This window comes from Klebsiella ornithinolytica NBRC 105727 = ATCC 31898, from assembly GCF_001598295.1.
GTDB classification, from domain to species: Bacteria; Pseudomonadota; Gammaproteobacteria; order Enterobacterales; family Enterobacteriaceae; genus Klebsiella; species Klebsiella ornithinolytica.
This window is the reverse complement of the sequence record NZ_BCYR01000003.1, coordinates 112,994-168,923: the sequence shown is the minus strand read 5'-3', so window position 1 is coordinate 168,923 and position 55,930 is coordinate 112,994. Positions and strand designations below refer to the sequence as shown.

At 55.1% G+C, this 55,930-nt stretch carries 57 protein-coding genes (2 of these 57 cut by a window edge); 26 read left to right on the top strand and 31 right to left on the bottom strand.

Annotation, left to right across the window (positions count from 1 at the left end; all coding sequences use genetic code 11):
* The 4 genes from ROR01S_RS08335 to ROR01S_RS08320 all read left to right on the top strand — a co-directional run.
* Positions 1-453, top strand: the 3' end of a protein-coding gene (locus tag ROR01S_RS08335; protein WP_004862249.1) for a phosphotriesterase family protein. 627 nt of this gene lie to the left of the window's left edge; the window shows 453 of its 1,080 coding nt (coding positions 628-1,080); its start codon lies beyond the left edge, outside the window; it ends in the stop codon at positions 451-453.
* 13 nt (positions 454-466) lie between these two features.
* A complete protein-coding gene (locus tag ROR01S_RS08330; RefSeq protein WP_004862251.1) occupies positions 467-1,222 on the top strand; it encodes a glutamine amidotransferase in 756 nt (251 codons plus the stop codon).
* A complete protein-coding gene (locus ROR01S_RS08325) occupies positions 1,222-2,334 on the top strand; it encodes a M20 family metallopeptidase (RefSeq protein ID WP_064359307.1) in 1,113 nt (370 codons plus the stop codon). The genes ROR01S_RS08330 and ROR01S_RS08325 overlap by 1 nt, the downstream gene beginning before the upstream one ends.
* A gap of 167 nt (positions 2,335-2,501) precedes the next feature.
* Entirely contained in the window at positions 2,502-2,930 is a 429-nt protein-coding gene (locus tag ROR01S_RS08320) for a cell envelope integrity TolA C-terminal domain-containing protein (RefSeq protein WP_064359306.1), read from the top strand.
* A 50-nt stretch (positions 2,931-2,980) separates the two neighbouring features.
* Here the strand turns inward: ROR01S_RS08320 and ROR01S_RS08315 are convergent, their stop codons facing one another.
* The 3 genes from ROR01S_RS08315 to ROR01S_RS08305 all read right to left on the bottom strand — a co-directional run bounded on the left by ROR01S_RS08315 (position 2,981) and on the right by ROR01S_RS08305 (position 6,686).
* Complete coding sequence (locus tag ROR01S_RS08315) at positions 2,981-4,960, bottom strand: TonB-dependent receptor domain-containing protein (RefSeq protein WP_064359305.1); 1,980 nt, start codon at positions 4,958-4,960, stop codon at positions 2,981-2,983.
* A gap of 28 nt (positions 4,961-4,988) precedes the next feature.
* Positions 4,989-6,047 (bottom strand): 7-bladed beta-propeller protein YncE, encoded by a 1,059-nt coding sequence (yncE, locus tag ROR01S_RS08310; protein WP_015584275.1) that lies wholly within the window; start codon positions 6,045-6,047, stop codon positions 4,989-4,991.
* 159 nt (positions 6,048-6,206) lie between these two features.
* Positions 6,207-6,686, bottom strand: a complete 480-nt coding sequence (locus ROR01S_RS08305) for a DUF2938 domain-containing protein (protein WP_064359423.1) — start codon at positions 6,684-6,686, stop codon at positions 6,207-6,209.
* A gap of 77 nt (positions 6,687-6,763) precedes the next feature.
* Between ROR01S_RS08305 and ROR01S_RS08300 the strand changes: the two genes are divergently transcribed.
* Positions 6,764-7,162 carry a MerR family transcriptional regulator gene (locus ROR01S_RS08300; protein ID WP_064359304.1) on the top strand — a complete coding sequence of 133 codons (399 nt, stop codon included), beginning with the start codon at positions 6,764-6,766 and terminating at the stop codon, positions 7,160-7,162.
* A gap of 325 nt (positions 7,163-7,487) precedes the next feature.
* Positions 7,488-8,090, top strand: coding sequence for a LysE family translocator (locus ROR01S_RS08295; protein WP_015584272.1), 603 nt, complete (start codon positions 7,488-7,490; stop codon positions 8,088-8,090).
* Here ROR01S_RS08295 and ROR01S_RS08290 read toward each other — a convergent pair.
* Complete coding sequence (locus ROR01S_RS08290; RefSeq protein ID WP_048023635.1) at positions 8,085-8,978, bottom strand: LysR family transcriptional regulator; 894 nt, start codon at positions 8,976-8,978, stop codon at positions 8,085-8,087. The genes ROR01S_RS08295 and ROR01S_RS08290 overlap by 6 nt on opposite strands.
* 126 nt (positions 8,979-9,104) lie before the next feature.
* A complete protein-coding gene (eamA, locus tag ROR01S_RS08285) occupies positions 9,105-10,004 on the bottom strand; it encodes an O-acetylserine/cysteine exporter (protein ID WP_064359303.1) in 900 nt (299 codons plus the stop codon).
* Positions 10,005-10,197: 193 nt separating this feature from the next.
* Here eamA and ydeE point away from each other — a divergent pair, with 193 nt between their 5' ends.
* Positions 10,198-11,394, top strand: a complete 1,197-nt coding sequence (gene ydeE, locus ROR01S_RS08280; protein WP_015584269.1) for an efflux MFS transporter YdeE — start codon at positions 10,198-10,200, stop codon at positions 11,392-11,394.
* Between the two features lie 117 nt (positions 11,395-11,511).
* Positions 11,512-11,982, top strand: coding sequence for a helix-turn-helix domain-containing protein (locus ROR01S_RS08275; protein ID WP_048023699.1), 471 nt, complete (start codon positions 11,512-11,514; stop codon positions 11,980-11,982).
* A 47-nt stretch (positions 11,983-12,029) separates the two neighbouring features.
* On the opposite strand, the gene urtE is transcribed toward ROR01S_RS08275, so the two are convergent.
* The 7 genes from urtE to ROR01S_RS08240 form a co-directional block, all read right to left on the bottom strand.
* Complete coding sequence (urtE, locus tag ROR01S_RS08270) at positions 12,030-12,728, bottom strand: urea ABC transporter ATP-binding subunit UrtE (RefSeq protein WP_064359302.1); 699 nt, start codon at positions 12,726-12,728, stop codon at positions 12,030-12,032.
* A gap of 9 nt (positions 12,729-12,737) precedes the next feature.
* Positions 12,738-13,535, bottom strand: a complete 798-nt coding sequence (gene urtD, locus ROR01S_RS08265) for an urea ABC transporter ATP-binding protein UrtD (RefSeq protein WP_004862320.1) — start codon at positions 13,533-13,535, stop codon at positions 12,738-12,740.
* Positions 13,535-14,608, bottom strand: coding sequence for an urea ABC transporter permease subunit UrtC (gene urtC / locus ROR01S_RS08260; protein WP_004862322.1), 1,074 nt, complete (start codon positions 14,606-14,608; stop codon positions 13,535-13,537). Before urtC ends, urtD begins: the two co-directional genes overlap by 1 nt.
* A complete protein-coding gene (gene urtB, locus ROR01S_RS08255) occupies positions 14,608-16,173 on the bottom strand; it encodes an urea ABC transporter permease subunit UrtB (protein ID WP_048023646.1) in 1,566 nt (521 codons plus the stop codon). Before urtB ends, urtC begins: the two co-directional genes overlap by 1 nt.
* Before the next feature lie 137 nt (positions 16,174-16,310).
* On the bottom strand, positions 16,311-17,582 hold the full coding sequence (urtA, locus tag ROR01S_RS08250) for an urea ABC transporter substrate-binding protein (RefSeq protein WP_004862326.1): 1,272 nt from the start codon (positions 17,580-17,582) through the stop codon (positions 16,311-16,313).
* 175 nt (positions 17,583-17,757) lie between these two features.
* The gene (locus ROR01S_RS08245) at positions 17,758-18,861 is read right to left on the bottom strand and encodes a cobalamin-independent methionine synthase II family protein (protein ID WP_064359301.1); all 1,104 of its coding nucleotides are present in this window, start codon (positions 18,859-18,861) and stop codon (positions 17,758-17,760) included.
* A gap of 192 nt (positions 18,862-19,053) precedes the next feature.
* Positions 19,054-19,446: a rhodanese-like domain-containing protein gene (locus ROR01S_RS08240; protein ID WP_032717500.1), complete on the bottom strand. Its 393-nt coding sequence runs from the start codon at positions 19,444-19,446 to the stop codon at positions 19,054-19,056.
* Positions 19,447-19,514: 68 nt separating this feature from the next.
* On the opposite strand from ROR01S_RS08240, the gene ftrA reads away from it, so the two are divergent.
* The 4 genes from ftrA to ydfZ all read left to right on the top strand — a co-directional run bounded on the left by ftrA (position 19,515) and on the right by ydfZ (position 22,849).
* Positions 19,515-20,528 (top strand): transcriptional regulator FtrA, encoded by a 1,014-nt coding sequence (ftrA, locus tag ROR01S_RS08235; protein WP_032717599.1) that lies wholly within the window; start codon positions 19,515-19,517, stop codon positions 20,526-20,528.
* A gap of 53 nt (positions 20,529-20,581) precedes the next feature.
* Positions 20,582-20,797 carry a DUF4177 domain-containing protein gene (locus tag ROR01S_RS08230; protein ID WP_004862336.1) on the top strand — a complete coding sequence of 72 codons (216 nt, stop codon included), beginning with the start codon at positions 20,582-20,584 and terminating at the stop codon, positions 20,795-20,797.
* A gap of 148 nt (positions 20,798-20,945) precedes the next feature.
* Positions 20,946-21,041, top strand: a complete 96-nt coding sequence (gene mgtS / locus ROR01S_RS27005) for a protein MgtS (protein WP_004102377.1) — start codon at positions 20,946-20,948, stop codon at positions 21,039-21,041.
* Positions 21,042-22,645: 1,604 nt separating this feature from the next.
* Complete coding sequence (ydfZ, locus tag ROR01S_RS08225) at positions 22,646-22,849, top strand: putative selenium delivery protein YdfZ (protein ID WP_004862340.1); 204 nt, start codon at positions 22,646-22,648, stop codon at positions 22,847-22,849.
* Between the two features lie 155 nt (positions 22,850-23,004).
* Here the strand turns inward: ydfZ and ROR01S_RS25915 are convergent, their stop codons facing one another.
* A complete protein-coding gene (locus ROR01S_RS25915; RefSeq protein WP_004862343.1) occupies positions 23,005-23,265 on the bottom strand; it encodes a hypothetical protein in 261 nt (86 codons plus the stop codon).
* 211 nt (positions 23,266-23,476) lie between these two features.
* Positions 23,477-24,394, bottom strand: coding sequence for a LysR family transcriptional regulator (locus ROR01S_RS08220; RefSeq protein ID WP_064359300.1), 918 nt, complete (start codon positions 24,392-24,394; stop codon positions 23,477-23,479).
* 210 nt (positions 24,395-24,604) lie between these two features.
* Between ROR01S_RS08220 and ROR01S_RS08215 the strand changes: the two genes are divergently transcribed.
* Genes ROR01S_RS08215 through ROR01S_RS08205 form a run of 3 tightly spaced genes read left to right on the top strand, consistent with a single transcriptional unit; the run spans position 24,605 to position 27,338 of the window.
* The gene (locus ROR01S_RS08215) at positions 24,605-25,798 is read left to right on the top strand and encodes an MFS transporter (protein WP_064359299.1); all 1,194 of its coding nucleotides are present in this window, start codon (positions 24,605-24,607) and stop codon (positions 25,796-25,798) included.
* 13 nt (positions 25,799-25,811) lie between these two features.
* Complete coding sequence (locus ROR01S_RS08210; protein ID WP_064357020.1) at positions 25,812-26,840, top strand: alpha/beta hydrolase; 1,029 nt, start codon at positions 25,812-25,814, stop codon at positions 26,838-26,840.
* 48 nt (positions 26,841-26,888) lie between these two features.
* A complete protein-coding gene (locus ROR01S_RS08205) occupies positions 26,889-27,338 on the top strand; it encodes a cyclophilin-like fold protein (RefSeq protein ID WP_004862353.1) in 450 nt (149 codons plus the stop codon).
* 1 nt (position 27,339) lies between these two features.
* Here ROR01S_RS08205 and ROR01S_RS08200 read toward each other — a convergent pair whose 3' ends face one another.
* Positions 27,340-28,116: an arylamine N-acetyltransferase family protein gene (locus ROR01S_RS08200; protein ID WP_032717503.1), complete on the bottom strand. Its 777-nt coding sequence runs from the start codon at positions 28,114-28,116 to the stop codon at positions 27,340-27,342.
* 38 nt (positions 28,117-28,154) lie between these two features.
* Here ROR01S_RS08200 and ROR01S_RS08195 point away from each other — a divergent pair, with 38 nt between their 5' ends.
* Positions 28,155-29,651, top strand: coding sequence for an aminotransferase-like domain-containing protein (locus ROR01S_RS08195; RefSeq protein ID WP_064359298.1), 1,497 nt, complete (start codon positions 28,155-28,157; stop codon positions 29,649-29,651).
* Between the two features lie 233 nt (positions 29,652-29,884).
* Here the strand turns inward: ROR01S_RS08195 and ROR01S_RS08190 are convergent, their stop codons facing one another.
* Complete coding sequence (locus tag ROR01S_RS08190) at positions 29,885-30,385, bottom strand: anti-virulence regulator CigR family protein (protein WP_064359297.1); 501 nt, start codon at positions 30,383-30,385, stop codon at positions 29,885-29,887.
* 241 nt (positions 30,386-30,626) lie between these two features.
* On the opposite strand from ROR01S_RS08190, the gene ROR01S_RS08185 reads away from it, so the two are divergent.
* Complete coding sequence (locus ROR01S_RS08185) at positions 30,627-31,175, top strand: GNAT family N-acetyltransferase (RefSeq protein WP_004862362.1); 549 nt, start codon at positions 30,627-30,629, stop codon at positions 31,173-31,175.
* 103 nt (positions 31,176-31,278) lie between these two features.
* Here the strand turns inward: ROR01S_RS08185 and ROR01S_RS08180 are convergent, their stop codons facing one another.
* Positions 31,279-31,860, bottom strand: coding sequence for a cytochrome b/b6 domain-containing protein (locus ROR01S_RS08180; RefSeq protein WP_004862365.1), 582 nt, complete (start codon positions 31,858-31,860; stop codon positions 31,279-31,281).
* Positions 31,861-32,226: 366 nt separating this feature from the next.
* On the opposite strand from ROR01S_RS08180, the gene ROR01S_RS08175 reads away from it, so the two are divergent.
* Both ROR01S_RS08175 and ROR01S_RS08170 read left to right on the top strand, forming a co-directional pair.
* Positions 32,227-33,006 (top strand): MerR family transcriptional regulator, encoded by a 780-nt coding sequence (locus ROR01S_RS08175; protein WP_004862368.1) that lies wholly within the window; start codon positions 32,227-32,229, stop codon positions 33,004-33,006.
* 217 nt (positions 33,007-33,223) lie between these two features.
* Entirely contained in the window at positions 33,224-34,183 is a 960-nt protein-coding gene (locus tag ROR01S_RS08170) for a YbgA family protein (RefSeq protein ID WP_004862370.1), read from the top strand.
* 56 nt (positions 34,184-34,239) lie between these two features.
* Here the strand turns inward: ROR01S_RS08170 and ROR01S_RS08165 are convergent, their stop codons facing one another.
* From ROR01S_RS08165 to ROR01S_RS08150, 4 genes are all read right to left on the bottom strand, one after another.
* A complete protein-coding gene (locus tag ROR01S_RS08165; RefSeq protein WP_004862371.1) occupies positions 34,240-34,803 on the bottom strand; it encodes a YagU family protein in 564 nt (187 codons plus the stop codon).
* A gap of 404 nt (positions 34,804-35,207) precedes the next feature.
* Positions 35,208-35,543, bottom strand: coding sequence for a TonB family protein (locus ROR01S_RS08160; RefSeq protein WP_004862374.1), 336 nt, complete (start codon positions 35,541-35,543; stop codon positions 35,208-35,210).
* A 147-nt stretch (positions 35,544-35,690) separates the two neighbouring features.
* Positions 35,691-36,119, bottom strand: a complete 429-nt coding sequence (locus ROR01S_RS08155) for a glycine zipper 2TM domain-containing protein (RefSeq protein ID WP_015584258.1) — start codon at positions 36,117-36,119, stop codon at positions 35,691-35,693.
* A 78-nt stretch (positions 36,120-36,197) separates the two neighbouring features.
* A complete protein-coding gene (locus ROR01S_RS08150; RefSeq protein WP_048023702.1) occupies positions 36,198-36,569 on the bottom strand; it encodes a Spy/CpxP family protein refolding chaperone in 372 nt (123 codons plus the stop codon).
* A gap of 72 nt (positions 36,570-36,641) precedes the next feature.
* On the opposite strand from ROR01S_RS08150, the gene ROR01S_RS27000 reads away from it, so the two are divergent.
* The gene (locus ROR01S_RS27000) at positions 36,642-36,881 is read left to right on the top strand and encodes a hypothetical protein (RefSeq protein WP_032717507.1); all 240 of its coding nucleotides are present in this window, start codon (positions 36,642-36,644) and stop codon (positions 36,879-36,881) included.
* 185 nt (positions 36,882-37,066) lie between these two features.
* Here the strand turns inward: ROR01S_RS27000 and ROR01S_RS08145 are convergent, their stop codons facing one another.
* Entirely contained in the window at positions 37,067-38,131 is a 1,065-nt protein-coding gene (locus ROR01S_RS08145; RefSeq protein ID WP_004862380.1) for a LacI family DNA-binding transcriptional regulator, read from the bottom strand.
* Between the two features lie 220 nt (positions 38,132-38,351).
* Here ROR01S_RS08145 and ROR01S_RS08140 point away from each other — a divergent pair, with 220 nt between their 5' ends.
* On the top strand, positions 38,352-41,459 hold the full coding sequence (locus ROR01S_RS08140) for a beta-galactosidase (protein ID WP_004862383.1): 3,108 nt from the start codon (positions 38,352-38,354) through the stop codon (positions 41,457-41,459).
* A gap of 185 nt (positions 41,460-41,644) precedes the next feature.
* On the top strand, positions 41,645-42,910 hold the full coding sequence (locus ROR01S_RS08135; protein ID WP_004862386.1) for an MFS transporter: 1,266 nt from the start codon (positions 41,645-41,647) through the stop codon (positions 42,908-42,910).
* Positions 42,911-42,952: 42 nt separating this feature from the next.
* Here the strand turns inward: ROR01S_RS08135 and ROR01S_RS08130 are convergent, their stop codons facing one another.
* Together ROR01S_RS08130 and ROR01S_RS08125 are read right to left on the bottom strand one after the other, a co-directional pair.
* Complete coding sequence (locus tag ROR01S_RS08130) at positions 42,953-44,053, bottom strand: AAA family ATPase (RefSeq protein WP_032717509.1); 1,101 nt, start codon at positions 44,051-44,053, stop codon at positions 42,953-42,955.
* Positions 44,054-44,154: 101 nt separating this feature from the next.
* On the bottom strand, positions 44,155-44,418 hold the full coding sequence (locus ROR01S_RS08125; RefSeq protein WP_015584254.1) for a hypothetical protein: 264 nt from the start codon (positions 44,416-44,418) through the stop codon (positions 44,155-44,157).
* Between the two features lie 292 nt (positions 44,419-44,710).
* Between ROR01S_RS08125 and ROR01S_RS08120 the strand changes: the two genes are divergently transcribed.
* Positions 44,711-45,586, top strand: a complete 876-nt coding sequence (locus tag ROR01S_RS08120) for a broad-spectrum class A beta-lactamase ORN-1 (protein WP_004862397.1) — start codon at positions 44,711-44,713, stop codon at positions 45,584-45,586.
* Positions 45,587-45,695: 109 nt separating this feature from the next.
* Here the strand turns inward: ROR01S_RS08120 and ROR01S_RS08115 are convergent, their stop codons facing one another.
* A complete protein-coding gene (locus tag ROR01S_RS08115) occupies positions 45,696-45,926 on the bottom strand; it encodes a hypothetical protein (RefSeq protein ID WP_004862401.1) in 231 nt (76 codons plus the stop codon).
* Positions 45,927-46,311: 385 nt separating this feature from the next.
* On the opposite strand from ROR01S_RS08115, the gene ROR01S_RS08110 reads away from it, so the two are divergent.
* Entirely contained in the window at positions 46,312-46,554 is a 243-nt protein-coding gene (locus tag ROR01S_RS08110; RefSeq protein ID WP_004862406.1) for a DinI family protein, read from the top strand.
* A gap of 157 nt (positions 46,555-46,711) precedes the next feature.
* On the opposite strand, the gene dcp is transcribed toward ROR01S_RS08110, so the two are convergent.
* Both dcp and ROR01S_RS27480 read right to left on the bottom strand, forming a co-directional pair.
* Complete coding sequence (gene dcp / locus ROR01S_RS08105) at positions 46,712-48,757, bottom strand: peptidyl-dipeptidase Dcp (protein WP_064357013.1); 2,046 nt, start codon at positions 48,755-48,757, stop codon at positions 46,712-46,714.
* A gap of 98 nt (positions 48,758-48,855) precedes the next feature.
* Positions 48,856-48,978, bottom strand: a complete 123-nt coding sequence (locus ROR01S_RS27480) for a hypothetical protein (protein WP_004862412.1) — start codon at positions 48,976-48,978, stop codon at positions 48,856-48,858.
* Positions 48,979-49,504: 526 nt separating this feature from the next.
* Here ROR01S_RS27480 and ydfG point away from each other — a divergent pair.
* On the top strand, positions 49,505-50,254 hold the full coding sequence (gene ydfG, locus ROR01S_RS08100) for a bifunctional NADP-dependent 3-hydroxy acid dehydrogenase/3-hydroxypropionate dehydrogenase YdfG (protein WP_004862414.1): 750 nt from the start codon (positions 49,505-49,507) through the stop codon (positions 50,252-50,254).
* A gap of 92 nt (positions 50,255-50,346) precedes the next feature.
* Positions 50,347-51,033 (top strand): GntR family transcriptional regulator, encoded by a 687-nt coding sequence (locus ROR01S_RS08095; RefSeq protein ID WP_004862416.1) that lies wholly within the window; start codon positions 50,347-50,349, stop codon positions 51,031-51,033.
* 57 nt (positions 51,034-51,090) lie between these two features.
* Here ROR01S_RS08095 and ROR01S_RS08090 read toward each other — a convergent pair whose 3' ends face one another.
* The 4 genes from ROR01S_RS08090 to ROR01S_RS08075 all read right to left on the bottom strand — a co-directional run.
* Positions 51,091-51,522, bottom strand: a complete 432-nt coding sequence (locus ROR01S_RS08090; RefSeq protein WP_015584251.1) for a universal stress protein — start codon at positions 51,520-51,522, stop codon at positions 51,091-51,093.
* A 316-nt stretch (positions 51,523-51,838) separates the two neighbouring features.
* Complete coding sequence (locus tag ROR01S_RS08085) at positions 51,839-53,302, bottom strand: mannitol dehydrogenase family protein (protein WP_064359296.1); 1,464 nt, start codon at positions 53,300-53,302, stop codon at positions 51,839-51,841.
* A gap of 217 nt (positions 53,303-53,519) precedes the next feature.
* On the bottom strand, positions 53,520-54,896 hold the full coding sequence (locus ROR01S_RS08080) for an MFS transporter (protein WP_032724241.1): 1,377 nt from the start codon (positions 54,894-54,896) through the stop codon (positions 53,520-53,522).
* 49 nt (positions 54,897-54,945) lie between these two features.
* Positions 54,946-55,930: the 3' portion of a Zn-dependent oxidoreductase gene (locus ROR01S_RS08075; protein WP_015584248.1), read on the bottom strand. It continues 29 nt past the right edge of the window; only the last 985 of its 1,014 coding nucleotides appear in the window; the start codon falls outside the window, past its right edge — the gene reads right to left on this strand; the stop codon is at positions 54,946-54,948.

The window sequence follows — 55,930 nt, the reverse complement described above, 5'->3', positions numbered from 1 at the left end:
CCGATCGAGGTCCATCTGCCGGGCTGGGAGAGACTGGGTCATCGGGTGCTGGATATTCTCGAACAGGAAGGCGCCGATCTCCGTCATACGGTGCTGTGTCATATGAATCCCAGCTTTGCCGATAAGCGCTACCAGCGCGAACTGGCGCAGCGCGGAGCGTTTCTCGAATACGACATGATCGGCATGAGCTACTACTATGCCGACGAGTCGGCGCAGTCGCCCTCCGACGAGGAGAACGCCCGTGCGATTCGCGAGCTGATTGACGATGGCTATCTCCAGCAGATTTTGCTGTCGCAGGATGTGTTCCTGAAAACCATGCTCACCCGCTACGGCGGCCACGGTTACGGCTACATACTCAAGCACTTTGTTCCTCGTCTGCGGCGCCACGGCGTCAGCGGCGAACAGCTTGAAACCTTGATGATTGGCAATCCCCAACGGGTCTTTGGCGGATAAAAGGAAACTCATAATGCAGAAAAAAATCTTACTGGTCGGGGAATCCTGGACCAGCACTTCAACGCACATTAAAGGCTTCGATCAGTTTGCCACCGCTACCTGGCACACCGGCGCAACGGATTTTCTCGCCGCGCTTGCGGACAGTCATTACGCGATTACCTACATGCCTGCCCACGCGGCGGCGACCGACTTCCCGCTGACTCAGGAAGCGCTGCGGCAGTGGGATGCAATTATCCTGTCGGATATTGGCGCCAATACGCTGCTGCTGCATCCGGATACCTGGCTGAAAAGCCGGCGCACCGCCAACCGGCTGACGCTGATCCATGACTACGTTGCCGCCGGCGGTGCGCTGATGATGATTGGGGGCTATTACAGCTTCCAGGGAATTAACGGCGGCGCACGCTATCGCCATACCGCGGTGGAGAAAGTTCTGCCGGTGCGCTGTCTGGCATGGGACGATCGTATTGAAACCCCGGAAGGTTGCTATGCCGAAGTGACAGAATCTCACGCCCTGTTTAACGATATTCCTGGCGAATGGCCGTGGCTGCTGGGCTATAACGAAGTGGAAATGCATCCGCAGGGCAAACTGCTGGCTACCGTCGCCGGAACCGGTCATCCGCTGCTGGCTATTCGCGAATATCAACAGGGTCGCTCGCTGGTGTGGACCAGCGATATGTCCGCACACTGGCTGCCGGAAGAGTTTGCCAAATGGCCCGGCTATCGCCAGCTGTGGATTAACTGCCTCGACTGGCTGACGGAACGCGACTGATGACCACCACCCTTCAACTGGCCCGGCAGCTGCTGGGCTTTAACACCATCAACCCGCCGGGTAGCGAAGCTGACTGCATGCGCTTCTTTGCCGACTGGCTTCAAGAGAGCGGCTTTGAGGTTTCGCTGTCGTCGTTCGGCGAGGGACGCAGCAATCTGATCGCCAGTCTGCCCGGGATGACAGCCGGTAAACCGCTGGCTTTTACCGGGCATCTGGATACCGTGCCGCTTGGGAACGCGCAGTGGCGCTACGATCCTTTCGGTTCACAGACGGAGGACGGTCGTCTTTATGGACGCGGCGCCAGCGATATGAAAGCAGCGGTGGCGGCATTTGCCGTCGCCTGCGTTCATCAGCGGGAAACTATTCTCGCCGGCAGCGGTGCGGTATTGCTGATTACCGGAGGGGAAGAAACCGGCTGTGACGGCGCCCGGGCGCTGATCGCCTCCGCTCCGTTGCCGGAGATCGGGGCGCTGATCGTCGGCGAACCCACCGCCAATTACCCGGTTATCGGGCATAAAGGCGCCCTCTGGCTACGTTGTGAAACGCGAGGGAAAACCGCGCACGGCGCGATGCCGGAACTGGGGATTAACGCTATCTATCTGGCGGCGGATGCGGTAGGTAAGATTCAACATTTCTCGCCAGGCGCGCCGCATCCGCTGATGAAACAGCCCACTCTTAACGTCGGACGTATCGAAGGCGGGCTCAATATCAACTCCGTGCCGGACCGCACGCGTTTTGATGTCGATATCCGTAGCGCGCCCAATTTACAGCACGCCACTATCCGGCATCGATTGACCACGCTGCTTGGTGAGAGCGTCACGGTGTCGACATTGGTTGACCTGCCCGCGGTACTGAGCGAAGCGGACCACGTTTGGATAAAGCAGGTTTATCAACGCTGCCAGCCGCTGCACGATCGGCCGCTTGAGCCGCGCGTGGTTCCCTACTTTACCGATGCCTCCCTGCTGCTGCCTGCGCTGGGCAACCCGCCCTGTATTATTCTCGGCCCCGGCGAGCCGTCTCTGGCTCATCAAACCGATGAGTACTGCCTGCTCAGCCGACTGGAGGAAGCGGAACAGCTGTACGGAGAAATTATCCGCGACTGGATGCGGTAATCTGCCTGCCGGAGTCGCATAAAAGTGACAGCGTCACACGGAAAGAATGCCTGCGTTCGAACCTCCGCAGGCACACTCGTTGATAAACATTTGAATACCCTCGCTGAATAGCAGAGGATGACCGCATATCACGCCGAATTTATCCTACCAGGCAAGGAGGCATTACCATGACCGTGAGACGCAGTCCGCTACTCTTTTGTTTCCTCTCTTTACTCCTGACGGCCTGCTCAGGCACCGCTTCCCCACCTGAGAGCGCTGAAAAGGCTAAATTATCGGCAGAAGTGGATAAGCTGTTTGCAGATTATGAGATGGGGTCAGACAATTCGCCACGGGCGACTAATTTGCGCTATCTGCATCAGGTCAGAACGGCTATCTTCGCTAAAATAGACCAGCCGCAGGCGTATCAGGGGCAAAAATGCTCCGTGCGCTTAACGTTCCAGCGTGACGGGAAGGTGCAGAATCCAACGGAAGCGCATGGCGATCCGGCTTTATGCGCGGAAATTATAGCCGCGCTACAAGAGGCGCAGATTCCGCCAGCCCCGGATGAACAAACCTATCAGACATTCAACAATGCCATTATGGATTTCAGACCGTGAGCGGGATTTCCGCAATATTGTCTCAGGGGCCCTTGGCCCCTGCATCATTCTCAGAACTCCACGCGGCCGCCGAAATTATAGCGCCGCCCTTCCAGCATCGCGGTCTGCCTGTAGGTGGTGGTGTAAACCGGATTCACATCAAACAGATTGTAGATCCCGCTCATCAACGTGACGTGTTTATTCAGATGGTAACGCGCGCCTAAATCAACCAGCGCATAGGCATCCGTTGAGCTGGACTTGCCGATATCCGGCGAGTTGCTGCGCCAGCTCGCCTTGGTCCACAGCTCCAGATCGGACGTTGTATTCCACGACAGCGAAACGTTGGCCATACTGCTCGGAAAATCATTTAGCGCATAGCCCTTATACTCACCGCTTTTCTGTTCACTGTGGGTATAGGTATAGTTGGCGTTGGCCTTCAGCGCCGCGGTCACCTGCCAGTCGCCGTTCAGCTCCAGGCCATAGATCTCCGCATCCCCGACGTTAATATATTGCGACACGCTATCAGCGGTATAGCCATTGTATTGACACTGTTGGCTGGCCGATGAGGTACAGATGGTGTGGTCGCTGATTTTATCTTTAAATTTGGTATGGAAAAGCGTCGCATCCAGCGCCAGCGCGTTTTGCTGCCAGTACACGCCCAGTTCGGTGTTGATGCTCTGTTCCGGCTTCAGATCGTCGTTGCCGATACCAATCTCAGAATAGGGATAAGCACCATAGACGCTGGTAAAACCGGCGTTGTTCTGCCGTAAATCCGGTTTTTTGTAACCGGCGGAGACGCCCCCTTTCAGCGCCCAGGTCTCGTCGATAGTCCAGTTACCATACAGCTTAGGCGTGACGTGATAGCCAAAGTAGCTATCATGATCCAGGCGCGCAGAGGTGGTCAGCGTAAAGTCCGGCACCATCATCCATGCATCTTCCGCAAAAACCGCCCAGCCATGACGCGTGATTTTACTCACCGGAGTGACGCCAGGCGCCTGCTTATCCGCGATACCGAAGGTGTCATTCAGCTCATTGCGCGTGAAGTTTACGCCTAACGTCAGCTTGTGATCGGCCAGAGTAAAGGTATTCGCGCTATTGGCCTCAAAATTATTCTGCTTAATAAATTGCGAATCCATCCCGGGCACGCGGTACTCCGTGCGGGCCTTCTCGTAGCTGATAAAGTTCTTCACCTCCACCAGATCATCGCCGTACCAGGCATGCTGTGACAGTGAGGCCGCGTCGCGGTCAAAGCCCCAGTACCACGCTTTATCGTTATGGGTTTTCTCCTGATTGCCTTTAGAGGCGTTCAGATCCCAGAGCTGAGTATCGGTTGGCGACAGAGAAATGGTGGCGTCCAGATTCCCGGCCTGATGCTTCACGAAGCGCTCTTTGGTTGGGCTATCATCATCGCGACGATCGAGGTAGTCTGCGCCCACGCTGATCCCGAGTTTGCCCGGGATGACAGGCCCCATCAAGAAAGCGTTGGTCTGATTAGTGTTGCCGTATTCACTTTTTTCCTGCAGGAAGTAATTATCCTCCAGCACCCCGGTCCATTTTTCGAGGTTCCAGGACTTTTTGGTGATGACGTTGACCACGCCACCAATCGAGTCAGAGCCATACAGCGAGGACATGGGGCCGCGAATGACCTCCACCCGATCAATGGCAGCCAGCGGCGGCATAAAAGCCACTTCGCTACCAATGTGATGCCCGTAGGGGCGGGATTCGCGGGTAGACTGCTTGATACCGTTGACCATAAACGAGGTATAGGTCGAATCCATACCGCGCATCTGTACATCGCCGGTCGCCAGACTGCCGTGACCGTTGCCCACCAGCACGCCCGGCATCTCGCGCAGCGCTTCCGCGACATTCTGATTGGAACGGGTATTCAGCGCCTTCTCATCAAGCACCGAGATCGTCGCCGGCGCCTCGCGCCTCTCCTGGCTGAAACCCGTGGCGGTGACTACCATCTGCTCTTCGTTTACGGCAACGCTATCTGCAGCGTAGGCAGCCGCGGGCAGATTGACGAAGGCGAGCGCAATCGCCACCTCCATGTGTGTCTTAATCGTCACAAAAAAGTCCTTAGAATTTAGTTAGATCAATCTTGAGAACGTAGTCAGCCTGGTCGCTTTTTTCGTCCTGTTTGACGCTGGCATAAAGCGTTCCGGCATCCGCAGAAAGCGCCAGACTGTTGGGCATGGCCGCCGTTTTGATGGCGTGTTTGAGATGATGGGTTTTTGCGTCGATGACGCTAATCGAGCGATCGTTGCGATGGGTAACGTAGATTTCATCGCGCGCGGCGTTATAGAGCACGGCGACCGAATTGGGCGAGGCAATACGATCCACCAGCTTGCCGGAGTCCAGCCGCACCACCAGCACATCGCGGGTGTTGGTATCAGCGATATACCCGACTCCTGCGGCGCTGTTCAGGGCGATATTGAGGAAATAATGGTCCGGTTCAGCCGGGTCGACCTTCACGCGGGCAAGGAGCTTCGACGTTTTGCCATCGAGGGTCACCAACTCCCCATTGCCGGTAACTACATACACTTTGTTACCCGCGTCATCAACGGCAAACCCCACCGGTTCGAGATGATTCAGCGTTTCGCTAAGCTGCTGCTTTCGCGTATCGACAACCCACAGCAGCCCTTTGTCTTTGCGCCCGATCCCGGACACATACAGACGTTGATTTTGCTTATCCAGCACCACTTCGCGCACGTGAGCCTGTTTCTCAGGATCCGCATCATCGCTTAGCTGAATAGTTTTAATCACCTTATTGGTCAACGTATCCACGAGCGTTAGCGAACCATCCAGCGCATTGCCCAAATACAGGATATGGTTTTCTTCATCCAGAGAAAGTGCAAAGGTACGCCGTTCGGTGGCTATCTTCTGATTAATCTGCAGAGAATCGGCCGCCAGCCGAAATACAACGCCCGTCGTTTTATCTTTCTCAAACGAGGGCGCTGAGGCGGCATAGAGCGTCTTCTGACTGTTATCATAAGCCAGCTCATAAACGCCGTGGCCAAGAGGCTGTGAGCGGAAGGCCTGCTCGGTAAAATCCTTAGCCGAGACAGAGAAAACAGGCAGAGAAGATGAAATGGCCAGCGCGCAAAGCGTTACTTTCGTCAGGGATACGGTAGACATGTAATTTTTCTTTACAGTAGTTTACGGAATGCAAACATTAATGAAAACAAATATCATTTGCAATTGCATTTATCTTCATATTCCCTACCATTTTTTGTGCTAGCGTTGAAGCCGCCGCGCTATAAGCTGGTGAAATGACCGGACGAAAATGCTTTATCTTCAGGCGCTCATCATCAGGGCTGAGATATACAGCCCTCCCCCATACGCCAGATGCGTGAGCAGACTGAGCAGACGAGCCAGCCAGGGACGAGGAGTTCGTGAAGCAGCGAAACCAAAACCCAATGCCGGCTGCAGAATGATGAACGGAGCAAATAGCGTCGATAAACCGGCCAGAAGACCGACTTTAAGAGAGGGCTCGCTGAACCAGGCGGTTGCGTTCAGAATAAGCGGTACAAAAGCAAAAACGACCCCGATCAGGTAGTGGAACATCCAGCCGGTGAACATCTCCCCTTGTATTCGCGGCGTTGTCGCAATCGTATAATGCCAGTACTTTCCTCTGGGCAACCATAAAATCCAGCGCCCAACCAGCGCATAGTTTAGCGGCGGCGCTTTGAGCAGGTATTTCTGCAAAAGTGACCAGATATCCATGATCAGCGTGGCGCCGATGCCTGTTATGACCGTTTTACCGAGAATAATCATATCCAATGTCTGCTCCTTATTGATGGAATGCTAAGCTGACAGCCAGTGTGCAACTTAAAGTGAGGTTTAAGTCAACAATGAAAGAACGGGATATCAGAGAGATCGCTGACCTTGCCGGGGTTAAACCCTCTGCATTGCGATATTACGAAACGAAAGGATTAATTCGGCCTGTCGGGCGAAATGGTCTTCGCAGGCAGTACCATGAGAATGTGCTTTATAAACTGCAACTCATTGCGCTGGGACAGGCCGCAGGGTTTTCTCTGGATGAAATCGCCGTGATGATCGGTATGGAAGCTCATCCAGATATTAATCGCGAACTGCTCCACAAACGCTCACGGGAAATTGACGTGACCATTCGCAGACTGCAATTATTAAGCCGCGGACTAAAACATGTTGCGCGCTGTACTCAGCCCGAGCATACCCATTGTGAGGAATTCAAGAGAATCGTTTCACGAGGACTTCGACTGGTCAGGTAACATTTCCCAGCGAGCATATGCTGATTATGCCACCGCCTCTCAGAATGCGCGTCGGGTTAGCCCCGTCTGCTACGTGTACAGGGCCGCCGGTCGCCCTGCCAACTTAAAAAAACAATAAATTCATATCATTACAACGATAAACAAACCTCAGCGCCCCGGTAATGAGCCGGGCTTTATGGCCACTGTGCGGTGAAAACATCAAATACACCTTTAGAGAAAAGCCACTTACTCTAATGCCCATTTATAGGTAGCCTGTCGGGATATCAGCAACGCTATTGGATAATACTCCCATGCTGATTAAACATTTAACATTCGCGGAGAAATAATGATTTTAATTGTTACGATGTTTATATTTTCCCTCACTATGTCATTTTCACCAGGCCCGGTAAATATGATCATTATATCGTCAGCGGCGGCGCATGGATTTAGAAAAACCTTCCCGTTTGTCTCTGGTGCGACAACAGGATTTACTGCCTTGCTTATATTCGTTTGTTTCGGATTCTACGCTGCAATTGAACAGCACCCGTTATTTTTCAAATATCTCAACGTTGCTGGCGCAGTATTTATCATGTACCTGGGTTATAAAATAGCGTCGTCCCACCCTGATTTGTCATTACAAAAAGCAGAGACCCCAGGTTTCATTCAGGGTTTTTTAATGCAATGGTTCAACCCGAAAGCCTGGACTGCCTGCGCATCAGGAGCGGCGTTATTTTCCGACCCGGCAACCAGAACAACGGTATCCGTCTTTATCATGATTTATTTTTTAGTCTGTTATCTCTCACTGGCTTCATGGGCAGTCCTTGGTGACAAAGTGTCAATGCTGCTCAGGAGCAGACAACGTATCCGTACGTTTAACTTATTGATGGGCAGTTCGCTGATCGTTACGGCTGGCTACATGCTCTGTCTGCCATTCCTGAATCATTCATAATTTATGCGACTCAAAGGAATTATAAATATTATTAATCAATTTGTAGGCAATACTGCTGGTCGATATATTCGCCGGCCATATGGCGTATACCTTTAGAGGTTCTAATGACCAGTCCGGGAGTACTTCCTGCATTTCTGCGCGCTTAACATCATTCTCACTCAGATAGCGAGGGGGAGCGGCCAGTCCAATGTGTTGCTTTGCAAGAGCATAGGCCGCTTCAACATTATCAACGACAACCGTTGGCGTATACTTTACTAACGCCACCTCGCCATTTTTATGCCTGAACGCCCGTTGGTTCTGCCTCATGGTCAGTCCAATCCAGGGCAGTGGTTCAAGATCATCAGGGTGGTTGATGGGCTTATATTGGCTTAACAACGCCTTTGATGCGACGAGCTGCCGGGGCAGCACAAAAAGATGCCGGGCTTTGAGTGAGCTGTCCGGGAGCTCCCCAATCCGAAAAGCAACATCAATACTCTCTCCGATAATATCTTTCCGCGTGTCGCTATAAGAAATATTGAGGAAAACATCCGGATATTCCTTTATAAAAACCGCAAGATGACGAGTAAATGCGCTATTGATAAAAACGGCAGGAACAGAAATATGCAGCTTGTTAGCCGTTGATATAGACCGCTGCTTAAATTCAATAACCCCCTTCTCATACAGCTCCAGCATAGATTTGGCCGTCTCCAGCAAACTGAGGCCATCGTGAGTCAGAGAGAGTTTCCGGGTATTTCTATATAGCAGAGCACTACCCAGATTTTTTTCCAGTTTTGCCAGATGCGTGCTCGCCGTTGCGGTCGTCAGCCCTAAAGCTTCTGCGCCACCTGAGATGGATCCCGCCTCTACAATTTTTGCAAAAACGATCAGGTAGCGGATGTCATCAATCATTTATATTCCTTTGGTCACTCATTCGCTTTGCCCCTGAGCCTAACCACATCATGGTCAAAGACCAGCGACAAGCAACCCTGGCGCCGTCATGCAAAAAACATCCCTGTCCAGATATATGGCCTTTACTTATCTTGGGACCACGCCCGTCCGCCAGGTCCGCAGGCCGAAAACGTTGATATACAGCCCGGCCATAATCAAAACGGCCCCCAGCAGCTGCAAGCCGTTCAGCGTTTCGCCGAGCAACAGCGCGGCGCTGGCCATCCCCACTACCGGCACCAGCAACGACAGCGGCGCCACGCGCCAGGTTTCATAGCGCCCAAGCAGCGAGCCCCAGATGCCGTAGCCCACAATCGTGGCAATAAACGCCAGATAAAGCAGCGAGAGCACGGTCAGCATATCAATATGAATCAGGCTCGCCATCATCGTCTGCGGGCCATCGATCGCCCATGACGCCAGCATAAACGGCAGCACCGGAATCAGCGCGCTCCACACCACCAGGGACATAATCTGCGGTTTCTCGGCGCGGGACATGATCTTCTTATTAAAGATATTACCGCACGCCCAGCTCAACGCCGCCGCCAGAGTCAGCATAAATCCGACGACCGGAACATGCTGGCCGCCGAGGCTGGCTTCCACCAGCACCAGGATGCCAAAAATAGCCAGCGCAATCCCGGCCAGCTGTTTTCCCTGCAGGCGTTCACCGAAGGCAAAAGCGCCAAGAATAATGGTGAAGAACGCCTGCGCCTGCAGCACCAAAGAGGCCAGGCCAGCGGGCATCCCAAGATTAATTGCGCAGAATAAAAAGGCGAACTGACCAAAGCTGATGGTCAGGCCATAGCCGAGCAGCAGGCGCAGCGGGATTTTGGGACGGGCAACAAACAACAGCGCCGGAAAGGCCACCAGTAAGAAACGCAGTCCCGCCAGCATCAGCGGCGGCATATTGTGGAGTCCGACCTTAATCACCACAAAATTCAGCCCCCACACCACTACCACCAGCAGCGCCAGCAGCCCGTCTTTACGTGTCATACCCTGCCTCTGTTGTTATATGAATTTTTGTGAACAAAATCAAAGTACCCAAAAAAGCGCCCGCCGGATAGATCATTATTTTTAGCAGGGTACCAAAGCACATGATGACACCGGGTTGCGCTATACAAGGTCCTGAGAGCATGGTATTTCTGAGCAGTACCACATAAAAAAAACATTTCATCAGGCAAACAACATGATACCGACCATCAGGCGCTCCACCATCGCGCTGCTGGCATCCTCGCTGCTGCTGACTATCGGCCGTGGTGCAACGCTGCCCTTTATGACCATTTTCCTCACCCGCCAGTACCAGCTTGAGGTGGATAAAATTGGCTATGCGCTCTCCATCGCCCTCACCGTCGGCGTCGTCTTTAGCATGGGGTTTGGCATTCTGGCCGATAAGTTTGATAAAAAGCGCTATATGCTTATCGCCGTGCTGGCCTTTATCTGCGGCTTTATCGCGATTCCGCTGGTCAATAGCGTAAGCCTGGTGGTGTTTTTCTTTGCTCTGATCAACTGCGCCTACTCCGTCTTCTCCACCGTGCTGAAGGCGTGGTTTGCCGATGTTCTGTCGCCGGAAAAGAAAGCGCGGATCTTCTCCCTCAACTATACCTTTCTCAACATCGGCTGGACCGTCGGCCCGCCCATCGGCACGCTGCTGGTGATGCACAGTATCAACCTGCCATTTTGGCTGGCGGCGGCCTGCGCCGCATTGCCGCTGGTTGGTATTCAGCTCTTCGTTCAGCGCTCCTCGGCGACCATTGCCCAGGATAATGCCACCCAATGGTCGCCTTCCGTGTTGCTGCGCGACCGCGCGCTGATGTGGTTTACGCTTTCCGGCCTGCTGGCCTCGTTCGTCGGCGGTTCATTCGCCTCCTGTATTTCGCAGTATGTGCTGGTGGTCGCCGATAGCGATTTTGCCGAAAAGGTGGTGGCGGTGGTACTCCCGGTCAACGCCGCCGTGGTGGTTGCGCTGCAGTACGCCGTCGGCCGTCGCCTGAGCGCCAGGAATATTCGTCCGCTCATGACCTTTGGTACGTTCTGTTTCGTCCTCGGTCTGGGGGGATTTATTGTTTCCGACAGCAGCCTGCTGCTATGGGGGCTCTCTGCCGCCGTGTTTACGCTTGGCGAGGTCATTTACGCGCCCGGTGAGTATATGCTGATTGATAACATCGCCCCCGCCGGCATGAAGGCGAGCTACTTTTCCGCCCAGTCGCTGGGCTGGCTGGGCGCCGCCTTCAACCCGATGATTACCGGATCTATCCTGACCCATATGCCGCACTGGTCGCTGTTTGTGGTGCTGATGCTCGCTATTATCGTTGCCTGGCTGATGATCTTCCGCGGAATGAAAATTCGCCCGTGGCAGAATGGCTGTTCGGCCGTCAGCGCGTAACCCCAGGCGTCATGCGGCTGTCGGGTTAATGTCGTGCAACTGTCGGCTGCGGATCGTGGTGCCCGACAGAGCCCGGCGCCACACTCCATCTCAGGTTTTCACCCGGAGATAGACATGATGAACAGCACTAATCAGGTTAAACAATTACGTCTACAGCGCGCCTGGTCCCAGGAGCAGCTGGCAGAACTTGCCGGCCTCAGCGTGCGGACAATTCAGCGCATTGAAAACGGCGACCGCCCAGGGCTGGAAACGCTGAGCGCCCTTGCCGCCGTCTTTGAAGTTAACGTTGCCGATATCACCGGTGACTCCCCGGCGGGGCACGAAGAGTCTCTCGATTTACGCATCGAAGAGGCAAAAGCGCGCGTGCATCAGGAAAGCCGCTTTTTCCGCTCACTGTCGACCGCCGTGGTGGTATGCGTGTTGCTGGTTTTACTTAACCGGTTTACCAACCCGGAGAACAACTGGTCTGCCTGGGTCGCCGGGATCTGGGGGGCGTTGCTGCTGGTGAGAGGCATGCGATTGTTTGTTTTCGGCGGATGGATCCGCAGCTGGCGTCAGACGCGGCTGCAGCGACTGCTGCGCAAATAGCGACAGGAGCGGGGAAGACGCTTATCGGCCCTCACGGGCCGATAAGGTTAAATCGTCACCATGCCGCGCACCCCTTCCGCTTCCATCGCCGCGCCGTTCCCCTGTTGAATAATCGTTCCCCGCGACATCACCAGATAGCGATCGGCCAGCGCCGCGGCAAAGTCATAAAACTGCTCGACCAGCAGAATGGCCATATCGCCACGGTTCGCCAGCTGGCGGATCACCTCGCCAATCTCTTTGATGACCGACGGCTGAATACCTTCCGTCGGCTCATCCAGAATCAGCAATTGCGGCCGGCTGGCCAGCGCGCGACCGATAGCCAGCTGCTGCTGCTGACCGCCGGAGAGATCGCCGCCGCGCCGCTGTTTCATGGTTTTCAGCACCGGAAACAGCTGATAAATCTCCTCCGGTACCTGCCCGGCCTCGCTGGCCGGAAACCGCGACAGCCCCATCAGCAGATTCTCTTCAACCGTCAGGCGAGGAAATATTTCACGACCCTGCGGCACATAGGCAATACCGGCCTGCACCCGCTGGTGCGGTTTACGCTGGGTGATGATTTTCCCCTGCCAGATGACTTCACCGCTGCGCGCCGGGATCAGCCCCATCAGGCACTTCAGTAAGGTGGTTTTACCCACGCCATTGCGCCCCAACAGACAGGTGACCTCGCCTTGCCGGGCCTCAAAATCGACCCCGCGCAGAATGTGGCTGCCGCCATAGTATTGATGTAACTGATTAACCTGTAACATTCGCTCTCCTTAACGACCGAGATACACCTCAATCACCTGCTCATTCGCCTGTACCTCGCGGAGCGAGCCCTCTGCCAGTACCTGGCCCTGATGCAGCACCGTGACCCGATCAGCGATGGTTTCGACGAACCCCATATCGTGCTCCACCACCATCAGGGAATGTTGCCCGGCCAGGGTGCGGAACAGCTCGGCGGTATACTCGGTTTCAGCATCGGTCATCCCGGCAGCGGGCTCATCCAGCAGCAACAGATGCGGCTCCTGAACCAGCAGCATGCCGATCTCGAGAAACTGTTTTTGCCCGTGAGAAAGCAGCCCCGCCGGGCGCGCGCGTTCGCCATCAAGACGCAGCAGGCGCAGAATGTCGCTGATGCGGTCCTCCTGCTCGCCGTTCAGCCGCGCCCGCAGGCTGGCCCAGACCGACTTATCGCCTTTCAACGCCAGCTCAAGATTTTCGGCGACAGTCAGCGCCTCAAACACCGTCGGTTTCTGAAACTTGCGGCCGATCCCCTGGCGGGCGATAGCGATAGGATCAAGCCCGAGCAGATCGATCGACTGGTCATACCGCGCCCTGCCGCTCTGCGGCCGGGTTTTGCCGGTAATGACATCCATCAGCGTCGTTTTCCCGGCGCCGTTCGGCCCGATAATACAGCGCAGCTCGCCCACGCCAATCTGCAATGAGAGATCCGTCAGCGCCTGGAAACCATCAAAAGTGACGTTGATGTTCTCCAGCTCGAGCACCGGGTCGGTCTGCTCGCGAAAGCGGTCCGTGGGCTGCTGGCGGGTAAACAGGCCTTCATCCGGTTGCATTAGCGGTCTCCTTTGCGCAGCAGGCCAATAACCCCGCGAGGTAGAAACAGGGTCACGATGATAAAAATCAGACCAAGGAACAGCTGCCAGTATTCCGGCATAGTGACGGTGAACAGGCTCTTCGCTCCGTTCACCAGCCCGGCGCCAAGCACCGGGCCAATTAAGGTGCCGCGACCGCCAAGCGCCACCCAAATAGCCGCTTCAATGGAGTTGGTTGGCGACATTTCGCTGGGGTTAATAATGCCCACCTGAGGCACGTACAGCGCCCCCGCGAGGCCACACAGCACCGCCGACAGCGTCCACACCAGCAGCTTAAAGCCGCGCGGATCGTATCCGCAGAACATCAGCCGGTTTTCCGCATCACGCACCGCCGTCAGGACACGGCCGAATTTACTCTGCGCCAGCAGATAGCCGATCCCTAACGTCAGCAGCAGCAGTAAAACCGTGACCATAAATAGCGCGGCCCGCGTGGTGGTCGCGGTAACGGAATAGCCAAGCAGCGTGGTGAATCCGGTAAAACCGTTGTTGCCGCCAAAACCGGTTTCGTTACGGAAAAAGAGCAGCATGCCGGCGTAGGTCAACGCCTGGGTCATGATCGAGAAGTAGACCCCTTTGATTTTAGAGCGGAAAGCAAACCAGCCGAAGACCAGGGCCAGTACGCCCGGAACCAGCACCACCAGCAGCATCGCCCAGGCAAAATGCTGGGTTCCCCACCAGAACCACGGCAGCTCGCTCCATGACAGAAAAGACATGAATGCCGGCAGACCATCGCCCGCCGCCTGGCGCATCAGATACATCCCCATCGCATAGCCGCCGAGGGCGAAAAAGATGCCGTGGCCCAGCGACAGCATACCGGCGTAACCCCAGACCAGATCCAGCGCTACGGCGACAATCGCGTAACAGAGAATTTTACCGCTGAGGGTCAGCAGCCAGGTGGAGACCGCCAGCGGATGTGACTGCGGCAGCAGCGCCAGAAACGGCATGCTCAGCAACCCCAGCACCAGGAGTACACCAAGCCATTGCAGCGATCGCGGCGCCTTACGCGCTAATGTTAAGCTAATTGGTTGGCTCATCAGTCAATAACCCTCCCTTTTAAGGCAAACAGACCCTGCGGACGCTTCTGAATAAACAGGATGATCAGCACCAGGATCAGGATCTTGCCCAACACTGCCCCGAGCTGAGGTTCGAGGATTTTGTTGAAGATGCCGAGGCCAAAGGCAGCCACTACGCTCCCCGCCAGCTGGCCGACGCCGCCGAGCACCACCACCAGGAAGGAGTCGATGATATAGCCCTGGCCCAGTTCCGGGCCGACATTTCCCAGCTGCGACAGCGCCACACCACCCAGACCGGCGATACCCGAACCGAGACCAAATGCCAGCATATCCACTCGCCCGGTTGGCACGCCGCAACAGGCGGCCATCGCCCGGTTTTGGGTCACCGCCCGCACGTTCATGCCTAAGCGGGTTTTATTGAGAATTAACCAGGTGAAGAACAGTACCAGCAGCACAAAGCCGAGCACCGCCAGGCGGTTCCACGGCAGGATCAGGTTCGGCAGAACCTGCAAGCCGCCGGAGAGCCAGGCCGGGTTTGCCACTTCCAGGTTCTGGGCGCCGAACAGCATGCGCACCAGCTGGATCAGCATCAGGCTAATCCCCCAGGTGGCCAGCAGCGTCTCCAGCGGCCGGCCGTAGAGATGACGAATGATAGTGCGTTCCAGCGCCATACCGATGCCGCCGGTTATCAGGAAAGCGACCGGCAGCGCGACCAGCGGATAGAACGCCAGCCACTGCGGCGCCAGCTGTGCCAGCGCTTGCTGCACCAGCCAGCAGCTGTAGGCGCCGATCATCAGCATCTCGCCATGCGCCATATTGATGACGCCCAGCAACCCGTAGGTGATGGCCAGCCCCAGCGCTGCCAGCAGCAGCACCGACCCCAGCGATAGCCCCATGAATGCCTGGCCGAGAATATCGCCGAGCAGCAGACGCTGTTTAATCTGGCTCAGGCTGTTTGCCGCCGCATCGCGCACGCGGGCGTCAGGCTCATGTTGAAGATCGGTATAGGGAATCAGCAGCGCCTGAGTCTCCGGATCCACGGCGTGACCGAGCTGTTCAACGGCGGCCAGCCGTCTGGCGCTGTCCGGGCTGGCAAGCTGCAGGCGGGCCAGCGCAATGTCCAGCTGCGTTTTAACCCCCTCATCGGTTTCAACCGCCAGCCGTTGTTGCAGCAGCCCCGCCATTTCCGGCGTCGCCTCCCGCTGTAGTGTTTTGACGGCTGCCGCCCTCTCCGTGACACTGTCACTGAAAAGCAAATGGGTGGCCAACGCCCCGGCGACCAGGTTACGCAGGCGGTTGGTGAGGCGAACCGGTTTTGTCGCCCCTTGCAGAGTGCGCGCGGCCCCCAGCGCCTGTTGCTGGCTGAAGGCGTGGCCACTGTCATCAGCCACCAGGGTTTCCGCTTTCAGCGCCCGCAGCAGCGGCAGCCGCCGGGCATCGGGCGCGGCGGCCCACTGTTCCAGCAGGCGCGCCTGCTGGGTACGGTTGGCCGTCACAAAATCATCCGCATCCGCTGCCTGCGCCCGCCACGGCACGATCATCACCAGTAGCGCGAGGTAATACCCCACTATGCGCCATGTGCTCATGAGTATCTCCTTGTGTCATTTCCCCGTTAACGCTAACGAGGGTCGCGCGGGATTCCGGGATATCCCCGGCAGCGCTGGCGCTTGCCGGGGCTACTTATGTCGCCCGGGCAAGGCGTTCGCGCCCGGGAAAGAGGCGCTTAATTAGCGGCAGTTTTTATCGGATGATCGGGTTTCTTATCGTTGCCGGCAATCCACGGGCTCCACGGCTGGGCGCGTACCGGCTTATCGGTCTGCCAGACGACGTTGAACTGCCCGTTACTTTCGATTTCGCCAATCATCACCGGTTTGTGCAGATGGTGATTGGTCGCGTCCATAGTCAGAGTAAAGCCTGATGGCGCGTTGAAGGTCTGGCCGGCCATCGCTGCCCGCACCTTATCGACATCGGTGGTTCCCGCTTTGGTTACCGCCTGGGCCCACATGTGCAGCCCAACCCAGGTGGCTTCCATCGGGTCGTTAGTCACCACGGTATCGGCGTTTGGCAGCTTGTGGGCTTTGGCATAGGCACGGTAATCCGCCACAAACTGTTTGTTGGTCGGGTTATCGACGGACTCAAAGTAGTTCCACGCCGCCAGGTTCCCCACCAGCGGTTTGGTATCAATACCGCGCAGCTCCTCTTCACCGACCGAGAAGGCCACCACCGGCACATCGGTCGCTTTCAGCCCCTGGTTTGCCAGCTCTTTATAAAACGGGACGTTGGAATCGCCGTTGATGGTAGAAACCACCGCCGTTTTACCGCCGGCGGAGAATTTCTTAATGTTGGCAACGATGGTCTGGTAATCGCTGTAACCGAACGGGGTATAGACCTCTTCGATGTCCTTATCCTGGATCCCTTTCGCATGCAGGAATGCGCGCAGAATTTTGTTGGTGGTACGCGGATAGACGTAATCGGTGCCCAGCAGGAAGAAGCGTTTCGCCCCGCCGCCATCTTCACTCAGCAGGTATTCCACCGCCGGAATCGCCTGCTGATTCGGCGCCGCGCCGGTATAGAAGACGTTTGGCGACATCTCTTCGCCTTCGTACTGTACCGGATAGAACAGCAGGCCGTTCAGCTCTTCAAAAACCGGCAGCACCGATTTTCGCGAGACCGATGTCCAGCAGCCAAAGACCGCCGCCACTTTGTCCTGGGTTAGCAGCTGACGGGCTTTCTCCGCAAACAGCGGCCAGTTTGAGGCGGGATCGACAACCACCGGCTCGAGCTTTTTCCCCAGCACGCCGCCTTTGGCATTGATGTCGTCAATTGCCATCAGCGCCACGTCTTTCAACGGTGTTTCGGAAATCGCCATGGTCCCGGAGAGTGAATGCATAATCCCGACTTTAATGGTGTCGGCGGCATAAACCTGGAAAGAGTAGCCCATGAGAACGGTAGAGGCGGAGAGGGCAAAAGCTTTTAATAATGTTCGACGCTGCATGATTCACTCCTGAAAATCGCAAAAACGAAAAATGAATGAACGACTATCCGGAAGTGATAAGGCAAAAACGATGCCAGGTTGGCTGACGGCGGGAAAGCGCGCGACGGCGCGGCAGGAGAGAAACAGACAGGCAGCGTTGCCTCAAAACGGTGCAACGCTGCGCTATGAAGAGCGGTTACCAGACCTGAGCGGCGATCCCGGTGACCAGGCGGACTTTATCCCACTGTTGGGATTCCGTCAGCGCATTCCCCTCTTCGGTCGAGGCGAAGCCACACTGCGGGCTGAGGCAAATCTGCTGCAGCGCAACATACTGCGCGGCCTCCTGCAGACGGGCCTTCACTCCCTCCGGGTTTTCCAGCTCGCCGTTTTTGGTGGTGATTAATCCCAGCACGACCTGCTGCTTGCCCGGACGGATAAAGCGCAGCGGGGCGAAATCGCCGGAGCGGTCATTATCATACTCAAGGAAGAACGCATCGACGTTGACGCCGCCAAACAGCACCTCGGCAACCGGCTCATAACCGCCTTCCGAGATCCAGGTGGAACGGAAGTTCCCGCGACAAACGTGCAGGCCGATGGTCAAATCGTCCGGTTTGCCTTCCAGAGCCTTATTCAGCACCCGGGCATACGTTTTTGCCAGCTCGTCGGGATCGTCGCCGCGATCGCGCACCTGCTGGCGCTGTTCATCGGAACACAGATAGGCCCAGACGGTATCATCGAGCTGCAGATAGCGGCAGCCGGCATCATAGAAGGCGCGGATGGCATCGCGCCAGGTCGTCGCCAGATCGTCGAAATAGTCGGCGAGATCCGGATAAACCGTGGCATCGATATCTTTACGCCCGCCGCGGAAATGGAGCACGCTCGGGCTTGGAATGGTCATCTTCGGCTGTGCTTCGCCGCTGACGCTTTTCAGATAGCGAAAATCTTCCAGCATCGGATGATCGCCAAACGCCAGTTTGCCAATGACGCGAACGGCGTGTGCCCGGGTCTGCACGCCGTTAAACTGGATCCCTTTGTCGGAATCGTAGCGTTCAACGCCTTCTAAGCCATCGAAGAAATCGAAGTGCCACCACGCGCGGCGAAATTCCCCGTCGGTCACCACGTGCAGCCCGCAGTCACACTGCTGCCTGACCAGCTGGCGGATAGCATCATTTTCAATCTGGCGCAGCTGTTGTGCATCTATGGCGCCTTCGGCAAGCTGCTGACGCGCGACTTTTATTGCCTCTGGACGTAAAAAACTGCCGACGATATCCGCGCGGAACGGGGCCTGTTGACGTTGCATGGTGTCTCCTTAGCGGTAAGCACAAATTAGTTGCCTGCCGTGATAGTTCATTATTTGAATTTTAGACTTCTGGATGGCTATATGTCCAGATACTGTCATGCACTGCCGTCAGCGGCAAACGAGAAAATTTCATCGGTCATGAAATAAATTCATTGTGCGGCCTGCTCCCCGCAGGAAACCGGCCGCAGTGAGTTAGTCGGCGAAAGGCAGCCCCTCGTCCTGCCAGCCGGTGAGGCCGCCGAGCATCATTTTGACCGGACGCCCCAGTTCAGCCAGCCTGAGAGCGGCAATATCCGCACCGTTGCAGTGTGGGCCGGCGCAATAGACGACGAACAGCGTCTCAGCTGGCCACTCGCTCATTCGGGCGGCATCGATCAGGCGATGCGGTAAATGCAGCGCCCCGGGCAGATGCCGTCGGGCAAAGGCCTCCGGACTGCCGACAACGTGCAGCAGCACAAAATCGCAGGCCCCGTCGCGCATCGCGCTGTAGACATCCGCGCAGTCGGTTTCAAAACTCAGTTTATGCCGGAACCAGGCGGCAGCCTCGCTGGAGGTGGCTGGGGTAAAAGCAGTTACAACACTCATGGCGTATTCTCCTTGTCTGTGGTACCACTAATTTAATGAATCCGCCCACTTATCCTCTGCCGGCAACCATGACAGAAAACGTTGAAATCCTGACAAACCCTCCCGTGACGTTGTCACGCCATCGGGTCGTTGTGCTGGCCTATGATGGCCTGTGCACCTTTGAGTTTGGTATCGCGGTGGAGATCTTTGGTCTTCCCCGCCCGGAGATGGGCGAACGCTGGTACCAGTTCGCGGTCGCCGCCGTCGATGACGGTGAGCTACGTGCTACCGGCGGTATCCGGTTGATGACCGACGGCGGCATGAATTTGCTTCAGGATGCGCAGACTATCGTGGTGCCCGGCTGGCGCGGGATCGATGCGCCGATCCCGACGGCGCTGGGTGATGCCTTAGCCGCCGCCCATGCGCGAGGCTGCCGGATTATCTCAATCTGCTCCGGCGTATTTGTTCTCGCGGCCGCCGGGTTACTCAATGGCCGCAAAGCGACAACGCACTGGCGATACACGGAAAATCTGCGCCAGCGCTACCCGCTGATTGATGTCGTCGCCGATGTGTTGTACGTGGGTTCTGACGGCATTATGACCTCCGCGGGCAGCGCCGCCGGCATCGACCTGTGCCTGCACCTTGTGCGTGCGGATTTTGGGATTGAAGCCGCCAATACCGTGGCCAGGCGACTGGTTGTCTCTCCGCATCGCGACGGCGCGCAGGCGCAGCAGGTCGTCCGGCCCGTGGCCCAGGCGCGGGAAAGTCAGCGCCTGGGGCTGGTGTTTGATTATCTGTATCAGCATCTTGCCGCCAGCCATACCGTGGCGTCGCTGGCGCAACAGGCGGGGATGAGTCCTCGCACGTTTTTGCGCCGTTTTCAGGCGGCGACCGGTAAGACCCCTGCCCGCTGGCTGCTGGATGAGCGGTTGCAGCGCGCGCAGCAGCATCTGACCCATAGCCGCATCAGCATCGATAAAATCGCCGAACTCAGCGGTTTCGCCGATGCCGGCACCCTGCGCCACCATTTTCGCCAGCAGTTCGCCATCAGCCCATCTGCCTACCGGAAGAAGTTTTCTGCCGCCGCGGTTGTAAAATCGTAACAGGCGGTCACAATGGCTTTCAGTTTGCTGTCATTACGCAAGGAGCCTGTCAGATGAAAAAAGAGTGTCGAGTCGTTCTGTACAAAGAGGGGATTCTGGGGAGCATGTTTTTTGGTGAAGCGAAAGCTGACCCGGAGAAAATGAGCCGTTTTCTCAATGAGTTCACCCTGCAGGGCTGGGAAGTCAAAACGATGTCCGTGGAGCGCCGCAGAACCGGACTGTTCTGGTCGCGCGAGGCCTATCTGTTTGTCCTTGAACGACCGCTCTAATCACTCACCGCACTATTTATTTCACGGCGAAAAAGTTTTCCTGGTTAATTATTTGTTTAGGTTGACCAGGTTATTCTTTATGCAACAACCGTACACCACGTTCAATAAGGACTACTTAGCGCACACTAATCAATGATGGAGGTTAATCATGCTGGGAAATATGCATGTATTTATGGCAGTACTGGGAACAATTCTGTTCTTTGGTTTTCTTGCCGCGTATCTAAGCCACAAATGGGATGACTGATGAACGACGATAATCCCCACCCGTAACCGCCCCCTGTTGCTGACTGCACCAGGGGGCGTTCCGTTTTTAGCTTTCCGAACACAGTATTAGCTTCATTGTGAGAAATTCATTCCTTCCGCCGTACCCGGCCCCCTGATGGCAACGAGGATCGTCACTTTACCTTCATACTGAGGGTGTAGATTATTCAGCATTATTCGCGATATCGGATTCCTTGCCAGTGAAAACCCATATAGCTATTCCGTTGCTAGCTTTTTTGCTCACATTGCTAGCCGGCGTATTTTTAAACAGACCCTCCTCACGGATTATTCAAGATAAATGCATGTCGTTCGATGGCGTAATGGCATCGTGCATGACCACGCACTACCGCTCCCGCCACCGAATTTCGAAAGCTTTCCTGCATTGACAATGCTCTCTCTCTGCTGGCGGTAAGATCCCACATTTTTTCGTCATAACGACTCGGTTCGGACGCGGTGATTGGCGCTATGCCGTACTTCGGTACGATGTGGGGAGGATTATCGCCGCCCTTCGCGGAAGCTCTGCCGTCCTACCGACTTCAGGCACAGCGTGAGAGCTAGTCTTCCTGGTCTCATGCCCCGCGATAGTGCTAATTGTCGATTCTCAACAGAAAAATAGCGGTGTTGGACACCCCTTCGGTGAGTCAGCAGAAATATCACTCAGGTCAACACATCGCTTTGATGACATCGCGGCCAGGCTTCCTCATGGAATATTCCTAATTAAGGTGTGTCGCGAAGGGGAATTATTGATTCTCCATAAAATAATCACATTTTTGGTTTGGAATTGAGGCTCGCCAGTTCAGGAGTTTATTATGAAAAAAATTATCCTTGTCATTTTTGTGCTCTGCGGAGTCATGTCTCTTTCCGGATGCATCCTTCCGCCGGGAGGCCACGGAGGCGGACCCGGCGGTGGTCCTGGTGGTGGACACTTTCACGGGCCAGATCTTCGCTAAGGTGGTAAGGCCATTTTGTTACAGCTGTTAATCAAGCCACCCGCAGATTAATGCCGATCGTTTAAGGTCGGCTGCCCCCGGCATTGCGCTGCCCTCCCGTGGCCGTCACGCTGCGATATCCTTGCTGAAGGTTTTTCAGCGGCGGAATGGTCAGCATGGAATAACGGGACATGCCGCAGGGGGCTGGCGCGGCTGAAAATCGCTGAGCCGGGGCCGCCAGCATGGACAAAAACGCCCGGAGCGTTTTTGAACGACGTTGACGTCGGCCCCGAAGGGGTGAGTCCCAGGGATGGGACGAATAACCTGCAGAAGGTCCATGGGTTTATCCGGGAAATTACCCAGGGCGGTATCGATTATTAGTTCAACAGAATATTCGCGTTTATCGCTATCAACAGATAAAAAGCGACACGCTGATATTATGTTTTTTTATAAAAAAGTAAGTGTTATGCGTTCTTTAACTATTAAAATACCGCTCACCCGGAGAAGAGTCGCCTCTTAACGGCTAAAAAGTGTGACATTGATCAAACTCAAAACATGGCAGGCGCAAAGGCGTATTTATATTACGTCCGTTGCCAGGGCCCGGCCTTGTACGCAATACGGTTTTTTTTGATGCACAGAGAAAAAAGGAGAAATACCCATGGTCACTTACGATCGTAACCGCAATCCTATTACCAACGGAAGCCAGGTGATGATTAATGGGACAGGTAAAACGGGTAAAATTGTTGCTATCCACGCCAGTGGACTCACCCCCGCCCAATTACGTCGCAGCAAAACCGTTGAAGTTGAAGGGAATGAAGGTAAGTTCGAACCCGTTGAACTGATCCGTCTTGGCCTACACTAAAGACGGCAATGCCGCTGCGGCACCGGCGACTAAATATCTGGCAAGCTACTGCATAGCCGATATTCAGCAAACCGTACCGGAACGGCATTCTTATTCCCTGCCTTACGCGCCGAATATCACCTTCTGTCTGGCACAGATTCAGCAACCCGGCCTCATCATGGCTCACATTTCCAGATGGTATTTTGTACCCCGCTGCCCTTCGGCAAATTCGGGTTCATATTTGCGCTATGGACATATACTGCTTTTGATTTGCCATACTGCTGACAGGCTTTAACGGCCGTAGAATGCAAACTATCGAGACCGTACCACGCATCAGCCTGAATGCTGACCTTTTCACCATCGTTATATTGGACTGCTGCGCACCCTGATAACGTTCCTGCGAGCACAATACTCAATACTGCTGTCATACTTTTCATTAAGTTCCCCCACAATAAATGCCGGGGATTATAGTTTAAGCAACCACCCGCGTCTGGCATATTTCAGGCAAACATCGTTTACCAGAGATATCTAAATAGATCGGAGAGACAGACCGAAAGAGCGTCACTCTACAGCCGCCCAGGCATCCCCCTGTAGCATGACGGCTTCAGGTATTCATACCAGAAGCCGTCCGGGCATGAGGAAACAGAATTACCGGATCTTGTCTACGGGCTGGCGCCGACGGTAAACACGCAGCGCATCGATCACCCGCGAAAATGCGGGAGAAACTTGCTTCCGGCTGGGGTAATACAGATAGTAGCCAGGGAAAGGCTGGCACCAGGTTTCCAGCACCCGAATCAGCCGACCTTCTTCAATATGTGCGCCAAACTCTTGCTCAGGTAAAAAAGCGATGCCTAATCCGGCCAGTGCGGCGGTGACAATATGCTCTGAAGTGTTGAACGTCACCTGCCCGTTCACCCGAACGTTCAAATCACCACCTTCCTGATCAAAATCCCAGACGTACAGCCCTCCGGATTTGACCATTCTCTGGTTTATACAGCAGTGTTGCGTCAGTTCATGCGGAGTCTGCGGAATCGGGTAGCGTGAAAAATACTCCGGCGAAGCCACGGCCGCCATGCGTAATTCCGGGCCAATCGGTATCGCAATCATATCTTTATCAATGGTGTCGCCCAGACGCACTCCAGCATCAAAGCGGTCGGCAACAATATCGCGGAAACCGTGATTAGCATCGAACTCAATATGAATATCCGGGTATTCACGCAGAAGCGGCGTCAGTTTGGGTAATAAGGTGGTACGTAACACATCCGGCCCGCAGGTAATTCGTACCGTACCGGCAGGTTTGTCACGCAGTTCCGTGAGCATATCCAGTTCAGCTTCAATTTCATCAAAACGATTGCCGATGGCCTGCAGCAGCCGCTCTCCGGCTGCGGTGGGCGACACGCTGCGGGTGGTTCGGGTAAGGAGACGAATTTGCATGCGCTCTTCCAGGGCTGAAATCGCCTGACTGAGAGCGGGTTGCGTCACACCAAGATGCGCCGCCGCTCGGGTAAAACTCCCTTCACGGGCAACAGTGACAAAATAAAGAAGGTCATTCAGGTTGCGTTTCATTCGGCTGACACTCCCGATTAATAACTCAGGCTTATAAGCCTATTAAGTATTCATTAGCTAGTCAGGCTACACCAGTCATGTAAAACTTTCAGTAATTGATAAGCGTCAACAGCATGTTTATGCGTGCGTTTTTTGTCGTTATTCCCGTGAATAGCGTCCGGCCCCGGCTTGCCTGAATTCAGCCGGGTCGATATTCAGAGGTAGCCGTTTATGTCCACACTCAGTCATGAAAATTCATATCACCAGGAGCGCGCATACTGGAGCGGTGTGCTGGCGATGACGCTCTGCGTCTTTGTGCTTATCGCCTCAGAATTTATGCCTGTTAGCCTGCTGACGCCCATCGCGGCCGACCTCAGGGTGAGTGAAGGGCTGGCTGGACAGGGGATCGCCATTTCCGGGGCGCTGGCGGTGTTGACCAGCCTGTCTCTTTCGACTCTTGCCGGGAATCTGAATCGTAAATATCTGCTGCTGGGCATGACGGCATTAATGGCTTTATCGGCAACTATGGTCGCCCTGTCCCCCAGCTACCTGATTTATATGACGGGTCGCGCCCTGATTGGCATTGCGATCGGTGGCTTCTGGTCGATGTCTGCCGCCACTGCGCTGCGTCTGGTGCCACGGCGCCGGGTCCCTCACGCATTAGCTATTTTCAATGGCGGTAATGCCCTGGCAACCGTTATCGCGGCACCGCTCGGCAGTTATCTCGGCGCCGTAATGGGCTGGCGCGGAGCGTTCCTCTGCCTTGTTCCGGTAGCGATCGCCGCCTTCATCTGGCAGTGCTTCAGCCTCCCCGCGATGGCACCCGACAACAACAGGCAGCCCGGGCGTTCTGCTTTTCATCTGCTCTCCCGTCCCGTTGTTGCCGTTGGCCTGCTGGCCTGCGGGCTGTTCTTTATGGGGCAGTTCTCGTTATTCACCTACGTACGGCCGTTTCTTGAAACCGTCACCCGGGTGGATATCAGCGCCTTATCGCTCATTTTGCTGACCATCGGGATAGCGGGTTTTATTGGCACGCTGGTGATCAGTCATTTTTTAAAGCGGGGCCTTTATTCAACGCTTGCAGCCATCTCTTCGCTCATGGCTGTCGTCGCCGTGACGCTCATACTCACGGGCCAACACCTCTGGTTTGTCGTGCCGCTACTGGGGTTCTGGGGACTGATGGCGACAGCTGCACCAACCGGATGGTGGGCCTGGGTCGCGCGTACGCTGCCTGATGATGCCGAAGCCGGCGGCGGCCTGATGGTCGCGGCGATCCAGCTTTCTATCGCCCTGGGTTCCACGCTTGGCGGCCTGGCGTTTGATCACACCGGCTGGCAGAGCACTTTTGCGCTGAGTAGCGGGCTGCTGATTGTCGCTGCGGGGTTAACCATTCTGACATCACGTAAAACACACCACTCACAATAGAGGATAAAACTCCATGAAAAATATGACGCTGGCGCTGGGGCTGTTAATCAGCTCGTTTGCCGCCTCTGCGGCGGATATGTCAAAAGGCGCCGACAACTTTTATAAAAGCGATAAGGTTATCCAGCAAAAGGTGACGTTTAAAAACCAGTACCAGATGAGCGTTGTAGGCAATTTATTTATTCCGAAAACGCTGGACAAGAATGTCAAAAATCCGGCAATTATTGTCGGACATCCGATGGGGGCGGTAAAAGAGCAAAGCTCGAATCTGTATGCGCAAAAACTGGCGGATCGGGGCTTTGTGACGCTGGCAATCGATCTCTCCTTTTGGGGTGAAAGTGAAGGTAAACCGGGTCATCTGATTTCGCCGGAAATATATTCTGATGACTTCAGCGCGGCAGTTGATTACCTCAGTAGCCAGCCGTACGTTGATCCTGAGAATATCGGCGTGCTGGGGATTTGTGGCAGCGGCAGCTTTGTTATCAGCGCGGCCAAAATTGACCCCAGGATGAAAGCGATTGCCACTGTCAGCATGTATGACATGGGCTCGGCTTTCCGCAATGGCCTGAATCATTCCCAGACGCCAGAGCAACGTCAGTCCTTCATCCAGTCGGCCATCGAACAGCGACAGGCCGAATTTAACGGTGCAGAGAAGGCATATATTCCGGGGACCGTAAACAAGCTGGATGACGCCACACCGGCCATACAGCGTGAGTTTTTTGATTTCTATCGTACAGCGCGAGGCGGCTATACCCCGCAGGGCGAGAAAGAGGCGCTGACCACCAAACCGCTGTTAAGCAGCATTGGCAAATTTATGAATTTCTATCCGTTCAACGATATTGAAACCATTGCCCCGCGCCCAATGCTGTTTATTACCGGCGCCAATGCGCATTCAAAAGAGTTTAGCGAGGATGCCTATGCGCGCGCAGCTCAACCGAAAGAGCTCTATATCGTTGCTGGTGCAGGCCATGTCGATCTGTACGACCGAACGGATCTGATCCCTTTTGCGAAGCTGACGTCATTCTTTAAAACCAATCTGAAATAGTGCTACCCGCCGCTCCCATAAAGGGAGCGGAAAATTTACAGGAGAGCCATGTTGAATAAACCGTTAGCGCTGTTATTTGTCCTGGTTAATCATTGTGTGTTTCCCGTTTATGCCGGGGGTGCTGTTCCGTCAGGTAAGGAGAAGCCGATGATTGTGAAATTGACCCTCCATCAACAGAGTTACGACGTTGAGCTTGCTGATAATCCGACAGCGAAGGCGTTTATCAAACAGCTGCCGTTAACGCTGACGATGCAGGAGCTTAACGGCAATGAGAAATTCGCTGACTTACCCCATCCTTTACCCCCCAATCCCATCCGCCCTGAAACCCTCTATCAGGGGGATCTCATGTTATACGGTGGTCATACTGTTGTTCTTTTTTACGAGACCTTTCGCACATCCTACAGCTATACGCCGATCGGCAAGGTCGTTGCGGCGAATAAGCTGCAAGATGCCGTTGGGCGCGGTAACATTAAAGTCAGCTTCTCGATGATGAAATAGCTTAAACCTGAACGGTCTGCACAAGCGCGAAACGGTTTTCCAGCGCATGCGCAATTTCGTCTTCTGTCAGCCACTGCTTTTCTACCCTGTCTGCAGTAATGGTCTTAAGCATATTGCCCAGCAGAATATAGCGCCCCTCGGGTCGATGCTGGATGACAAGCAGCTTTTGTACAAAGACCGCATCGGGGTGCGTGGAGTTAAGGTAATTAGCCGGAACAAAATCAATCCATTCCTGAGGCGACAGGTCAAAACCGTATTGATCGCACCAGTCTCCGTCAACCCTGGCCTGAAGCAGATAGTCTCCACTCGCATCGCGACTCAGCCGGAACGTATCAAAATCCTGAATGATGTCCGTATCCAGTTCGTCTAAGGCCAGCGGCGCGCGGATACCGTAGCTACCAAACCCAAGGTCGCACAGCCATTGACGGCCATCAACTTCGGCAATGACCGCCATATGGGTTTTAGGCCGGCGCGCGGGATAGAACATTGGCCGCGCCGCGACAAAACGGTAGGTTATACCCAGCGTCTCCAGCGCCATCGTAAACAGTCCGTTGAGTTCATAGCAGTAGCCGCCCCGGCTCTGCTGTAATAATTTGTTGGCAATATCATCAGGCTCCATCGAAACGATTTTACCTGCCTGTACGTCCAGATTCTCAAAGGGGAGCGCAAAGAGCTGGTGGCGCATGAGCGCCTGTAGCGTGGCGGTATCGGCAGCCGCAGGCCCGCTATAGCCTATGCGCCGGAAGTAGAGGGAAAGATCAAAATTGTCGCTGTGCATGGGACTTCCTTGGCTGGTTTGTGTTGCCCACACTATAGATGGCGCCTCGTATCGCCTGTATAGTCAGATTTATCAAAAATCAGACTATACAGATTACGATGTCCGACCCGTCCCCGCCGACTCCCCACTATCGCCGAATAGCCGAATTGCTGCGGCTGACGCTGACTTCAGGCGCTTTGCGCACAGGAGATCGGATTATTTCCGCGCGTAAACTGGCCGAGCGCGAGCAGGTCAGCCTTCCCACGGCGCTGGAGGCCCTACGTTATCTTGAGGCGGAGGGGCTGATTATCGCGCGACCACGCTCAGGTTACTTTGTCCACCAGATCATCTCCGCCGGGGAGAGGCCGGGAACCGCCTCTTTACCCGTCCCCGTGCCGGTAACCATGTCCGCAATAGCCCGCTCATTGTTCGGGAGCGCCGAGGCGCGCCTGGTCCCGCTTGGCGCCGCGCTACCGGATCCCGCCAGGCTTCCCGTAGATACTCTGCAAAGGGCATTGCAGACTGCAGGTCGTCGGCTTGATGCGCGCGGGCAGAGCTACAGCCTGCCCCCGGGGAGAGCAGACCTGCGCAGAAAGATTGCCGCGCGCGCGGCACAGTGGGGGGCACTTTTTGGCGCGGATGACCTTATCATTACCGCAGGGGCAACCCAGGCGCTACGCCTGGCTCTCCGCGCCGTGTGCCAACCGGGTGATGCCGTGGCAATTGAGCAGCCTGCCTACTTCGGCACGCTCCTGCTGTTGGAGGATCTGGGCCTGAAGGCATTACAGATCCCCACTGATCCTGTTGAAGGTTTACTGTTGGCGCCGCTTGAAGAAGCCCTTCAGCGCCACCGTCCTGCGGCCGTTCTTGCCTCACCCACGGTGCAGAATCCGTTAGGTGCCAGCATGCCCGTCGCGCGCAAGCGGGATCTGGTGGCCCTGCTTGCCGGCATGGGCATCCCTTTAATTGAGGACGATGTGTATGGCGATCTGGCCGGGGATGCGCAGCGTCCGCCTGCGTGTAAAGCCTTCGACAGGTGCGGAAATGTTATTTATTGCAGCTCACTGTCTAAGACCCTGGCGCCGGGCTGGAGAATCGGCTGGATTGCAGCCGGACGCTATCACTCAACGGTATTGCAGGCCCGAATGGCCGGAGAGTGGGCCGGCGCGCCGCTGATTGAAGCCGCGGCGAGCGAGCTCCTGGCAAGTGGTGATTATGACAGGCATCTGCGGCAGCTGAAGCTCCGCATTGCGCAAGGGATGCAGGCTATCATCGCACAGGTTGAAACAAGCTTCCCACCGGGCACGCGGGTAGCCGCTCCAGAAGCCGGTTTTCTGATTTGGGTAAAGCTTCCGTCAAAGATAGATGCGCTGGAGGTACATCGTCGCGCACTCGCCCTTGGCATTGGCGTCAGTCCGGGACCGTTGTTTTCCCCGGGGGCGGCAGAACTGCAAAACTTCCTGCGCCTGAACGGTGCCAATGAACCCACCCGCCATCTTTTGAAGGCTGTGGAACAACTCGGTCGCTTGTGCCACGACCTGGCCTCGGAACATTGACAGCGGATATTTCTGGGGTCAGCCCATCCACCTTATGATCGGGTCTGCGGGTAAATAATGGCCCGGGTCACGATACCCGCCTTGTGCCAGAGGCAGACGTTACCGGGATATTCCCGTTAAGCCAATGAGGACAAAATCACCCGCTCGTAAGACGCTTCGCCCTGGCTGCCCTTTGCTGTTTCGCGGATAAAAAAGCCCCGCATTTGCGGGGCCTCAGAGCAAACGGTTTACCGTTAGTCAAAAACACCATTAATGATTGATGTAACGATGGCCGTACTTAATGCGACCAGCACCAAATCATGGCCCACCGCACGCCATTCATATCCTGGATAATAGGGTAAATCGTTAATCATGGATGCCGGGAGCGTTTTCTTCGCAATCCCCGGAGGCAATGGCTTGCCCCGGACTAAATTCCTGGCGATACCCGGAGGGAGCGCCTTATAACCCACCAGACCATAATTTACTGCCAGGGAGCGCGCCCGCGAGAAGCTGATATCGGAGTCAACATGGTCTGGTTTCCCATAGTTCTTGCGGTTGCCATGATCCTCAGCCGACTTCCCCTGGCCCTGGTTGTTATGGTCGCCGCTGTTGCCATGATTGCCGCTGTTCCCGTGGTTCCCCCCGCCATTGCCATGCCCACCGCCGTTTCCTGGGTTGGCATAAACCGGCGCAGCAAGAACAACAAGAGATATAACCGCCGCAAGTGCAGTTTTGAGAGTGCGACGCTTAAACATGATAACTGTTCCTTAAGATTACGTTGACACTTAAAACATATGACAAAGCTATACCCTTAACAATTTCATGTTTTCTTATTTTTGGATGATTCTGCAGCCATCATCAATTCCCATCGATATTTCAGCAGATAAACCGGGCATCATTAACCGGAGAGATGTTCAGCATTTTCGAAAGGCATTGAGGCAATCCCTGGATGAATGTTAGTTTAGGCACAAACTTATCCCGGCGACTTATCCCATCATGATCGTAGCGACGACTTCACGACTTTTTATTCGTTCTTTTAAAGAAAAAGATGCCCTGCCGCTGCTGGAATACCTGTCTTCCCCTCGCGTGCCCTGTTTTCAGGATGAAAAGCTCAATTCCATTGCGCAAGCCAAGGAAGACGTCATCAAAAGGGCCAGTGACGCAAGCCAGTTTGCAGTTTGCCTCAAGGAAAGCGATCGGCTCATCGGGCACCTGTTTGCCGACAACGACGAAGAGCCGGACCACAATACCTGGTCCGTGGGCTGGCATTTTAATCAACGTTATGAGGGTCAGGGCTTTGCGACGGAAGCCGTTTCCGCGCTTTTTCACTATCTGTTTACGGCGAAAGAAGCCCGCCGTTTGTATGCCTATGTTGAAGACTACAATCAGGCCTCTCAGAAACTTTGTGAACGTCTTCAGATGCGCCAGGAAGGCTGTTTTAAAGAGTTTGTTTCGTTTGTGACCGCCAGCGGCGAACGACGATATGACAATACCTGTATTTATGCTCTTCTGAAGAAAGAATGGAATTTACAATATAAGCCGTAAATATTGATGCGCAATTCACGTCTCGCACATGGCCGCCAGGTAAAATCCTGACGGCGTTTTTTGTCGGGCACAATAATGAAACCCCTTTCTCGCGGTAACATGATTATTCAGTCACGGGATTATTCCTTTGGCTGCGGACTTTCAGGAAAATATGCAGTAATCCCATTGCGCCGTGGGCCCAGAAATATGTCTCAATAAATACGGTCAGGAATTTATGCAAGCCCAGGACATCATGTGCCAACGCAGAGGATGGACCAAGCGCTGTATTCAGCACAAACCAGAGCCCGCCACACAGAGCCACGCCCAGCAGTGCCAGAACCCCCAGCCCCTGAATAAATGCCGCCACTCCCCCGGCATGCGCGTCAGGAAGACGTAATGAAATCAGCGTCTTGAAATCGACAACCATGCCGCGAAAATCGAGCTTCAGCCAGGCAAAATAGTAATGAAAACCACGCTGTGTCAGCATCCAGATAAGCATCACAATCCCCAGAGCAATCAATGTAAATCCGGAGATAACGTGAAACCAGGTCACGAACCCAGCCAGGTTAACCTCGCCGAGGGCCTCACTTTCAGTGAAGTCAGAGTTAATAATCTGCAATAAAACCAATATCGCGACGCTGATATGTAGCGCGCGAAAAAAAGGGGTATCGCGGTGAGGAAGCGCCTGACATAACCGGTCTTTCATGATTTAACCACTTTGTTTACGGGAAAGTTAATTTCATCAGTATCGTTGCGGTTAATTAACGAAACCTTAAAGCCGCAGTGAAATTATCAATTTATTCCATTTCAGGATCCGCGCAAGCGCCTGCGGTTGTTCGCGGAGACCGATAACCGACGGGCGCCCGGAATCGACAGTAACGCGGTGGCGGGAAGCGGAATTTAACGTCATCGCGAACGTTGAAATAACGCCGTTCGGCGGCATGAGCGGAACCTGATGTCATCTGCGCAATCGCGGCGACCGCGCAGGGCAACGCGGGCGTCGGTCATTTAACATTTACCCGGTAATAATTCATAGTATATTGGGACTTTTCTCTCTTATCAGGTCTCCTTCATGTCTTACTCCATCGGTGAATTTGCCCGGCTTTGCGGGATCAACCCCACTACGCTTCGCGCCTGGCAGCGCCGATATGGCCTGCTCAAACCGCGGCGTACAGAGGGTGGACACCGTCTGTACAGTGATGATGATGTTCAGCTGGCGCTCAAAATTCTCGACTGGATTCAAAAAGGGGTTCCCGTCAGCCAGGTGAAACCTCTGCTGGATAGCCCCGTCGCGAGGCGGACTGACAACTGGTCAAGCCTGCAGGAAACCATGCTGCAGCGGCTTAAAGAGGGGAAAATCGACGCCCTGCGCCAGCTAATCTACGATGCAGGCCGCGAGTCCCCGCGCCCGGAGCTGGTTACGAAAGTACTGCGTCCGCTGCGCGGTAAACTGTCTGCCCGCATCCCGACAATGATGACGCTGCGCGAAATTCTCGACGGGATCATTATCGCCTATACCTCGTTTTGCCTCGAAGGCGATAAAAAAGCGCCGGGAGATAACTGGCTGATAGCCGGCTGGCATCTCTCCGACCCCTGCGAAATCTGGCTGGAGGCCCTCGCCCGTACCGGCCAGGGCCAGCGTATCGATCTCCTTCCCGTCCCGCCGGCGGCTCTGGCGCCCGAGGTTTTCCCGCAGCGAAACTGGCTGCTGGTCACCTCCGGAACACTGACCGCTGCCCGCAAAAAACAGATCGCATGCTGGCGGCAGCAGGTCAGCGCCCTCGACGTTATCTCCCTTTCCTCCGGCGATATCTCGCCGGACGCGACCGCCGATACCAGTCAAAGAGATTGAGTCCTCCGGACTTTAGTACATCGCCTGACGGTAAAGGACCGATGAAAACCGTTAAATATAACCACTTGAATTAAATAGATAATAATAAATATCCTCGCTAATACTTGGACAAATATTAGTTATTGTGTAAGTTTTAAGTATGTGAAGACGTCGCGCGGGCCGGCAACCGGTGGTCCCCCTGTTCTTCCTACAACCAATGCACTAAGAGGATGGCACCATGAACACGCAACCCGCAGTCGGCATCAGCGCATGTTTAACCGGCTCAGCCGTACGCTTTGACGGCGGGCATAAACGTATGGGCTTTGTCATGGACGAACTGGCGGATTGGGTCGCCTTCAAACCCGTCTGTCCGGAGATGGCCATCGGCCTGCCCGCTCCTCGCCCGGCTCTTCGTCTGGTGCAAACCAACGAAGGAGCCATTGAGATGCGTTTTAGCCAAACGCCCCACGATGATGTGACGGAGAAAATGGCCGAATTTAGCGCCTCATTTCTCCCCCGCGTGGATGCCCTCTCTGGCTTTGTTGTCTGTGCTAAATCGCCCAGCTGCGGTATGGAGCGCGTGCGGCTGTATGACGAAAATGGTCACCGTGGGCGTAAAGAGGGAGTGGGTCTTTTCACGCAGCAATTGCTGATGCACTACCCGTGGCTGCCCGTAGAAGAGGATGGCCGCCTGCACGATCCGGTGCTGCGGGAGAACTTTGTTGAGCGCGTTTTCGCTCTGCACCAGTTAACTACCCTGCGAGCGCAGGGACTTAGCCGCCGTGCGCTCCTGGATTTCCATAGCCAGTACAAACTGCAGCTGCTGGCGCACGACCAGGCGGGCTATCGCGAAATTGGGCCTTTCGTTGCCTCCCTTCACCAGTGGGAAGATCTGGATGCCTTCTTTGTCGCTTATCGCGCGAAGCTGATGGCGATTCTTAAACAACCCGCTTCGCGGAAAAACCATACCAACGTGCTGATGCATATCCAGGGCTACTTTCGCGATCGGCTCAATAGTCGTCAGCGCGGCGAACTTCGCGAGGTGATCCTCAACTATCGCGCCGGTTTGCTGCCAATACTCGCGCCGATGACATTGCTCAAACATTATCTGGGCGAATTTCCAGACCGCTATCTGCTGACGCAAAACTACTTTAATCCCTATCCCCAGGATTTAGGTCTGCGCCTGAGACTCCTCTGATGACGTAAAACGGGCCCGCCGTCGCGAGCCCGTCATTGCCATCGCTTTTCCGGCAATTATCTGAACGGTGAATTCAGCGGAACTTCAGCATCAGGTTCATGAGTGATACGGTTTCGCAGATCGCGGCGGATCATCTCTATCGCCCAGAACCAGAAAATATGCCCGACCAGTTCCGAAATATATTCATCGGCGGGGATATTAAGCAGAGAAGGCGTCAGACCTAATAAAGGGAAAGAGATCCAGTGAACGGCGATAGTAGCAACAATACCCGCCCATACCCCCTGCCATAATTTTACTTTGGGGAAAACTTCTGCCACCACGCAATAGCCAATGGCAAATACCAGCGAGAAAATAATATGCGTCACCATCACCGGATTGATGATGTGCTCTGAGAAGGTATAAACGGTGTGAGTAGGATCAATCCCCAGGTAATCACGTAAAAAAAGATAGGGTGGATTAAATTCATCCCTGCCGCCGGAGAAAGTACGGGGCGGTAACGGAACTTCAGCCCCCCACTTCACAAATGCCGACATAATACCCGCAATGATCCCAACGCCTGTTGCCACGCCATAACGCCGGCGCCCGGGTTCCGTTTGTGCAAAGAAGTCCTTGATAGCCATCGATTACCACCTGATTATTTTTAGAATGAATACATTAGCTATGTTTAATGTTACTCACGACCGGCCATATTGATCGCGATCACACTTTTGTCTATGAGAACAATTTTTATTCGTATCTCTTTGCTCGTCAGGTCAATACGTTACCTTCTCTCGGCATACGTTTCTCGCCGGCAAAAATCGTCATTAACCCTGTTCTTAGCGCAAAATAGCGGCAAACTAACGCACGTTACCATGAAGAGGCGTCGGGGAGTCCAGCCGTTCAGGCACGGTCATGCCCCCTGCTTTGCCATCGCTGTCCCGGCACGCAGATGTTTTACTGAATGACGAAGGACGGCCAACAGCAAAGAGATACTGAACGATTGCCGGGTGAATCCGGAGCAGAGAGATCGGCTGCCGAATTAGCGTTATCCGGCATTGTTTAATTTAAAGCGGATGGTTTTGGTCATTCCCTTATAGGGCTTATTGCTCTCAAAGCGCCATTTTGCCGCGGCGGAAATGACGGCATCATCGAATAGATGCTGTGGTTCAGAGGTGAGTATCCACATTTTCTCCACTTTACCGTTCGCCCCGACATCAAAACGGATCGTCACTTCCCCGTCGAGATGGTTGGCCAGAGCGTAATAGGGATAATCGGGTAGCGTGGAGACAAGCTGTTGAGGCGCAACGCCTTTCATCTGGCTGGTACAGGCTGATATCAGGCAGCAGCCGGCAAACAGAAATGCCCGGGATAGTTTCATCATCAGCTTCCATATTGATAATAATTCTCAATACTATCACAGGCGGCTGATGTTGCGCGGTTTTTTTCCTCTGTTTGTGAGCAGTGAAGGCGCAACCGACAGGCGGTAAAGAGAGAGGCCGCCTGCGTCTATCCGCTGGCGGCCTGTGCGTTAAACGGATTTATCGACGTTGGTATTTGTACCGGAGGTCAGGATACGAACTTTGTCGCCTTTATTGAAGGTCAGTTGACCATCATACGGCTGCAGCACCTGGATTAGCTGGCCAGATTGCGTTTTGATCGTCAGTTCGATCTGCCGGGCGGCCTGGCGCTGCGTTTGCCGGTGATGCGACGCGCTGGCTCCGGCAACCGCCCCCACCGCCGTCATCGCCGTTTGCCCGCTCCCGTTACCAAACTGGTGGCCGATGGCCCCGCCAACCGCGCCGGCGGCAAGCGTTCGCAGCGGTTGGTTACGGGCCTGGCTGGTGATGATTTGACTTTGTTGCACAACGCCGTAATCCACCACGGTTTTACTCCCCGCAAAGCCGGGCTGGCAGGTAAAGGCGAGAAAGCTGAGAGCGATGAACAGGAATCTCTTCATAATGGCTCATTTTTCGTTCTGTCGCGGGTGATGCGATCCTGCAAAAAGAGAATCCCGCCATTGCTGGCGGGTTTGCAATTAATTCAGCGCTTGCTGGAGATCTTTTTTAACCTGGGTACGCTGTTCCGGCGTCAGCACCTGGTTGACGCCAAAATAGTATTTCACGCGGTAGTAACGTACCTGCTGATCTAACTGTCCAAAAGCGGCCAGCTGTTGCTTCACTTTCGCTTCATCCCACTTGCCGGACTGGATCACATCGATCAGCGCGCCATCTTTGAAACCTTCGATTTTGATATTGTTGACGTTAGTTTCAAATTCCTGATGCAGGCCCTTAATTTTTGTCACCTGATCGTTACTCAGCTTAAGGTGCTGCACCACCGGGTCCTGAGAAACCGGCGGGACTTCGTCAGCGGTGGCTGCCTGTGCGGCCATGGAGAAACCCGCGGTCATCGCCACGGCAAGCAGGGTGTTACGGAAAAGTTTATTCACAATCAATTATCCTTAATGTGCAAAAGAAGAGATTTGATTATTGCTCTCAAAATGAAAGCCTTCTGTAACAAAGAGTTAAATTTAAATTTGGACAATAATCCGCTGGTGATTGCGCCATTTCTATCGGCACAGAGAGCTGGATGGCCGCCCCTCTTCAGCAGCATTTTATGCTGGGTAAGAAACTACAACCCGCGAGAGCCGCCGCACCACTACCCTGAAAAACAGCGTATTTATTCTGTTGGATGCGCGCTTAATGCGCAACTGGCGGAATAAAGCAAAATTCCGCTAGCTGATGCGGGAATAGCGGCAAAAAAAAACCGCCAGATAGCTGGCGGTGAATAAATGCTTGCATGGATAGATTGTGTTTTGCATTTTACGTAGAGGCATTTTCCCTCTCCTTCTACGCCTGGCCATACGCTAGCATAGTTATCTTCAATGAAAGTTAAACCGACATCTGCTTACAGTTTATCCACCAGCGCTTTGAGCTGCGCAATCAGCGGATCGCGCGGATACTCCCCCTCACGAGGCCAGGTTGACTGACGGACAATCAACCGGGTGGGAAGCAGTTCGCGGATCGGCACCTGCGGCGCCGCCATCTGCTGGATCAGCAGCTCCACCGCCCGTTTCCCCAGCAAATCGAAGTTTTGCGCCACGGTCGTCAGCGGCGGCTGAAAGTAAAGACTGTCCGCCGTATCGTCGTAGCCGGTGACCGAAACAGCGCTGTTACCGGTACGATTAAGCTGCGCCAGCGCGCTAAGTACCCCTAATGCCATCTGGTCATTGGCCACGACGATGGCGCTGAGCCGCGGCTGCAGGTGGAGCAGTTCAAAGGTTTTCTGCCAGCCGCTGGCGGCGCTCCAGTCGCCGAAAACCGTCACGGCCTGGCTTACGCCCAGGCGATGCAATGTCTCCCGCCAGCTACCGAGGCGCATCCGGGCAGAGACCGAGCTTTCCGGACCGGCCAGCAGGCCAAATTCGCGATGGCCGAGTTCCCAGAGATGCCGAACGCAGGCGCCGCAGCCGTCACGATGATCAAAGCGCACGCAGGAGACTTCGGTCTCCGGCGACACATCAAGAAACAGACAGGCGATATCCGGATTTTCCTTCACCAGCCGTTCCGCGATGCTGCTCTCCAGCGGCAGGCTGATAATCGCGCCGCGAATATGCTGAGCACGAAACTCATCCAACCGGGTCTGCAGAGAAGCGTAATCGCTGCGTTCGGGCATGGCGATGGACACTTCCAGCTGATGAGCCCCGGCATGGCTTTTTACCGCCGAGGCGATTTGCGACGGCGCGTGTAGCGTCAGTGACGCCGTAATCAGCCCGATTGAAGGTGCGGCTTTCCCCGCCAGCAGCTGCGCCGATCGGTTGGGCACATAATGCAGCGCCTGCATCGCGCGGATCACTTTCTCGCGAGTCCGCGCGGAGACGACATCGGGACGATTCAGCACCCGGGAGACCGTTTGCTGTGAAACGCCGGCCTCGTGTGCCACATCGTCTAAGGTTGCTGAACGCCGCTGCATAATCCCCCCTGTCTGCGCAAAACTCGTCTGATTACGTTAAATGTCGTCCGCTAACATTTTATGTCTAACTGACGACAAAAATCAGCTCTGATTCTGCAGTTTCGTGATCGTGAGTCGGTTTCATTTTCGCCATTATTGCGGCCTGATAGAAAATATCTGATAACAACATCATCCTTGTCTAGCGAATGACATTTTTTCCACTTATCCGTCAGGTATGCCTATGCAACAACATGACTCAAACGCGGTTCGCTCGTTGACGTTTCAGGACGTGCTGGCCCGTGAAGACTGGCAAAATCAGACCATTACTCACCTTAATCGCTTAGCGGCTCACCCCACGTTTGCCAGTTGGCGATCGCTCGACGACGCCCGGGACAACCGCCCTTCCGACCGCCTCCGCCTGCTCGACGGGCAGTGGCAATTTTGCTGGGCACCCAGCCCGTTTGCCGTCGATGGCCGCTGGATCGAGCGCGATCTCGACACCAGCCGCAGCACGCCGGTGCCCTCTAACTGGCAGATGGAAGGCTACGATGCGCCGATCTATACCAACGTCCGTTATCCCATTGATACGACGCCGCCGCGGGTCCCGGAAGAGAACCCGACCGGCCTGTACTCGCTCAACGTCACCCTGGAGCAACACTGGCTGGCCGATGGCCTGACGCAGATTGTTTTCGACGGCGTTAACTCGGCGTTTCACCTGTGGTGTAACGGCGTGTGGGTCGGTTACTCCCAGGATAGCCGGCTGCCGGCTGCTTTCGACCTGACCCCCTATCTGCGGGCGGGAGAAAACCGCCTGTGTGTGATGGTCATGCGCTGGAGCGCGGGCAGCTGGCTGGAAGATCAGGATATGTGGCGCATGAGCGGGATTTTCCGCTCGGTGTGGCTGCTGAACAAACCAAAGCAGCACCTCAGCGACGTGCAGATTTCCCCGCAGCTGGATGCGCTGTATCGCGACGGCGAACTACAGGTCAATCTGGCCATCTCCGCCGCTGATGAGCAGCTGGCCGGGCTGGAGGCTGAAGTCAGTCTGTGGGACGGCGAGCAGCTGATTGCCCGCCGGCGCCAGCGGCCAGGTTCTGCGCCAGTTGATGAACGGGGCCATTATGCCGAACGGGCAACGCTGGTCCTGGCGGTGGAAAAACCGCGGCAATGGAGCGCGGAAACGCCCCACTGCTATCGCACCGTGGTTGCCCTGTGGCGCGGCGAAGATCTGGTTGAAGCTGAAGCCTGGGACATCGGCTTTCGCCGGGTGGAGATCGGCAACGGCCTGCTGCTGCTCAACGGCAAACCGCTGCTGATCCGCGGAGTGAACCGCCATGAGCACCACCACCAGCGCGGCCAGGTGGTGACCGAAGAGGATATGCTGCAGGACATTCTGCTGATGAAGCAGAATAACTTTAACGCCGTGCGCTGTTCGCACTATCCCAACGCCGCACGCTGGTATGAACTGTGTAACCGCTACGGCCTGTACGTGGTCGATGAGGCGAACATCGAAACCCATGGCATGGTGCCAATGAACCGCCTGTCCGACGATCCTGCCTGGCTGCCGGCCTACAGCGCTCGCGTCACCCGGATGCTGCAAAGCCACCGTAACCATCCGTCGATTATTATCTGGTCACTGGGGAACGAGTCCGGCTGCGGTGCGAACCATGAAGCCATGTATCACTGGCTGAAACGTGAAGATCCTACGCGGCCGGTCCAGTACGAAGGCGGCGGCGCCGACAGCACGGCGACCGATATTATCTGCCCGATGTACGCTCGCGTGGAACGCGATCAGCTGATTCCCGCCGTGCCCAAATGGGGCATTAAAAAGTGGATCGGCCTGCCCGGCGAACAGCGACCGCTGATTCTTTGCGAATACGCGCACGCGATGGGCAACAGCCTCGGTAATTTTGCCGATTACTGGCAGGCCTTCCGGGAATATCCGCGCCTGCAGGGCGGCTTTATCTGGGACTGGGCGGATCAGGCAATTGAAAAGACCTTCGAGGACGGCAGCGTGGGCTGGGCCTACGGCGGGGATTTTGGCGACACGCCAAACGATCGGCAGTTCTGCATGAACGGGCTGGTGTTCCCGGATCGTCGCCCTCATCCTTCGCTGATTGAAGCGAAACATGCCCAGCAATATTTCCAGTTTTCCCTGCTGGCGCACTCCCCGCTGCGGGTCAGCGTTGTCAGCGAATACCTGTTCCGTGCCAGCGATAATGAAGTGCTGAACTGGCAGGTGCAGTCCGCCGGTGAAACCGTCGCCAGCGGCAGCCTGACGCTGAACCTCGCGCCGCAGGGCGAGGAAGATTTTACCTTGTGCGACCAGCTGACCCTGCCGGCAGGCGCCAGGGAGGTCTGGCTGACGCTGGAAGTTGTCCAGCCGCAGGCGACGGCGTGGTCTGACGCCGGGCACCGCGTGGCCTGGGCGCAGTTCGCCCTCGCCGCCCCGCTGGCCTTACCCGCGCCCGCCGCCGTCGGCCCGGCTCCGGAGCTGACCGTCGATGATGAGACATTCAGCGTCCGCCAGGGATCTCAGCAATGGATTATCGATCGTCAGAGCGGTCTGTTAACTCATTGGCTGGCGGAAGGCATAGAGCAGCTGCTGTCTCCGCTGCGCGACCAGTTCGTTCGCGCTCCGCTGGACAACGATATCGGCGTCAGTGAAACGGATCGTATCGACCCCAACGCCTGGGTTGAACGCTGGAAAAGCGCTGGACTCTATGCGCTCGACGCGCGCTGCGTTGACTGTACCGCGCAGCGCCTGGCACATGAGATCATCATCGACAGCCGCTGGCACTATCTGCGCGGCGATGAAGTGGTCATCGTCAGTCAGTGGCGGATGACCTTTGATAGCGATGGCCATCTGCATCTGGCGGTGAGCGGAGAGCGGGCCGGCACGCTGCCGCCGCTGCCGCGCGTGGGCCTTCACTTCCAGGTCCCGGACCAGCGGTCGCCGGTCTCCTGGCTCGGCTACGGGCCGCATGAAAATTACCCTGACCGGAAGAGCAGCGCCTGTTTCGCCCGCTGGCAGCTTCCGTTGGAAGCGATGAGCACGCCCTATATTTTCCCGACGGAAAACGGCCTGCGCTGCGACAACAAAGCGCTGGATTGGGGGCGCTGGCACGTGACCGGTGACTTCCACTTCTCGGTTCAGCCCTACAGCACCGCGCAGCTCATGGAAACCGATCACTGGCACCGGATGACCCCGGAAAAAGGCGTCTGGATCACTCTCGACGGCGCGCATATGGGCGTCGGCGGCGACGATTCGTGGACACCAAGCGTGCTGCCGCAGTGGCTGCTGCTCGGGACCCGCTGGCAGTACCAGCTCTCGCTGTCTTTACGCTAAACCCTCAACGGGGGCTCTCGCCCCCCTTTAAAACGGCTATACCCGCATATTCGGGATGCAGCGTGGCGGAAATGGACAGAATCCGCGCCGAAGGCCAGGAATGGCGAGTATCACGAAGGGAACGGCGTGCCGCCAATAACAGGCAGCTGGAATGATGACGAGTATAATAACCCTGGAACATCTCTATGAAATTCTCTGAACTGGCGCCACGCGAACGGCATAATTTTGTTTATTTCCTGCTGTTCTTTTTCTTTTACTACTTCATTATGTCGGCCTATTTCCCGTTTTTTCCGGTGTGGCTGGCGGATGTAAACCATTTAACTAAAACGGAAACCGGGATTGTCTTCTCTGCTATTTCGCTGTTTGCCATTATTTGCCAACCGATATTTGGCCTGATATCCGATAAGCTGGGACTGCGTAAACACCTGCTGTGGACCATCACCATCTTATTAATTCTGTTTGCCCCGTTCTTTATCTTTGTCTTCTCGCCGCTGCTGCAGGTCAATATTATCGCCGGGGCGCTGGTGGGGGGACTCTATCTGGGAATTGTCTTCTCCAGCGGTTCCGGCGCGGTCGAAGCCTATATTGAGCGGGTCAGTCGCGCCAACCGTTTCGAATACGGCAAGGTTCGCGTCGCTGGCTGTGTCGGCTGGGCGCTCTGCGCGTCAATCACCGGCATCTTGTTTGGTATTGATCCCAATATCACCTTCTGGATCGCCTCCGGCTTTGCGCTGGTGCTTGGGGTGCTGCTGTGGTTCTCCCGTCCGGAAAGCAGCAACAGCGCCCAGGTGATGGACGCCTTAGGGGCAAACCGTCAGGCGTTTTCTCTGCGCGTCGCCGCTGAGCTGCTGAGAATGCCGCGATTCTGGGGATTTATTATCTATGTGGTCGGCGTCGCCAGCGTCTATGACGTATTCGACCAGCAGTTTGCTAACTTTTTTAAAGGCTTTTTTGCCGATCCGCAGCGCGGAACTGAAGTCTTTGGTTTCGTCACCACCGGCGGCGAATTGTTGAATGCGCTGATCATGTTCTGCGCCCCGGCTATTGTGAACCGTATCGGGGCGAAAAATGCGCTGCTGACCGCCGGAATAATTATGTCCGTACGTATTCTCGGCTCCTCATTCGCCACGACGGCGGTCGAGGTCGTGATCTTAAAAATGCTGCATATGTTTGAAGTTCCGTTCCTGCTGGTCGGCACCTTTAAATATATTTCCTCGGCCTTTAACCCGAAACTGTCCGCCACCCTGTTTCTGATCGGTTTTAACTTATCGAAACAGCTCTCTGGCGTGGTGCTGTCGGCATGGGTGGGCCGCATGTACGACACCGTCGGCTTCCACCAGGCTTACTTGATTCTGGGTTCGATTACCCTGGGCTTTACCGTGATCTCACTGTTCACCTTGAAAGGCAGTAAAACGCTGCTGCCGACCGCCGGCTATAACAACGCCGCGTAAACCGCAAATTAGCAGCCCGTTACGCACGACGGGCCGCTACCATTATCCGGCGGCTGCAGCTTTTATTCGCGTCTCGCCGTCGCTGTTTTCCAGCTCATATAGCCGGCTCTCGGCCTGCGAGGAGATAAGTGCCGCCAGCTCGGCAGAGTGGCTGGTCAACCAGATTTGGCTATAGCGGGAGGCCTCGACAATCAGCCTCGCCAGCGCCGGGAACATCTGCCGATGCAGGCTGTTTTCCGGTTCGTTAATTGCCAGGAATGCCGGCGGACGCGGGCTCAACAGCGCTACCGCCAGACATAAAAAACGCAGCGTGCCGTCCGACATTTCCGCCGCCAGCAGCGGGCGAAACACCCCGTTGCGCCGCATCTTAATCGAGAAACGCGAGTTTTCGTTTTCGCAGAAGAACGTGCACTCCGGAAAAGCGGCGGCCAGAATCTCGTGCAGGAGCGCTTCGGCGCCAATTTCGACAATCGTCTGAAAAGCGGCGGCAAGATTATGCCCGTCGCTGTCGAGGACCGGTGAACGATAACCTACCGTCGGATGTCGGAGCGCCGAATGTCGGCCGATATTAAATTCATGGTAGAAACGCCACTGGCGCATCGTTTCCCGGACGCGAGAAACTTCCGGGAAGCGGTGCGGCTCGCCCAGTTGACCAAAGATCGACTCGTTTTCATAAATCGTGTCGGTGAAGGTATTTTTCTCGCCGTTGACATCGAGCAGGAACGCGGCCTGGTTTTTCCGCTGCAGCACCCTGGCAGAAGGTCGCCGGGAGAATCCCGCCAGCCAGATGGACTCCTCTTTGACAATCGGGTCGAGCATAAACTGAGTGGGATAAGGCAGCTTTTCCGGGAAACCCACCTGGAGCTCATAGTCAAACTCCGCGGTCAGACAGGAAATTTGCAGCCGACGCGGGTGGCGCGCCGTCGGTGCCGTTCGCCCTGACCACATCACATTTTCCAGGCCGCCCTCCTCGCTGATATAGCTTGAGAACTTGCCGTCCGCGGAGGCGGTTAACAGGTGAATCGCTTTGTAGATGTTGGACTTGCCGCAGCCATTCGGCCCAAACACGATATTGAGCGCGCCCAGTTCCAGTTCGATATCCCTGACCGACCTGAAATTTTGTATGCGGATATGGTGAATCATGGTGCTCCCGATGAAAAAACTCCGTGCTACGGCAGTGGCAAACAAGGGGAATGATAACACGGTCAGGCCGGACGAAGGTCAATCGTCCGGCAAGGACGCACTCAGCGGAGAGACTTTTTCATGCCTCGGGTCAGGGCCACGCGTTTGAGCTTGTCAGCATCGTCATGGGTTTCGCTAAACACACCGAAAAAGTAGCGCTCATCATCGATCGTTTGCGAAACAATCCGATAGCTCAGCGGATTGCCAGATTTCGCGCCATACTGCGCGGCGGTGACGGACAGTTCCGTCGCGGTACCGGCGACGCTGACCAACAGGCCATCCGCCTTTCCCCCCACCAGCATGACCTTAATTAGCGGGTCCACCATGTTCCTCCCGGATGGATCAATGGTTAATATGTGATTGCCGACGGCGTAGAGCATTTATACAACCTTCAGTACATTCTTATAGTTCATACCAGCCTGAATGAAAAAAACTCTTTCATATAGTGAGCTAAGCATTGATTATTACTGGTAAAAGCTGGCAGATGATGAAGGAAAAAAGAGAAATTGTGAATCTTCATAACTCTTATTTGTCTTTATTTTTTGTTTATTTTCCGTGACGTCCGCAAAACCCGCCAGATCGACTTGTGGACAACAACCTGCAGGGAAACATTCCGCTATGCGTCAATATCGATTCGCCCTTCTGCCATTGTTAGCCGCCCTGGCGCTCCCCGGTTGGGCGCATGAAGCCACGGTGACGACGGTTAAACAAGCCGAAAGCCAGCTGCAGGGCCGGGTCGGCTACGCCGAACTGGATTTAGCTTCCGGCCAACTGCTGTCCGGCTATCGCGCTGGCGAACGCTTCCCGATGATGAGCACCTTTAAAGTGCTGCTCTGCGGCGCAGTCTTGTCGCGCGTCGATACCGGTGAAGAACAGCTCGATCGCCGTATCCATTACCGGCAGCAGGATCTGGTGGAATACTCGCCGGTGACGGAGAAGCATCTTGCCGATGGGCTCACCGTGGGCGAACTGTGCGCGGCCGCCATTACCCTGAGCGATAATACGGCGGCAAACCTGCTGTTGACCACTCTCGGCGGCCCGCAGGGGCTGACCACGTTCCTGCGCCACAGCGGCGACCAGACTTCGCGACTCGACCGGTGGGAAACGGAACTCAATGAAGCGCGGCCGGGCGATGTGCGTGATACGACGACTCCGGAAGCGATGGCCAGGACACTGCGAAATCTGTTGACCGGCCGCGTGCTTTCCCCCGCCTCGCAGCAGCAGTTGCAACGCTGGATGGTAGAGGACAAAGTTGCGGGGCCGCTGTTGCGCTCAGCGCTGCCGGCAGGCTGGTTTATTGCCGATAAGACCGGAGCCGGCAACCGCGGCTCGCGCGGAATCATCGCCGCTCTCGGTCCGGACGGTAAAGCCGCGCGCATCGTGGTGATTTATTTAACCGCAACCCCGGCCTCAATGGATGAGCGCAATAAACAGATTGCGGCCATCGGTGAAACGCTGGTCAGGCACTGGTCCAAAGACGATAAAAGGCCCTAGCCGGTCAGCGATCGCTCGCCATCCGGAACATCCCCGGACAAAACCTCAGACGTAAAAAAGCCTCGCAAACGCGAGGCCTGACGCGGAGAGATCGCAGCGATGGCCGGGATTAGTTTTCCTCGTAACCTTCGAGCGCATCCTGAATGGCATCGGCTAAGGAAGCGACTTCCTGAGCCACATTGCGTAAATCCATCTGGCTACGAATCCCGGAATTCGCGGTTGATGAAGAGACGGCGGCTTTCGAAATTTCTAATGCCGCCTGAACAGCGAGCAGACGCTTATGTTTCTCGATAGCCGCGTCGCCACTATCGCCATCAAATTGAAAGTATTTTTCTAACATAGCGGATCCTTTTCAGCCATTTCATTATCGGGGAGGATATTCTCGTCTAAGCGGGGACAAATAAACAGCAAAAAAAATATTAATTACAAAGAGTTAATATTTAGTTGTTTAACAACGTCGTTCAGAGCGCAGGGCGTCACTAAGGACAGCGCCGCAAGAGGTCTGCAGGATGAAGAAGAGATAACACCGGGCGATTCTGTTTGCCGACGTCTGGATACATTTAATCAGCGGCTCTTTTCGTGACGAACCGTGTGACGGTTTCGCCAGCGACACACAACAAACCATCGCTGCATCGCGCTATTGGCCTTCCCGTCGTCCACGCAACTTGATACTGTATGCAAATACAGTAAAAATAGCGCCAACAATTAACGCTGAGAGATGAAATATGTTTGTGGAACTGATTTATGACAAGCGGAACTTTGAGGGCCTTCCCGGGGCGAAAGAGACGATTGCAGCTGAACTATCGAAGCGAATTCACCGTATCTTTCCCGATGCTGATGTACGTGTAAAGCCGATGATGACGCTACCGGCAATTAACACCGATGCCAGCAAGCACGAAAAAGAACAAATCAGCCGTGCTGTGCAGGAAATGTTTGAAGAGGCTGATATGTGGATGGTCGAGGAGTGACGGAGAGAGAAAATGTCATTGTCCCCAGGGGGTGAATCTATCGGCCTGCGGACAAGATTTTCCCCATACCGCCGACATGCATAAGCGATGTTGAGGTACAAAAAGTGGACAAAAAACCGGGCCTCAGGCCCGGTTCTGTTTCCGACACACGGTTAGCCTATGCACTCAGTCCGCGGTTTTCCAGCATCGGCTCAATCTTCGGATCGTGCCCGCGCCACTGGCGATAAAGTTCTGCTAAATCAGTGCTGTTACCGCGGGACAAAATCGCCTCGCGGAAGCGCTGGCCGTTTTCGCGGGTTAACCCGCCCTGCTCAACGAACCACTGATAGCCGTCATCGGCCAGCATCTGCGTCCACAGGTAGGCGTAATAACCTGCGGCATAGCCGCCGCCGAAGATATGCGAGAAGTAGCTGCTACGGTAGCGCGGCGGTACCGCGGCGAGGTCCATCTGCTCCTGACGCAACGCCAGCGCTTCAAAGCTATCGACATCGCGCGGAATATCTGCCGACGAGAGGCTATGCCAGTGCATATCCAACAGCGCCGCCGCCAGCAGCTCGCTCATGTCATAGCCCTTATTAAACTTCGCCGCGCGCAGCATCCGCTCACGCAGCGTATCCGGCATCGCTTCCCCGGTCTGATAATGGCGCGCATAGTGGGCGAACACCTGAGACTGACTGGCCCAGTGCTCAAAGATCTGCGACGGAAACTCAACAAAATCGCGCGGCGTATTGGTCCCCGACAGACTGGCGTAACGCTGACTGGCAAACAGCCCGTGCAGCGCGTGACCAAATTCATGGAATAAGGTGATGACCTCATCCCAGGAGAGCAGCGCGCTGTGGCCGGCCTTCGGTTTCTGGTAGTTGCAGACGTTGTAAATCACCGGATGCCGGGCGAGCAGCGTGGATTGTTCAACGAAGACATCCATCCACGCCCCGCCGCTTTTCGAATCCCGCGAGAAGTAGTCGCCGTAAAACAGCGCCAGACCTTCCCCGTTGGCGTCAAAAATTTCCCATACCCGGACGTCCGGATGATAAACCGGAATATCAAACCGTTCGACAAAGCGCAGACCAAACAACTGCGACGCCGTCCAGAACACGCCATCCTCTAAAACGCGGTCGAGGGAGAAGTAGGGTTTTAACTGGGCTTCATCGATGGCGAATGTCGCCCGGCGCACCTGTTCGCCGTAATACAACCAGTCCCAGGCTTCAGCCTTAAAACCGCCGCCCTCACCATCAATCACCCGTTGGATATCCGCCAGCTCCCGTTCCGCTCTTGCCCGGGCGGCCGGGGCTATCCGACGCATGAACGCAAATGCCGCCTCGGGCGTTGCCGCCATTTGGTCGGCCATCGACCAGCTGGCGTAATCCGCCACGCCCAGCAGTTCCGCTTTCCGGGCGCGAATCTCCGCCAGGCGAAGCACCAGCTCGCGGGTATCATTCGCATCGCCCTTCTGATTGCGTTTCCAGCCGGCAGCAAACAGATTTTCACGCGTCTGGCGACAGCGTAAGGCGAGTAACGCCGGTTGCTGGGTGGTGTTCAGCAAAGGCAGCAGCCAGCGATCGCTCAGCCCTTTTTCCCGCGCGGCATCTGCGGCTTCAGCAATCTCTTCATCGCTGAGTCCGGCTAACTGCTCCGGGTCGTCAACCACCAGACCGCCGGATTTAACCGCCGCCAGCAGCCGCTGCTGAAACTGACTCTGCAAAGCCGCAGCCTGGGTATTCAAAGCCCGCAGCTCCGTTTTTTGCGCATCGGCCAGGGTCGCACCGGCCAGCGTAAAACGCTGCCAGGTGATCTCCAGCAGCCTGCGGGACTCGCTATCTGGCGGCAAGGTGTCACGCTGCTGCCATACCTGCTTCACGCGCTCGAATAGCGCCGCGTTAAGCCAGATATCATTTCCCAGATCCGCCAGCTCAGCAGAAAATTGCTCATCAAGCGCCTGGATCGTCGGGTTGGTATGCGCCCCGGCCATGGCAAAAAATACCCGGGTAACGCGCGCCAGCAGCTGCCCGCTCTGCTCGAGCGCGACCAGCGTGTTGGCAAAGTCCGCCGGCGCCGGATTATTTACTATCGCGGCAATCTCTTCCCGCTGACGGCGAACGCCTTCATCAAAGGCCGGTCGGTAATGGGTATCGTCAATCAGATCAAACTGGGGTGCCTGATAAGGCAACAGACTGACGCGCAAAAAGGGGTTATTGTCGGCCATCATCGTCTCCTGGACTCGGTAATCCAGTAAGATTAGGCAACTCATTGATTGACCGCAATGATTTCCGCCTGCTGGCGAGCGGCGCTACCCGAACGCGGTCATAACAAAAAAAAGAAAACGCCGGCCACCAGCAGCGCGCCCGTTACGCCAAGAATATCGATTGCCGTGCTGATTATGGTGGCGTGCGTCGGAATGCTCTCTTCTTCTTCCCATTCGTTCATCGGAACCCTCCTCAGGCAAAAAAGCGCCGCCGCAACGGGCCGGCGCGACAAGGATTTAGGTGTCAATCCTGTGCTCTTCTGTCGTGTGGCGGCAGAATAACAATCCCCATAATGTCGTCGATGATCAATTCATGCCATGAATGCTTTCTTGTTTATTTTTCCACAAGGTTCGCATAACTGACCAGCCGGCCACCTCTTTTCCGTTAGCCAACAGCGCCGGTTCGCCCACTCTTGCCACAGCGATGTTTATCCCGGCGGAAAGGCGCTCATCCGCGCTCGCCGTCGCAATTACCTGTTTTGGAAACGTATTGCTTGTTCCACGGATGTAGACTCTCTTTTCTTTTGTAGCTACAGTGCTGGTAACGAGCGGTTATCGTCATTGTTTAATCTTTTTCTCCGGATTGGGTCCTTTGGCGCGCAGCAATACGCCGGCGAACCGTTTTTACGCAAAATATTAAGCAAGACGGTATGGAAAGCCCCGACATAAGACGGCTGGGGCATGATGAGAACATTGACAGGAGCGATAATGATTATTCTGATTACCGGGGCAACAGCAGGTTTTGGTGAAAGCATGACTCGCCGTTTTATCGCTAATGGTCACAAGGTGATCGCCACCGGGCGTCGCGAAGAGCGCCTGAAAACGTTGCAGGATGAGCTGGGCGCGAATCTCTACACCGCGCAGCTGGATGTCCGCAACCGTGCCGCGATTGAAGAGATGATTGCCGGACTACCGGCCGAGTGGCAGGCCATCGATGTGCTGGTCAATAACGCCGGTCTGGCGCTGGGCCTTGAGCCGGCGCACAAAGCCAGCGTCGAAGACTGGGAAGACATGATCGACACCAACAACAAAGGGCTGGTCTATATGACCCGTGCCGTGCTGCCGGGTATGGTTGAGCGTAACCGCGGTCATATTATTAATATCGGTTCCACCGCCGGCAGCTGGCCTTATTCCGGCGGCAACGTCTACGGCGCGACCAAAGCCTTTGTGCGTCAGTTCAGCCTGAACCTGCGTACCGATCTGCACGGTACAGCCATTCGAGTGACCGATGTAGAGCCCGGCCTGGTCGGCGGTACTGAGTTCTCTAACGTCCGTTTTAAAGGCGACGATGCTAAAGCGAGTAAAGCCTACGAGAATACCCAGGCATTAACAGCGGAAGATGTGACCGAAGCGGTATGGTGGGTCGCCACCCTGCCCGCGCATGTCAATATCAACACGCTGGAAATGATGCCGGTCAGCCAAAGCTTTGCCGGCCTGAGCGTCCATCGCGCGGGCTAAAACCGGCAGCCCGGCCGCTTTGCGGCCGGGTATGGGCGAATGGACAAATAACGCGTAAAATAGCGCATATCCCCCAATAAAAGTAACCATCAATGGCCGCAGAATTGCAACTTAATCCGACACAGCCTGTAAACCAGCAAATTTATCGTATCCTTCGCCATGATATCGTTCATTGTTTGATCCCGCCGGGTACCCCGCTGTCTGAGAAAGAAGTGTCTGTGCGTTTTAGCGTTTCCCGCCAACCGGTGCGTGAGGCTTTTATCAAACTGGCTGAGAATGGTCTTATTCAAATTCGCCCGCAGCGCGGCAGCTATGTCAATAAGATCTCACTGTCTCAGGTGCGCAACGGATGTTTCGTTCGCCAGGCTATCGAATGCGCCGTGGTGCGCCGTGCCGCCGGAATGATCACCGCTGAACAAATCTATCAGCTTGAGCAAAATCTTAACCAGCAGCGTATTGCGGTTGAGCGTCAGCAGTTAAATGATTTTTTTCAGCTGGATGATGAATTTCACCAAAAACTGTCGCTGATTGCCGACTGTCAGCTGGCGTGGGATACCGTCGAGAATATTAAAGCGACAATTGACCGGGTCCGCTACATGAGCCTCGATCACATTACCTCGCCGGAGATGCTGTTGCGCCAACACCATCAAATTTTTCAGGCTCTTGAAAATCGTGATGCGGAAGCGGTCGGCACCGCGATGAATATTCACCTGCATGAAATCAGTGAATCGGTATTATTAATTCGTCAGGAAAACCGCGACTGGTTTAGTGAAGAGTAAATGATTTCGGCGGCAGCCAAATAAACAGCAACGCTGCCGCCCTGATGGCTAAATACGCTAGCGGACAACCAGCACCGGTATTTTTGCGTAGCGCAGAATTGATTCAGCGTTCGAGCCGAGAAGATGCGTGGATAGGCCCGGTGTGCGTGAACCAACAACAATCACGTCAAACTCGTCGGCATTGCCGATAGCCAGTATTTCATCGCGGACATTGCCAAATACTACCCGGGTATGAATCCGCTCAGCCGGAATCGAGAACAGACGGGACAGCGTCTGCATTTTCTTTTCTGACTCTGCTTTCATAAAGGTTTCGAATTTCTGAATATCCGCAGCGAAGCCGCGTAAAACGGAACGACTGCTGTTTGGCAATACGTTTAATAACGTAATTTCGCCCTCTTCAGCCGACGCCAGGAACTCAGCATGACGAACCGCTTTATCACTCAAATCCATTTCAAATACATCGACCGGCAAGAGAATTTTCTTGTACATATGCGGCTCCTTTTTCCGAAGTACTTAATTTCACTGCGCACATCATGACATATTTATTTTCAGTCCCACACAACTAATAACCCTGTAATCTGGCATATTCATTAAAATAAACATCAATTATATATAGTTAGCTCTGGATAGCTAAAGTTATGTATATTCAATGTTCTCGATCAATATTTGTATAAAAGCCACAATAAATATTTTTACCGCCGAAGAAAACGCCCTGCCAGGATGTTAACGAACGTGATTGCAAAAATTAAGACACCCGGATGGGTGTCTTAATATTGTTCCACAAGGTCGAGCGGGACGGGTGCCGCTAGTGAGTCTGGGCCCAGGCCGCAACGGTCGCCTTCGCGCCCCGCGCTTTCAACGACAGCCAGGCGCTCGTTACGGCATCGACAAAACGACCGTTCTGCGGCAAATCGCGGCCAAAGATGGCTTCGATACCCAGCAACGCTTTCACCCGTTCCGGCCCCTCAGCGCTGTTCTGGACCGCCTGCTGAATCACCGGCAGCAGCGGATCGCAGATCTCAATCGCCTGTCCCTGCTCATCAACGCCGCCGACATAGCACATCCAGCCCGCGATCCCCATCGCCAGCAGGCTGAAGTCGGTGTGCTGCGCGAGATGCCAGCGCACGGAATCCAGCATCCGCTGCGGCAGTTTCTGGCTGCCGTCCATCGCAATCTGCCAGGTGCGGTGCTTCAGTGCCGGGTTGCTGTAACGGTCGATGAGAAGCCCGGCGTAACGTTCCAGATCAACGCCCTGGACTTTCAACGTCGGCGCCTGTTCGCTGAGCATTAAGCTGCGCGCCGCGCGGCGGTAATTCTGATCCTGCATACAGTCATTGATATGCTGATAGCCGGCCAGATATCCCAGATAGGCGAGGAAAGAGTGGCTGCCGTTGAGCATACGCAGTTTCATCTCTTCAAAAGGTACGACGTCAGCGACCAGTTCGGCCCCCGCGAGTTCCCACGCCGGGCGACCCGCCACAAAGTTGTCTTCAATGACCCACTGACGGAACGGCTCACAGGCAACGCCCGCCGGATCGCGCACACCGGTCAACTGCTCAATTTTATCCAGCGTGTCGGCCGTCACCGCCGGCACAATGCGATCAACCATCGTCGACGGGAAGGTCACCTGTTGCGCAATCCAGTCGGCGAGATCGCCGTCAATTGCGCGCGCCAGGGCACAAACCACATTGCGCGTGACATGACCGTTCTCCGGCATATTATCGCAGGACATCACGCTGAATGCCGGCAAGCCTGCAGCTTTGCGCCGCGCCAGGGCTTCAACGATAACGCCCGGCGCAGATTTCGGCTGGTGCGGATTCAGAATATCCGCCGCGATCAGCGGATGCTCCAGCTGTATCTCGCCGGTGGACGGCGAGTGGCAATAGCCTTTTTCGGTAATCGTCAGGGATACAATGGCCACCTGAGGCTCACACATCTTCGCCAGCACACTCTCAAGGCCATCGACCTCTGCATGCATGGCTTGTTTAACCACGCCGACCACGCGGGCCGTCCAGGCATCCGCCGACATTTCGGCAACGGTATACAGGAGATCCTGTTTCTGCAGATCGGCAATCTGCTGCTCGCCGCCAATCAGGTTAACTTCGGTGTAGCCCCAATCGCTGCCCTGTTCTGCCGCCAGAATATCGGCATAGACCGCCTGGTGCGCGCGATGGAATGCGCCAAAACCGAGATGGACAATGCGCGAAACCAGTTTGCTGCGATCGTAGGAAGGAAGCGTTGCCTTGGCTGTTAAAAGCGTGTTTTCCATGGTGACTCTCATTTTTATGATTACTAATCAACCATTCTCGAGGAGAATGCCTCTGTGAGGTAAACCATCTCATGCAATTGGTATGACATCTTTGATTTCCATCAACTACCATACAAGAAGATTTTGCCATTCACAGTCTGTTTCACTACGGGTGAATAGAGGAAATAAAAAGCCGGGTTCCGCACCCGGCCAGTTTGCACGTCGGTCTGTCAACGGTTCAGGTTAACTGACCGCTTCTCACCTCGCGATGTTGAGGAACGGCGTCTGCCGCATCGTCCAGCAAGCTGAGATCGCGGTCCCGCACTTCTGGCATAAGGAGAGCGGAGAGCAAGCCAATAGACGAGTAGCAGATAAGCATGGCAACGATCGGCCACCATGACTCCGTCATATTACAGAAAATACCGGCCAGTACCGGACCAAAGCCTACGGCAACTAAACCACCGGTTTCTTTTGAAATCGCCATTCGCGTAAAGCGGTTACGCGAACCGAAAATTTCCGCCATGGTGATATTTTCAAGCGCAAACAGACCCAGCACAGCAATATTATGGATGACAATCAACGACGCCATAATTGCGCCGACGCTGTAGCTCTTATCAACAATGATCGAGACCATCGGATAGGCCAGTATAATGGCGGTGATATTCACGATAATATAAGGGACACGGCGACCGATTTTATCGGATAACCACCCGAGGAGAGGGATGGTGATAAAACCGATGCCGGAACTAATCATTAAAGCATCGGTTGGAATAGCTTTATCAAATAATAAGGTCTGTACCAAATAGCCGGCCAGGAACGTCTGCAATAAACCTGAGTTACCCGCCTGACCGAAACGTAACCCGGTTGCCAGCCAGAAGGATTTACTTTTCAGCATCGCGCCAAAAGTAGTCTCCCGCTCCGCCGCGCCGGTTTGCAGCTCGCCTCCCTCGTTGACCTGTTCAAATACCGGACTTTCTTTAAGGTTCAGCCGCAGCCAGATAGCGAATATCATCACCACGGCGCTGGCAAGGAACGGGATTCGCCATCCCCATGCCACCAGCTCCTCCCGGTCAAGCAGGAAAAACATTATCGCCCAGATAGCGGTTGCGCTCAGCGTGCCGCAGTTGGTCCCCATTGCGACCAGCGACGAAATGATGCCGCGTTTCCCCTTCGGCGCATATTCGGCCAACATGGTACCTGCTCCGGAGATTTCAGCCCCGGCGCCCAGCCCCTGGACAATACGTAAAGTCACCAGTAACACTGGCGCAAAAATGCCAACCTGCGCATAGGTAGGCAACACCCCAATCAGGGTGGTACAAATGCCCATCATCGTAATAGTGATAAAGAGAACGCGTTTACGTCCGATTTTGTCACCCATCCGGCCAAAGATAAAAGCACCGACTATTCGCGCAATATATCCCGCGCCATAGGTCCCCATCGCCAGAATAAGCGCCATTGCGGCTGATTGCTCAGGAAAAAAGATTTCATGAAAAACCAGCGCAGCCCCTAAAGAATAGAGTTGAAAGTCCATAAACTCCAGAGCGGTCCCTAACCACCCAGACACAGCCGCACGGATGAGATCGGCCGTTGTTCTCTCATTATTTACTGTAGTCATCATTATTTTCTCTAATTGTTAGAAGTCGAGCCTGCATTTATTATTAGAGTCAAAAGGTCAGTAAAACCTTACAACAGCTCTTTCTGTCTTTTTCAAAAGTTTCGATAGCGTCGATAATATTCTGATAGTCAAAAACATGAGTAATGAGAGTTTCAGGATCAATTAACCCTTGCTCTAACCACGCCAATACAATGGGGAATTTATGCGCATTCAGCCGCGATGAAAATATAGACAGTTCTTTACCGGTAATACCCTGCTGGGCAACCTGCGAGGGTTCCGTTGAGAATCCCATGAGCACAATTCTGGCCGCCGGAGAGGCCAGCGTCACGGCCTCCTGAAAAATTGACGGATGACAGGCCGCATCAATAATCAGCGTCGGTTTAATGCCTTTATCCTGCAGGCATTCCGCTAATGACGTTTGACCGTTGTTGATCGTCCAGTCGGCACCATTGCGCTTCGCCATTTGCAGGCGTTCGTCGATCTGGTCAGTCACAATCACTTGCTTAACCCGATAGACCCGCTTCAGCACCTGAATCGTAGTTAAGCCCATCGGCCCGGCGCCGAATACCAGCGCGATGTCCTGCGCCGTCGGTTTAACCTGTCCGGTGACGTTGGCAGCAATGGTGAAAGGCTCAACCATCACCGCGTGCCGATCGGGTACCGTATCCGGCACTAACCAGCAATTTTGAGCAGGCACAACCACATATTCGCTAAAACCGCCATCCCGGTGGACCCCCAGAACCACCAGAGAAGTGCAGACGTTGGGTTTGCCCACTGAGCACGGATAGCAATGACCACAGCTAATCACCGGGTCAACGCTCACCCGCTGGCCGACCTTCCTGTCCAGCACCCCATCGCCAACGGCATCGATGATGCCGTAGAATTCATGGCCAATAACGCGAGGGTATTGAGCAAAAGGATTATGCCCGCGGTAGATATGGCTATCGGAACCGCAAATCCCCGCCAGCTTAACTTTTACCCGCACTTCTCCAGGTGCAGGTTCCGGCCTGTCTCTCTCTTCCACCTTCAGCTCA

Bases quoted from the DNA above. Each gene is read 5' to 3' on its own strand.
- ftrA (WP_032717599.1), top strand. From the start codon at position 19,515: ATGACAGAAAACGTTGAAATCCTGACAAACCCTCCCGTGACGTTGTCA.
- ROR01S_RS08120 (WP_004862397.1), top strand. From the start codon at position 44,711: ATGCGTCAATATCGATTCGCCCTTCTGCCATTGTTAGCCGCCCTGGCG.
- urtB (WP_048023646.1), bottom strand. From the start codon at position 16,173: ATGAGCACATGGCGCATAGTGGGGTATTACCTCGCGCTACTGGTGATG.
- ROR01S_RS08165 (WP_004862371.1), bottom strand. From the start codon at position 34,803: ATGGCTATCAAGGACTTCTTTGCACAAACGGAACCCGGGCGCCGGCGT.
- mgtS (WP_004102377.1), top strand. From the start codon at position 20,946: ATGCTGGGAAATATGCATGTATTTATGGCAGTACTGGGAACAATTCTG.
- ROR01S_RS08305 (WP_064359423.1), bottom strand. From the start codon at position 6,686: ATGATTATTCTCGGTAAAACGGTCATAACAGGCATCGGCGCCACGCTG.
- urtA (WP_004862326.1), bottom strand. From the start codon at position 17,582: ATGCAGCGTCGAACATTATTAAAAGCTTTTGCCCTCTCCGCCTCTACC.
- ROR01S_RS08180 (WP_004862365.1), bottom strand. From the start codon at position 31,860: ATGAAAGACCGGTTATGTCAGGCGCTTCCTCACCGCGATACCCCTTTT.
- ROR01S_RS08155 (WP_015584258.1), bottom strand. From the start codon at position 36,119: ATGAAGAGATTCCTGTTCATCGCTCTCAGCTTTCTCGCCTTTACCTGC.
- ROR01S_RS08110 (WP_004862406.1), top strand. From the start codon at position 46,312: ATGTTTGTGGAACTGATTTATGACAAGCGGAACTTTGAGGGCCTTCCC.
- ROR01S_RS08330 (WP_004862251.1), top strand. From the start codon at position 467: ATGCAGAAAAAAATCTTACTGGTCGGGGAATCCTGGACCAGCACTTCA.
- ROR01S_RS08245 (WP_064359301.1), bottom strand. From the start codon at position 18,861: ATGCAACGTCAACAGGCCCCGTTCCGCGCGGATATCGTCGGCAGTTTT.
- ROR01S_RS08160 (WP_004862374.1), bottom strand. From the start codon at position 35,543: ATGATGAAACTATCCCGGGCATTTCTGTTTGCCGGCTGCTGCCTGATA.
- ROR01S_RS08290 (WP_048023635.1), bottom strand. From the start codon at position 8,978: ATGATTGATGACATCCGCTACCTGATCGTTTTTGCAAAAATTGTAGAG.
- ROR01S_RS08215 (WP_064359299.1), top strand. From the start codon at position 24,605: ATGTCCACACTCAGTCATGAAAATTCATATCACCAGGAGCGCGCATAC.
- eamA (WP_064359303.1), bottom strand. From the start codon at position 10,004: ATGACACGTAAAGACGGGCTGCTGGCGCTGCTGGTGGTAGTGGTGTGG.
- ROR01S_RS08145 (WP_004862380.1), bottom strand. From the start codon at position 38,131: ATGCAGCGGCGTTCAGCAACCTTAGACGATGTGGCACACGAGGCCGGC.
- ROR01S_RS08150 (WP_048023702.1), bottom strand. From the start codon at position 36,569: ATGACCGCGGGTTTCTCCATGGCCGCACAGGCAGCCACCGCTGACGAA.
- urtE (WP_064359302.1), bottom strand. From the start codon at position 12,728: ATGTTACAGGTTAATCAGTTACATCAATACTATGGCGGCAGCCACATT.
- ROR01S_RS08095 (WP_004862416.1), top strand. From the start codon at position 50,347: ATGGCCGCAGAATTGCAACTTAATCCGACACAGCCTGTAAACCAGCAA.
- ROR01S_RS08185 (WP_004862362.1), top strand. From the start codon at position 30,627: ATGATCGTAGCGACGACTTCACGACTTTTTATTCGTTCTTTTAAAGAA.
- ROR01S_RS08090 (WP_015584251.1), bottom strand. From the start codon at position 51,522: ATGTACAAGAAAATTCTCTTGCCGGTCGATGTATTTGAAATGGATTTG.
- ROR01S_RS08205 (WP_004862353.1), top strand. From the start codon at position 26,889: ATGTTGAATAAACCGTTAGCGCTGTTATTTGTCCTGGTTAATCATTGT.
- ROR01S_RS08125 (WP_015584254.1), bottom strand. From the start codon at position 44,418: ATGGTGGACCCGCTAATTAAGGTCATGCTGGTGGGGGGAAAGGCGGAT.
- ROR01S_RS08230 (WP_004862336.1), top strand. From the start codon at position 20,582: ATGAAAAAAGAGTGTCGAGTCGTTCTGTACAAAGAGGGGATTCTGGGG.
- ROR01S_RS08240 (WP_032717500.1), bottom strand. From the start codon at position 19,446: ATGAGTGTTGTAACTGCTTTTACCCCAGCCACCTCCAGCGAGGCTGCC.
- ROR01S_RS08170 (WP_004862370.1), top strand. From the start codon at position 33,224: ATGAACACGCAACCCGCAGTCGGCATCAGCGCATGTTTAACCGGCTCA.
- ROR01S_RS08140 (WP_004862383.1), top strand. From the start codon at position 38,352: ATGCAACAACATGACTCAAACGCGGTTCGCTCGTTGACGTTTCAGGAC.
- ROR01S_RS08210 (WP_064357020.1), top strand. From the start codon at position 25,812: ATGAAAAATATGACGCTGGCGCTGGGGCTGTTAATCAGCTCGTTTGCC.
- ROR01S_RS08115 (WP_004862401.1), bottom strand. From the start codon at position 45,926: ATGTTAGAAAAATACTTTCAATTTGATGGCGATAGTGGCGACGCGGCT.
- ROR01S_RS08200 (WP_032717503.1), bottom strand. From the start codon at position 28,116: ATGCACAGCGACAATTTTGATCTTTCCCTCTACTTCCGGCGCATAGGC.
- ROR01S_RS27480 (WP_004862412.1), bottom strand. From the start codon at position 48,978: ATGAACGAATGGGAAGAAGAAGAGAGCATTCCGACGCACGCCACCATA.
- ROR01S_RS08175 (WP_004862368.1), top strand. From the start codon at position 32,227: ATGTCTTACTCCATCGGTGAATTTGCCCGGCTTTGCGGGATCAACCCC.
- ROR01S_RS08325 (WP_064359307.1), top strand. From the start codon at position 1,222: ATGACCACCACCCTTCAACTGGCCCGGCAGCTGCTGGGCTTTAACACC.
- ydeE (WP_015584269.1), top strand. From the start codon at position 10,198: ATGATACCGACCATCAGGCGCTCCACCATCGCGCTGCTGGCATCCTCG.
- urtD (WP_004862320.1), bottom strand. From the start codon at position 13,535: ATGCAACCGGATGAAGGCCTGTTTACCCGCCAGCAGCCCACGGACCGC.
- ROR01S_RS08195 (WP_064359298.1), top strand. From the start codon at position 28,155: ATGGCGCCTCGTATCGCCTGTATAGTCAGATTTATCAAAAATCAGACT.
- yncE (WP_015584275.1), bottom strand. From the start codon at position 6,047: ATGTCTACCGTATCCCTGACGAAAGTAACGCTTTGCGCGCTGGCCATT.
- dcp (WP_064357013.1), bottom strand. From the start codon at position 48,757: ATGGCCGACAATAACCCCTTTTTGCGCGTCAGTCTGTTGCCTTATCAG.
- ROR01S_RS08085 (WP_064359296.1), bottom strand. From the start codon at position 53,302: ATGGAAAACACGCTTTTAACAGCCAAGGCAACGCTTCCTTCCTACGAT.
- ROR01S_RS25915 (WP_004862343.1), bottom strand. From the start codon at position 23,265: ATGAAAAGTATGACAGCAGTATTGAGTATTGTGCTCGCAGGAACGTTA.
- ydfZ (WP_004862340.1), top strand. From the start codon at position 22,646: ATGGTCACTTACGATCGTAACCGCAATCCTATTACCAACGGAAGCCAG.
- ROR01S_RS08295 (WP_015584272.1), top strand. From the start codon at position 7,488: ATGATTTTAATTGTTACGATGTTTATATTTTCCCTCACTATGTCATTT.
- ROR01S_RS08220 (WP_064359300.1), bottom strand. From the start codon at position 24,394: ATGAAACGCAACCTGAATGACCTTCTTTATTTTGTCACTGTTGCCCGT.
- ydfG (WP_004862414.1), top strand. From the start codon at position 49,505: ATGATTATTCTGATTACCGGGGCAACAGCAGGTTTTGGTGAAAGCATG.
- ROR01S_RS08320 (WP_064359306.1), top strand. From the start codon at position 2,502: ATGACCGTGAGACGCAGTCCGCTACTCTTTTGTTTCCTCTCTTTACTC.
- ROR01S_RS08190 (WP_064359297.1), bottom strand. From the start codon at position 30,385: ATGTTTAAGCGTCGCACTCTCAAAACTGCACTTGCGGCGGTTATATCT.
- ROR01S_RS08275 (WP_048023699.1), top strand. From the start codon at position 11,512: ATGAACAGCACTAATCAGGTTAAACAATTACGTCTACAGCGCGCCTGG.
- urtC (WP_004862322.1), bottom strand. From the start codon at position 14,608: ATGAGCCAACCAATTAGCTTAACATTAGCGCGTAAGGCGCCGCGATCG.
- ROR01S_RS08130 (WP_032717509.1), bottom strand. From the start codon at position 44,053: ATGATTCACCATATCCGCATACAAAATTTCAGGTCGGTCAGGGATATC.
- ROR01S_RS08135 (WP_004862386.1), top strand. From the start codon at position 41,645: ATGAAATTCTCTGAACTGGCGCCACGCGAACGGCATAATTTTGTTTAT.
- ROR01S_RS08315 (WP_064359305.1), bottom strand. From the start codon at position 4,960: ATGGAGGTGGCGATTGCGCTCGCCTTCGTCAATCTGCCCGCGGCTGCC.
- ROR01S_RS08300 (WP_064359304.1), top strand. From the start codon at position 6,764: ATGAAAGAACGGGATATCAGAGAGATCGCTGACCTTGCCGGGGTTAAA.
- ROR01S_RS08080 (WP_032724241.1), bottom strand. From the start codon at position 54,896: ATGACTACAGTAAATAATGAGAGAACAACGGCCGATCTCATCCGTGCG.